Genomic DNA, 57,671 nt, shown 5'->3' on the forward strand with positions numbered 1-57,671 from the left:
TATCCCAAAGCACCTGACTATGATGAGGTGGATACGCTACCTTTTGACTCTGATTATCGTTATATTGCTAAATTAGTTCTTGATAAATATGGACAAAAGAAGATTTTTATTAAGGGATCTCCAGACAAGTTATTTAACATGACAAATAAGAATGATAGTTCATTTGACGAATCATTCTTAAATAAGCAAATTAACGAACTATCTAAGCAAGGAAAACGTGTGATTGCTGTTGGATATAAAGATGTTGCTGATGATGTAAACGAGATTACTCATGATATTTTAAAAGATGGAGTGACATTCTTAGGGTTAGCAGCAATCATTGATCCACCAAGAGAAGAAGTAATTCAAGCTCTTAAAGAAATGAATTCAGCTGGGGTTAGTTTGAAGATGATTACTGGTGATAATTCGATAACGGCTAAAGCTATTGGGGAGCAGTTAGGTCTAGCTGATAAAATTAGTGCAGTTACTGGTTCACAATTAGATGAAATGTCCAATGCAGAATTTAAAGATGCAGTATTAAATAACCAAGTATTTGCTAGAACTACTCCTAAAAATAAAATGGATATCATTAAAACACTTGAAGATGCCGGTAAAGTAACAGCGATGACAGGGGATGGAGTTAATGATGCTCCAGCTCTAAAGAAAGCTGACATTGGTGTAGCGATGGGAATAGAAGGTACTGATGTTGCTAAAGATTCTGCTGATATGATTTTAACCGATGATAATTTCAGTACAATGGCAGTTGCTATTAAAGAAGGTCGTCGTATTTATGACAACATTAAGAAAAGTATTTTATTCTTGTTACCAACTTCATTTGCTGAAGGCCTAATTATTGCATTTACTATTTTGATGAATAAAGAAATGCCATTGCAACCTACTCAATTGCTTTGGATTAATATGGTTTCAGCAATTACCATTCAATTTGCTTTCATTTTTGAACCAGCAGAAAATGGAATTATGAAACGAAAGCCTCGTAATAATCAAGATAGTTTATTAAATAAACATGATGTTTTTCAAATGACTTATATTTCATGTTTGATTGCAATCATGGGAATTGTAGTATTTGAATGGTTAACTGGGCATGGTTATGCTGAAGCCGTTGCAAGTACAATGGTTGTTAATGTCGTGGTGTTTGGAAAAATATTCTATCTATTTAACATCCGTACTAGCAAGCCAGCAATATCAAAAGAATTGTTTACTAATATGAAAGCTTTCTGGATTATTGGGTTAATGATTGTCTTGCAGTTAATTTTAACTTATGTTCCATTTATGCAATCCTATTTTTATACTGCTAATATTAGTTTATTAGATTGGTTAATTATTATTGCTTCTGGAGCTGTAATCCTAATTGTTGCAGAAATTGGCAAAATGATTCGGATGCGTTTAAAATAATGAAATGATCGATTTTTAAGTAACCACTATTAATTAGTGGTTACTTTTTATTTTGTAAAGGTTTAGATAAATTATTAAACTTTTATAGTTTACTTTGATATAATCATAAACAAACAGGGAGGTAATTATAATGAAAGAGTTTGACTTATATGTAGTTCGTCATGGACAGACTTATTATAATATATATCGTAAAATGCAAGGATGGAGCAACACTCCCTTAACAAAACAAGGCATTAATGATGCACAACAAATTGCAGATAAATTGTCTAATGTAAAATTTGATGCTATTTACTGTAGTGATATGGAAAGAGCTAGATACACTGCAAAAACTATTTATGATAACAATCTTTATCGTTCAAATGATCATAATATCATTGATACTCCTTTATTAAGGGGAGTGTTTTATGGTTCCTTTGAAGGTAGTAATATTGATACAACTAATTATACTTTAGCTGCTTCTAATAAATACGATTCTTATTCTAAAATGGTTAATACATTAGGATTAGATGGCATAAAAGATTCTTTTCACGAAATGGATCCATTCCAGCAAGCAGAAAATAGCGAAGATTATTGGAAACGCTGGGATAAAGGACTTCAAAAAATTATAGATAATCCTAATATACAAAATAATGGAAAAGTATTGTTGGTTAGTCATGGGCCAGCAGTGCTTAGTTTAGTTGATCGATTCGCTAATGGTAAATTTGATGTTAGTCAAAGACCGCAAAATGGGAGCTTGACTAAGCTACGCTTTACTTCAAAAGGTAATTTTGAGGTAACTGGATATAATATTAAATAGAAAAATTGTAATTATTTATATCATTATGAAAAATATAGCTATCCAATTTTATTTGGATAGCTTTTTTTGACTTCATTATATTTTTGTTGATGTACTACAATATTAAACTTTAAAATATTTTTGTAATTTATGTTGACCATTACGCTAGGTTATAGAAGATAATGAATTTGTTGGAGGGATAGTACTATGAAATATTCAACAAAAAATATAGCTGATATGTCCGGACTTACAGTTAGAACTTTACATTATTACGATGAAATAGATTTACTGAAACCCAAAAGATCATTAAATAATTATCGAATATATGATTCTGATGATGTAGTTATCTTACAAAGGATATTATTTTATAAAGGGTTGGGATTTAGTCTTGATAGAATAAAGACTATTTTATCTTCAAGTAATTTATCATTCTATGATGAATTGCAAACCCATATTGATAATCTTTTGATAGAGAAATCTAAAATTGATAATACTATTAAAATGATTAAAAGGATTCAAAAGGGGGATGAAAATATGAATGATAATGAAAGACTAGAAATTTTTAAGCAAAATAAAATTGAAAACAATGAAAAAAATTATGGAAATGAATTAAGACAAAAGTATGGGGATGATTTTATAGATTCATATAATCAAAGTTTTGCTAATTTATCTAACAATAACATTGATGATTATAATAATATTGGTAGAAAAATAATTGATTTATTAATTAATAGTATTAAAAATAATGATAAAAGTCATTATAAGGATATCTTTAATTTACACCAAAATTGGTTGAAGCTAATTAATAAAAATTATAGTAAAGAGTATCACATTTATATGGCTAAAATGTACTTGGATGATGATAGATTTACTAATTATTATGATTCTAGAGCTGGTAAGGGTGCTGCTAAAAGATTGAGTTCAATTATTATGGAATATTTAAAGTGATTTTTAATATTGAGTATCTTCTATGGGGATGCTCTTTTTTATTATAAGGGAGTTTAATTTACTGAACATCATTAATTAGGCAATGTAGAATTTTGTTTCTAAGTGAAATAGATTAATCTATTTCATTACACTGTGTTATTATTTTATTTATAGGAGTGATATTTATGATTTACATAATTGGTTATACTGTTTCACTAATAGGATTGCTTATGTTGCTTTTTAGTTGGAAAACATTCTTTCCGAAGTTAGATAAATTACAAAAATTTGCATTTTCTATTCTATCCCTAGGTATAATTGTTCCAATGATATATGGATTTGTTATAGGATTTATTAGTAATATTAAATAGCTTTTTACAAATGATTTATAGGATGTGAACCTATATGAAAATTAGATTATTTAAAAATGAAGATGCAATTGATTTATCTAAACTTGTTGCTAAAACTATGAAGATTAGTAATTCTAAGGATTATAGCTTAGAATATCTAAAAAAGGATATCTCTGAAAGAACACCTGAATTTTTTATTGACAGATCTAAATATTTGCATTGTTATGTTTTCTTAATTAATAACAAAATTGTTGGAACTGGATCGATTGGTCCGTACTGGGGTAAAAAAGATGAAAGTAGTTTATTTAATATATTTGTAGATCCAGTTTTTCAAGGACAAGGTATCGGTAAAAAAATTATTATAACTCTTGAAAATGATAGTTATTTTAAGCAAGCTAAAAGAATTGAAATACCTTCATCTATTACTGCAGTAAATTTCTATATAAATTTAGGCTATACTTTTAAAGATAATATTAAAAGTATAGATAAAGAAGGTCTATTTAGGTTAGAGAAGTTTAATGTTTAATTGAAATTAAAATTCTTTTCAATTGATTATCAATAATGTTGATAATCTTTTTTATTTTCATGGATTTTTGGTACTTTACTTTATATATTATTCACCTTAATGTTTATTTTGTTTGCTATTCACGAAGTGTAATTTTTACTAATTAAAAATGGTAGTGGGATTATAACATAACCAGATAAAAAAACTACTGATAATTAAACCAGTAGCAAATGGTGAATTTATACAATATATACATAAGCTTATATTATGTATATTTATTAAAATAAATTTTGAATCGAAGAAAATGCGTTTATAATTCCAACGATAATAATAAAAAACATTAATGAATAGAATAACTTAGCATTACTCATTATCTTATTTAAAGACCCGCCAAATAAAATAATTATTATAGCAATTGCTATTAATGTTAAATTTAATAAAACTAACAAACCGTTAATTTCCTCTATACATTAATTGAACTGTCAAATAACTTGAAAATAATATTTAAATATCTTAAATATAAATTTATATTGTTATAATAACATTACAATAAGCTCTCCTTAAAAAAGTATATTGCTAATATAACAGTCTTTTATATTTACATATATTTATCATACTATTGTCTAATGATTGTGGTATTTTTATAGCTATGACATTTCATGATATTTTAAAAAGTCTAAAAATAACATCTTTACTAGTTCTTCTTTATCTATCATGATATTATGTCCAGCATTATTTAATATTAGTATTGAACCATTTACATAATTGTTTGTAATATCATAATATTGGTCCCTATAGCCTACGACTTGGTCCTGCTTTCCAGCAACTAATAAGGTAGGTATAGATATTTTGTTGTGGTTATTTTCTTCTGAATATCTATAGTTTTTATTCAACATCTTTAAGAAATTTGAATTACTGTGTTTTATTCCTGGAAGTATTAAATCGTTATATAAATGCCAAGTTGAGTCATTTACTATGACATTCATTGAAATAAAGTCTTTGTAATTCTTATCTGAGATTATATTTACATCAGTTATTTTTCCTACATTATAATGTTTTTCTGTTAATCTATCTTTTTTATTAGCTTTTACTACCGGACATGTTAAAAATAATTTTAATACTTGCTGTTTTAGCTTTATTGATATGAATTTAGCTATATATCCACCATATGAATGTCCATATATTATAAATTTATTGTTTCCTATTTTATTTTTAATAAATGTGATTATTCTTTGGATAATGCTTGCGCTACTGGGATTGGTTTCTTTGCTTTTACCCATTCCTGGAAGATCAATATAAATTCTATTAAAAGATGTATTCTTAAGAAAGCTTTCAAAAAAACTTATTGTAGAAGTACTATCTAAACCTAAACCATGTATAAATATGATAGGTGTTCATTTACCGAATTCTGTATAATTAATAACTGCATTCATATGAACAACTCCTTTTTATTATTATATACTAAAAAACCACTCAAAAGAGTAGCTTTCTCATCGCATCTTACACGAATAATTATTCTTCATATTTATGGTTTCTATGCTGTTATAATTTATTTAAACTGTACATAATTATTTTATTTTTGATACCAAAACAAAGAAAAAGCCCGTTGCTATGGTAAAATTAAAACCAATAACAACGAGCTTTTTTATCATCTAATGGAGTCGGCGGGATTTGAACCCGCGTCCGAGCATATCGCCATTCGAATTTCTACGCTCATAGGAATATTATTTAAATTTCACTAATCAAAACGCCATACACCAAGGCTATCATGGTTAGCTAACCCGATTAATCTCTTCTATCAACTTCAGGTGGGAGTTGAATAGCGTAACCTATTTCATATAAAACCCAATGTTAACCCATAGGTAAAGCTAAATCGGATTGCTACAAGGCGCCTATTAAGCAGCCATTAAAGTAGCGTTGTTTGAATTATTGTTTGCAGTTATAATTTAAAACTGGACGGTTTTGCGTAGACGCCGCTACGTAACGCCATTCGAATTCGAACTATACCCGTCGAATCCATAACGACCCCAAAACTTACATAACTAATTTTACCATATTATATGACTGTGTAAAACATTTATAATTCTTAGCATAAAATATTAATAAAAACCGCTAATTATTGTTATAATTATTATATTGAGGGTGAATTAATGAAAGCAAATGCAATCGCAAGTGAAAGAATAAATCCTTTCTACGTGAGGTTGAAACATCTCAAAATGGAAAAATGGTACGTTAATGAAATGCAAGAAGATAAAAGCAAACGTTGTTCATTTTCCAAAGAAAATAATTATAATAAGTTAGAAATAGATAAAATTGGATTTTATAAAAAACAATTATGGTTCCATTTTTGTGGAGTTGTAAATGAAGGCTGGGTATCTCATAAATTTGTTCGTAAAAATTATCGTTTATTGAAATTGCATTTTAAAGTTGATCATCAATATGATAATGCAATTATAGCTGCACAAAATTTGTTATCATATTCAGGATATGATCTATCCATTGGTAGTGTCATTAAATTTATTGAAGATAAGCATTCCTATGTTCCTAATGATTTCTTTAGACTATTTATTAATAACAAGGGTTCATTTAAACTACTTAATAATAAGTCATATCGTCGAATTAGGGGCCAGTTGTTAAGAAATCGCCCAGTTGTAATGTGGTTAGATAATAATGAACATTGTGTAATTTTAATTGGATTTAATCGTAAGGTATTTTTTTATAAAGATGCATATGATGGATTAAATAAAACAATTACTGTTAGTCAGCTTACTCATAGATGGAAAAAAAGTGGGTATTTAGCATTTAGTTATTAAATCATAGAAAAACAAAAGGCAAGTCGTTTAACGACTTGCCTTTTTATAATCACCCGCATGGGTCTCGAACCCATAACTCCGCCTTGAGAGGGCGACGTCTTAAACCAGTTTGACCAGCGGGCAATAAATATTAACAATAATCATGTTACTTTAAAATAATTAAATTGTCAATCTATCAATAATGTTGACAGTTTTATCACATAAGTTTATCATTAATAAATGTAATACATTTTTGGGTATTCGCCAAATTGGTAAGGCAGCGGACTCTGAATCCGCAATCTACTGGTTCGAGCCCAGTATACCCAATCATTCAACGTCGCAGTTTGCGGCGTTTTTTATTTTTTAATATTATTTTATAGTAACTATTTTATATAGATGGAAGTTCTTTTATTTCAATTTTGGTTCATAAATATTAGAATATCATTAACTGCATTTGTATCAATGCTTATAGATATATTTTTAAATTACAATTAATATACTTTTAAATTATTTTTTTAAGTATATAATTATCTTTTGCATTTTTCAATATTTATAAATAATTAAAGAAGGAGTGATTATTGACATGATAAGATTAGCTAAGAAATATCTAGTTTGGAGTGCAGTCTTAGCGGCTGTGCTATTTTTAGTGGTTCAGGTATCTTGTGATCTATATTTACCAACCGTTACTTCCAATCTAATTAATAATGGGGTAGCTAAAAATAATGTTCCTTACATCTGGAGTGAAGGATTTAAAATGTTATTTGTTACCTTTATTGGTGTAGTTGCTGCTGGTGGAAATATTTATTTTGCAGCAACTCAGTCTCAAAAAATGGGCAAAAAGATTCGTTCAGCTATGTATCGTAAAATAATGTATTTATCTGATCAAGATTTAGATAAATTTGGGGATGCCTCATTAATTACTAGAAATACAAATGATGTTGTTCAAATCCAAAATGTAATGATTCAGGTTTTAAGAATGATGATTATGTCACCAATTATGCTAATTGGTGCAATGTCTTTGGCATTCTTTAAGAGTCCTCGTTTAACCATCGTCTTCTTTGCTGCATTGGTTGTTTTAGCAATTGTAGTTTCTATTATTATGTCCTTTGCTGGTCCAATGTTTAAAAAGTTACAAGGACAGACTGATAAATTAAATTTAGTATTTAGAGAAGGCTTAACTGGTGTTAGAGTAATTAGAGCTTTTAATCGTGATGATTATGAACAAAAGCGTTTTGATAAATATAATACTAAATATGCTAGTACCGGAATTCGTGTATTCATGTTAGTTTCTTTAATGTTCCCATTGATGACTTTTATTTTAAGTGGAACGAATGTTGGAATTGTATGGTTTGGTGCAAAAATGATTGCTAATAGTGGATTAGATGTTGGTAATTTAGTTGCATTTATGACTTATGCTACCCAAATCTTAATTAGTTTTATGATGCTATCATTCCTATTTGTATTTATTCCTAGAGCACAGGCATCTGCTTCACGTATTAATGAAGTTTTTGATGTTAAAAATTCAATTAATGATCCTAAAGATCCTAATAAAGTTGGAAAGGGTAATAATACTTTAAGTTTTGAGCATGTTGATTTTAAATATCAAGATGCTCAAAATCTTTCCTTAAAAGATATTAACTTTTCAGCAAAAGCGGGTCAAACAGTTGCTGTGATTGGTGAAACTGGTTCTGGTAAATCAAGTTTAATTGATTTAATTCCAAGATTATATGATGTTACCGCTGGGGCTATTAAAATTGATGATACTAATATTCAAGATATTGCTCAAAGTAATCTTCATTCTTTGATTTCTTTAACCCAACAAAAAGCAGTTTTATTTACTGGAACAGTTAAAGAAAATATGCAATATGGTAATGAAGATGCAAGTGATGAAGAAATATGGCATGCATTAGATCTAGCAAAAGCTTCTGACTTTATTAAAGAGGAAGGTGGCTTAAATGCTAAAGTTGAACAAAATGGTGAAAACTTCTCTGGTGGTCAAAAACAAAGATTAGCAATAGCTAGAACTATTTTAAAAGATGCTGCTATTTATATTTTTGATGATTCATTCTCAGCACTTGATTTCAAGACTGATGCTAAACTAAGACAAGGTCTAAACGAAGACGATAAAATTAAAAATGCAATTACTGTAATTGTTGCTCAAAGAATTTCTACCGTTGCCGATGCAGACTTAATTCTAGTTTTAAATAATGGAGAATTAGTAGGTGCTGGAAATCATAAAGAATTATCTAAAGATAATCCATACTATAAAGTTATTTTAGACTCTCAAATAAAGAAGGGAGAATCCAAATAATGGAAAATAACAATAAAAAACGTGCTGATAACTTTTGGGGATCCACTTGGCGTTTAATAACCTATGTCAAACCATGGTTGCTTGGAATTATTGCTACTTTAATCATGGCGGTTGTCGCAACAATTTTGCAAATTGTTACTCCCAAAATTTTAGGTGAAGCTACTACTGAAATTTATAAAGGGATTATGAAGGCTTTTGAAATGAAAAAGTCAGGTTTGCATGTTGGTCGTATTCCAATTGACTTTGGTGCGGTTGGTCATATTTTATTAATAGTGGGATTATTATATGTTGCTGCTGCTTTATTTAACATGGGGCAACAATTTATCATGACTTATATTTCTCAAAAAGTGGTTTATCAGTTGAGAAAAGATATGAAGGCTAAATTAAAGCGTTTACCAATTTCGTATTATGATACCCATTCTAATGGGGATGTTATGTCCACAATGATTAATGATATGGATAATATTTCTACGATGCTACAAACTAACTTAACTCAGTTAATTACCAGTGTATTGTTATTCTTTGGGGTACTCTACATGATGACAACAATTAGTTGGTCTCTAACATTAGTAGCTTTGTGTACGTTCCCATTAATTGCGGTTATTGTAGGAATTGTTACTCCCCGTTCACAAAGGTTTTTTAGTAAACAACAAAAACATTTAGGTCAAGTTAATAGTCAAGTTGAAGAAAACTTTGCTGGTCGTAATATTATTAAAACCTTTAATCGTGAAGAAGAAACTATTCAACAATTTGAAAAAGAAAATGATAAATATTACCAATCTGCTTGGAAAGCTCAATTTGTTTCAAGTTTTATTTTTCCATTGATGAACTTTGTTAAGAATTTAAATTATGTATTCGTTGCAGTATTTGGTGGAATTAAAGTTGCGGCTGGAACTATTGCTTTAGGTAATGTCCAAGCATTTTTACAATATGTAAATATGTTTAATCAACCAATTACTAATTTGGCTAATTTAACTAATACCATTCAATCAACCATTGCTTCTGCTGAACGTATTTTTAAGATTCTTGACGAACCTGAAATGAATGATCAAACGGTTAATAATAAAATTGAAGATACTGATGATGAAATCACTTTTGAAAATGTTGATTTTAGATATTTACCTGACACACCGTTAATTCAAAATTTTGATTTACACGTTAAGCAGGGAACTACGGTTGCCATTGTAGGACCAACTGGTGCTGGTAAAACTACTATTATAAATTTACTTGAGCGCTTTTATGATATTGATTCTGGTTCTATTAAGTTCAAAGGCAAGGATACAAGGGACTTTAGTAAATCAGAATTGCGTTCACATATTTCAATGGTACTTCAAGATAGTTGGCTATTTACGGGTACTGTTCTAGAAAATATTAAGTATGGTAATGCTAATGCAACTGATGAAGATGCCTATAACGCAGCTAAAGAGGCACAAGCAGATGGCTTTATTCAAAAGCTGCCAGATGGCTATGAAACTGTTTTAAATGAAAATGCTACTAATATTTCACAAGGCCAGCGTCAATTAATAACCATTGCACGTGCCTTTGTTGCTGATCCGGAAGTACTTATTTTGGATGAAGCAACTAGTTCAGTTGATACTAAGACGGAATCATTGATTCAACAAGCTATGGATAAATTAATACAAGGTCGTACTAGTTTCGTAGTTGCTCATCGTTTATCTACAATCCAAAATGCTGAAAAAATCATTGTAATGGATCATGGCCAAATCATTGAAACTGGTGATCACAATTCATTAATGAAACAAAATGGATTTTATGCTGATTTATATAATTCTCAATTTATAGGTAACAATTTATAAAGTGAGCATTTAAAATAAAATCAAGTTATAATGTAATTAAATAAAACACTTTCGATAAATCATTATTTTTATGATGTAAATTTGAAAGTGTTTTTTATATGAAAAAATAAATCAGGTGAAAAGCATGCATTATCCAAAAACTATAGAACTGGTAAACAAATTAGTTAATGATGGGGTTGTTCCTGGAGTTAATTATGCTTTTATTGATGGCAATAAAAGTGAAAGACATTTAGTCGGTGACAGTGAATTAATACCTAAAAAAATAAAATTAAAAGACAATTTAATATATGATATGGCATCCATTACTAAAGTAGTGGGAACGACAATGGTAATTTTAAAGTTAGTTGATAATCATCAAATTAAAATGGAAGATTCTATTAGTAAATATTTACATCAATGGAAATATCCAAAGATAACAATACGCAACTTGATCACCCATACTTCTGGAATTGAGGGATACATTAAAAATCGAGATACTTTAAGCCATGATGAACTAATTGATGCATTACTTGGTTTGAAAGCAGGCAAAGGCTTAAATCATGAAATGCATTACGCTGATGTAAACTTCATTTTTCTAGGCTTAATTGCTAAGAAAGTTACAGGACAATCAATCCAAAAATTAATTACTGAATGGGTGTTAAAACCAATGCATATGAATAATAGCTCTTTTGCCCCTAAAGATAAGAATAAGTGCGTTCCCACCGTTTATGATGAAAAAAAAGGATTATTACGAGGATCAGTTCATGATCCTAAAGCACGAGTTTTAGGTGAAGATTGTGGATCAGCAGGGCTGTTTAGTAACATGGATGATTTAATTAAATTTACCCATTCTATTCTATATCCTGATGATAATCCGATTATTTCATCATCGTTAGTAAAGCAATTCTATGATGACCAAACTTATTCTCATAACTTGGGACGTAGTTATGGATTTGAATTAATTCATTATCATGGGATGAAAGTAATTTGGCAATCTGGTTACACTGGCACCTTTATGGTTATGATTCCAAAATTAAAACGAGCAATGATTTTCTTATCAAATCGAGTTCATCCAAAAGCACCAAATGAATATTATATCGAAAGAAGAAAACCGCTAATTGAAACTTATTTAGATGAAAATAAAAACGCTTAGAAATAATTTCCAAGCGTTTTTTATTAATAAGATTTTTCAACATCCATTTTTTCTAATTTTGTAAAGTCATCATTAGGATAACGTCTTTTTAGTGCTTTAATTAAAATATGTTTAGCAATAATATTATTTCTAGCTAAAATTGGTCCATGAAAGTAGGTACAATAAACATTTTTGTAAATAGCACCTTCAGCTTTATCTTGACCATTGTTACCATAACCTTTTTCAACATCACCTAAAGGACGTTCTCCTTTGCCTGTGTAAGTGACACCTTGGTGATTTTCGAATCCATGGTATTGTTCACCAGTTTCTTCATTTTTAATTAAAATGTTACCAATGAAACGATTATCATGTTGTTGTTCTGTGTAATGATCTAGAACTCCAATGCCAGGAATTTTATCGCCATTAGCATCAATATAATATTTACCTAGTAGTTGAAAGCCACCACAGATTGCTAATAGGCAACCATCTGATTCAATAAATTTTTTAATTTCGGCTTTCTTAGTCTGAATATCTTTCGAAACAATCGTTTGTTCAAAATCTTGACCACCACCAAATACGGCAATATCATAATCATCTGCTTTAAAATCTTCATCTAAGCTGACTACATTTGATTGAACATCAATTCCCATTTTTTTACCATAATATTTTAAAACTAAAATATTACCTAAATCACCATAAGTATTCATTAAGTCTCCATATAGATGAGCAATATTTAGTGTGTATTTATTTTCCATTACTCAATACCTCCCTTAATGTATCCTTTTTCTGCAAAATCTTTTCTAAGCTGCATCATTGCAGTATAAGTAGCTAAGATGTAAACCTTGTTTGTTGGTAAATTAGGGATATCTTTGACTACTTTTTCTAAATTTGGTTCCACATCATGAATTCTTTCATCAACACCAGCTACTTTTAATCTAAAGGTAATATCACGATATCTTTCACCGCCAGTAATATATTTTTTAATTGGCATGTTCTTTAAACGTTCAAATTCACCATCCCAAATCCAACTAGTATCGATTCCATCAGCATAGTTAGCATTTAATAAACCAATAAACGAAAATGCTTCTTTTTCTTTTGAAATCATGTCAATAACTTGGTTTAATCCAACTGGATTTTTTACTAAAATTAAAGTAACTTCTTTGCCTTCGACATTAATTTGTTCCTGGCGACCAAAGACTCTTTCATTAGAATTAAAAGCTTCAGCAGCTTTTGCAGGTTCAATACCTAAAAAGCGCCCAACTGAATATGCAGCTAGAGCATTATAAATGTTATAAACTCCGCCAATACCAAGGGATAATTCTTGTCCATCAACTTTAAATGATGATGAATTAGGAGTTAGTTGACCCAATTTTGTTAGTTCATGACTTAACATGGGACGCTTAAATCCACAGTGAGGGCAGAAATAATTACCTAAATTAGCATAACTAATATAATGATAATGCAAAATATTTTCACAAACTGGACATAAAATACCATCAGTATTAGGTTCTGCTTTCATATCTTTTTCATCATTATGATTTTTAAATCCATAATATATTTTAGGGTTAGGTAAATCTGCAGAATTAAAGATAGGGGCATCACCGTTAGCAATAATAGTTGCCTTTGGTGCTAACTTAACTCCATCAATAATTTTTTTATAGGTGGTATATATTTCACCATAACGATCCATTTGATCTCGGAAGATATTTGTAAATACAAATGCAACGGGTTTAATATATTTAGTTAGCTTAACTACGTTAGCTTCATCTACTTCTAAAACTGCAAGTGGACGTTTATTTTTATTATTTTTGGCTTTTAAAAAGGTAGTAACTAGTCCCTGTTCCATATTAGATCCAGAGGGATTGGTTAATACATTATCGTATTTTGTTTTTAAAACTTGAACAGTAAGAGCAGTGGTTAAAGTCTTACCATTAGTACCGGTAATAACAACTACGTCATAATTTTTTCCTAAATGTTCTAAGATAGCAGGATCAATCTTAGTAGTTATTTTTCCTGGTAATGAACTTCCGCCATTCATGAAAGTATGTAAGAACCAATATGATGATTTTCCAGCAATAGTTGCTAGTTCGCTTCTAAGTGACATTTTAAATGCGCTCCTTATTGATATAATATCCAAAATTTTATCATACTTTACCATTATAGACCGTAAAAGTGCATATAAGTATGTCAATTTCATTAACTTTATTTCATACTATCGAAATTACTCTTTAAATCAGCTATAATAATAATGAAAATAAAAAGAGAAAGCGAGTTGTACCATGGCTCAACTATATTATCGTTATGGGGCAATGAATAGTGGTAAAACTATTGAAATTATTAAAGTTGCTCATAATTATGAGGAACAAGGTAAATCAGTAATTATTATGACTAGTGCTCTAGATACCAGAGAAGAAAGAGGAACTGTTTCTTCAAGAGTGGGTTTAAGCAGAAGTGCGCATATAATTGATACTGAATCTGATTGTTTTGAAATGGTTAAAGCAATTAATCCAGATGCCAGTTGTATCTTAGTTGATGAAGCACAATTTCTAAGCAGGGCAAATGTACTACAATTTGCTAAAATTGTTGATGAACTTAATATTCCAGTAATTGCTTTTGGATTAAAAAATGATTTTCAAAATAAATTATTTGAAGGATCTGAAAACTTACTTCTTTATGCAGATAAAATCGAGGAAATGAAAACAATTTGTTGGTTCTGTGGTAGAAAAGCCATCATGAATTTACGCTTTCATGACAAAAAGCCAGTTTATGAAGGAGAACAAATTCAAGTTGGTGGTAATGAATCATACTACCCAGTTTGTCGCAAACATTACTTCAATCCACCATTAGATTTAATCGGAAAGTGAGGACTTTAATTTATGGATGAAATATTTGAAAAGTTACAAGCGGTGGTTGACCGTTATGATGAATTAAATGAATTAATTAGTGATCCAGAAGTGATTGCTGATACAAAACGTTTTATGGCTTTATCTAAAGAAGAAGGTAGTCTTCGAGATATTGTTAGTGAATTTAATAAATATAAAAAGATTACTGCTCAGCTAGATGAAGATAAAGAAATGTTAGCTGAAAAGTTAGATGATGACATGAATGAAATGGTTAAAGGTGAAATTAGTGATCTTGAACCACAAAAAGAAGAATTAGAAGAAAAAATGAAGATTATGTTGTTACCTAAAGATCCTAATGATGATAAAAATATTATTATGGAAATTCATGGCGCTGCTGGTGGTGACGAAGGTAGTTTATTTGCTGCTGATTTATATGATATGTATATTCGTTACGCTGAAAAACAAGGTTGGAAAACTTCTATTATTGATCAAAGTGATACAGAGGTTGGTGGTTTTAAAGAAATTGCCATTATGATTCAAGGTGAAAAAGTTTACTCCAAACTTAAATTTGAAAATGGAGCTCATCGTGTACAACGGGTACCCGCAACTGAATCAGCTGGTCGTATTCATACTTCAACCGCTACTGTTGGGGTAATGCCTGAAGCTGAAGATGTTGATATTGATATTGACCCTAAAGATATTAAGACTGATGTTTATCGTGCCTCTGGTGCTGGTGGACAACACGTTAATAAAACTTCATCTGCAGTTAGAATGACCCATTTACCTACTGGAATTGTAGTTGCTATGCAAGATGAACGTTCACAACAACAAAACCGTGCCAAAGCAATGCAAGTTTTAAAAGCTCGTGTTTATGATTATTATCAACAACAAGAAGAAGATAAATATGATTCAGAAAGAAAGGCCGCTATTGGGACGGGTGATCGTTCCGAAAGAATTAGAACCTATAATTATCCACAAAATCGTGTAACCGATCATCGTATTGGCTTAACTTTAAATAAATTAGATAAAGTGATGAATGGAGACTTGGACGAAATTATTGATGCCTTAATTGTTTCTGACCAAGCTAAGAAGTTGGAGCAATTAAAGAATGAATAAAATGACATACTTTGAAGCCCAAAAAAGGGCTTCTTTGTGTATAGAGGACAAAAATTTAGATAAAGAAGTTGCCAAGTTTTTAATGATGGAAAGGTTTAATTTAGATAATACTCATTTATTGCTTCATTATCGTGATGAAATGGATGAGAAAGATTTAAAGCAATATTTTGATGATATTGATCGGTATATTGATGGTTATCCACCACAGTATATTATTGGTAAAGCTAATTTCTTTGGACATGAATTTTATGTCGACAGTAATGTTTTGATTCCACGTCCAGAAACAGAAGAATTAGTTGAATGGGTTTTATCAGATCATTCTTCTAAGAATAAACGTAATGTTTTGGACATGGGGACGGGCAGTGGTGCAATAGCAATTTCATTAAAAATAGAAAATAATGATTGGAATGTCGATGCTGCTGATATCTCAGGTGGTGCTTTATCAGTTGCAAAGAAAAACGCTAAAGCCAATCAAATTGATGTAAAATTTATTAATAGTGACTTATTTAAAAACATAGATAAATTTTATGATGTAATTGTAAGTAATCCTCCTTATGTGGCAGATGATGAGCTGAAATATATGGATAATAGTGTTATTAAATATGAACCGCATGAAGCTTTGTTTGCTAAAAATCATGGCTTATTCATATATGACAGAATTGCTGACTATATTAAATCTATTTCATCTAATCATCATGGTGATTTGTATTTAGAAATTGGTTTTAAACAAAAAAATGCAGTTGTTGATATTTTTAGCAAAAAAATACCAGCTGCTTTAATTACTACCAGGGATGATTTTTATGGTAATCCTAGAATGGTAAGAGTGAGATATTAAAAGGAACGTGATAAATTATGGATACAAATATTTATACTAAAAAAGATTTAAAACTTGCGGTCAAAGATATTAATGATGGTCAGTTAGTATCATTTCCTACTGAAACTGTTTATGGCTTAGGTGCAGATGCTACCAATGAAAAGGCAGTTAAAGCAGTTTACGCTGCCAAGGGTCGTCCAAGTGATAATCCTTTAATTGTGCATGTAGATGGTCCTGATATGGTTAAAAAATATGCACAACCACTATCACCTGAAGCACAAAGTTTGTTAGATACTTTTTGGCCAGGACCATTAACGATTATCTTTAAATTAAAACCTAATGTTTTATCTAAAGCAGTTACTGGTGGCCTAGATACAGCTGCTTTTAGGAATCCTAATAATGATGTAACATTATCATTAATTAGAGAGGCTGGAGTGCCAATTGTAGGTCCTTCAGCTAATACTTCTGGTAAACCTAGTCCAACTAGGGCAGAACATGTTTATCATGACTTAAAAGGTAAAATTGCCGGTATTTTAGATGATGGGGAATCTAAATACGGGGTTGAGTCTACAGTTTTAGATATGTCAACTGACAAACCAGCTATTCTTAGACCAGGCGCAATCACTGCTGATCAAATTGCCAAAGTCATTAATAAATCTGTGCTGGATCAAAGAACTAAGGTTGCAGATGATCAGGTTCCTAAAGCTCCTGGTATGAAATATAAGCACTATGCACCTAACGCTCAAGTTTACATTGTTGACGATGAAGACAATTGGCAAGAAGCAGTTGATTGGGCTGCTAAACAGGATCATCCGGTGGGAATTATGGCAGATAATCGTAATATTGATGACTATAATTGGTCCGATAATGTTGAAACGTTTAGTTTAGGTGATAACGTTAATTCTGCTAGTCATTTGTTGTTTGCAGGACTAAGACATTTTGATAATGAGCCAGAGGTTAAATCTATTTTAACCCAAGCTTTCTCATCAGATGGAATTGGTGAGGCTTATATGAATAGATTGAATAAATCAGCGGGTCAAGTTCATTTTCATTTAAAATAAAGATGCATTTTAACTATTTATAATTTATACTTTAGATGTAACTTATATTTAGTAACCTATATTTGGAGGAGAGAACGCCATGAATTATGATTATGTAAATGTAGATAAAGAATTGTGGGATGCAATCCATAATGAAAAAGATAGACAGGAACATACTATTGAACTGATTGCCTCTGAAAACATTGCTTCAAATGCCGTGATGGCAGCTCAAGGTTCTGTGTTAACTAATAAGTATGCTGAAGGTTATCCTGGCAAGAGATACTATGGCGGTTGTGAATTCGTTGATGTTTCTGAAAGCTTAGCAATTGATCGTGCTAAAAAATTGTTTGATGCTGAATATGTAAATGTACAACCACATTCAGGTTCTCAAGCTAATCAAGCTGCATATGCTGCATTTTTAAAACCTGGCGATAAAATCTTAGGAATGGATTTAAACGCTGGGGGACATTTAACTCATGGCGCTAAAGTTAACTTTTCTGGAAAAATTTACAAATCATATTCTTATGGATTAGATCCTGAAACGGAAGAATTAAACTATTCTGCTATCTTAGAAGAAGCTAAAGAAATTAACCCACAACTAATTGTTGCCGGAGCTTCTGCATATAGTAGAACTATTGATTGGAACAAGTTTAGAGAAATTGCTGATGCAGTGGGAGCATATCTAATGGTAGATATGGCTCATATTGCAGGTTTAGTTGCAACTGGATTACATCCAAGTCCAATTGGCATTGCTGATGTTGTTACAACAACTACTCATAAAACCTTAAGAGGTCCTCGTGGTGGAATGATTTTATCACAAGCAAAATATGCTAAAAAATTAAACTCTTCTTTATTCCCTGGTACCCAAGGTGGTCCTTTAGAACATGTGATTGCTGGTAAAGCAGCTTGTTTCTTTGAAGATTTACAGCCATCATTTAAAACTTATTGTGAACAAGTTATTAAGAATGCTAAGGCAATGGCCGATGAATTTAATAAGTCTTCAAATATTAAAGTAGTTTCAGGTGGAACTGATAATCATTTAATGGTTTTAGATTTAACTAATACGCAATTAAATGGTAAGGAAACTCAATCATTACTAGATACATTAAAAATTACAACTAATAAAGAAGCCATTCCTGATGAAAAATTAAGCCCATTTGTTACTAGTGGATTAAGAATAGGAACTCCTGCAATTACTTCTCGTGGCTTTAATGAAGATGATTCACGTGAAGTTGCTAGATTAATATCTAAAGCAATCGAACATCATGATGATGCATCTGCTTTAGATGAAGTTAAAGACAAAGTTCGTTTATTAACGAGTAAACATCCAATTTTTAAATAGAAAAAGAGGTATTATATTAAATGGGTAATTTTGAAGTTATGAATCATCCGTTGATTCAACATAAGTTAACAATTATTAGAAATAAAGATTGTGGAACTCGTGAATTTCGTGAAGTTGTTGATGAAATTGCTACTTTGTTAGCATTTGAAGTTTCTCGTGATATGCCATTAGAAGACGTTGATGTTAAAACTCCAGAAGGGGTTGCACATGCAAAACGCTTAGCCGGTAAAAAAGTGGCTGTTGTGCCAATTTTAAGAGCAGGTATTGGAATGGTTGATGGAATTCTAAACTTGATTCCTGCAGCCAAAGTTGGTCATATTGGAATGTATCGTGATGAAAAAACATTTGAACCCCATGAATATTTTGTAAAGCTACCTAATGACATTGATAAAAGACAAATTTTTGTTGTTGATCCAATGCTAGCTACTGGTGGTTCAGCTATTATGGCAGTAGATGCTTTAGTTAAACGAGGTGTTCCTGAATCTAATATTAAGTTTGTTTGTTTAGTCGCTGCTCCAGAAGGGGTTAAGGCTTTGCAGAAGGCTCATCCTAATATTGATATTTATTCAGCTGCACTAGACGATCATCTAGAAAATGGTTATATTGTTCCTGGTCTAGGAGATGCTGGTGACAGATTATTTGGAACTAAATAATTATGATAAGAAGTTACTGTTTTTTTGCAGTAACTTCTTTTTTTGTATATAATAATCAACAATTAATATACATATTTTATTTTAGCTATGTTTATTGATTTTTGTTTTGAAATAACCATCGAATGGTGGTAAGATTTTAATGTATTTTATAATAAAATACATCATCTTAGAGTTCATACTTACATCGTTTTTGTTAATGATGTATAGTAAGCTAAGAAAAGGGGTGATATTCTGTGAATGAACCTGTTTCCACTTTTAAGCTTTTTGGTTTAACCTTTGATATTGGTAACATGGTTTCTTTAGTTGTAGTTGCTGCAATCGTATTTTTCTTTATATTTGCTTTATCTAGAAAACTACAAATTAAGCCTACTAAGAAACAAAATGTTTTAGAAATGATAGTTGAATATACAAATGGTTTATCTACAAATTCGCTTTCCGCAAAGAATGCTAAGCCTTATGGTTTATATGCTTTTGTTTTATTTGTATTCTTATTTATTTCTAATCAATTAGGACTATTCCTAGAAGTTGCTTATAATGGGGTTACTTATGTAAAAAGTCCCACTTCCAATCCAGTTGTCACTATGACATTGGCTGTAATGGCTTTGGGTCTGGCTCATTTTGCAGGAGTTTCAAAATTAGGCTTTAAAGGGTACTTTTCAAGTACATATTTAAAGCCATTTAAGTTATGGTTACCACTGAATATCTTTGAAGAGTTTGCGAACTTTCTAACTCTTGGCTTGCGTCTATTTGGTAATATATTCGCTGGTGAATTGCTACTTGGAATGGTTAGTAACTTAGTTGTTACACATGGAGTAGTAATGGTTATTCCTGGATTCATTTTAGGAATGGCATGGGTTGGTTTTTCAATCTTTATCGGAACTATTCAATCATTAGTTTTCGTAATCTTAACTTTCGTTTACATTTCTCAAAAGATTCAACCTGAGGAATAATTTTTTCTATTTTTAAGGAGGATTTTATCATGGGAGCAATTGCTGCTGGTATTGCCGTAGCCGGTTCTGCTATTGGTGCAGGTATTGGTAATGGTGTTGTTATTTCTAAATATCTAGAAGGAATGGTTAGACAACCAGAAATGACTGGTCAATTAAGAACTAACATGTTTATTGGTGTTGGTTTGGTCGAAGGTTTACCAATCATTACATTAGTTATGGCATTTATCTTAATGAACAAGTAATTTTTATATAAATATAACTTTTTTAAGTAAGGAGGTGTCAATAGATGCTTTCACAAACATTGTTTTCTTCTGTTGCTGCAACAGAAGAAGGTGGACTAGCTATTGGTAATATTATCTTTACTGCTATTGTATTTATTGTATTAATGGCATTAATTAAGCACTATGCATGGAAACCATTATCTGATGTAATGGCTAAGCGTGCTGATAAGATTTCTAACGATATTAGTTCAGCTGAAAAGTCTCGTAAAGATGCTGAAGAATTAGCTAAAAAACGTGAAGTTGCTTTATCAAAATCACGTGATGATGCTAATGACATTATTAATAATGCTAAAGATTCAGCACAAAAACAAAGTGAACAAATTGTTTCTGAGGCTAGAAATGATGCACAAAGTGTTAAAGCTTCTGCTCAAAAAGATATTGAGCAAGAAAGAAAAGATGCTTTGGCTAACACTAAAGATGATGTAGCAAACTTATCTGTTGAGATTGCTTCAAAAATCATTCAAAAAGAATTAAAGTCTGATGATCAAAAAGCATTGATTGATTCTTATATTGAAGGGTTGGGGAAGCAAAATGCTAGATAAGATTACATTTGCAAAACGTTATTCAAAAGTAATTTTTGAACTATTAGATTCTGATAATCAAGTTGAAGATGGTTATAATGAATTATTGCAAATCAAAAAAGTATTTGAAAATAATTCAGATTTAGGCAATTCTTTAACTGATGTTAGTTTCCCAAAAGAATATAAAAAGAATTTAGCTAAACCTTTGATTGAAAATGTTGATATTGATGTTATTAAAAATCTATTGAATGTTTTGTTATCAACTAATAATATGGATGAAATTACTATGATTGTTGATGAATTTGAACAATTATATGATGAAAAGAACAAGATCGTTCGTGCAGTAGCAATTACTGCGATTCCATTATCAGATGAACAAACAGCAAAATTATCCGATACTTTTAAAGCACGTATGAACGCAGAAAAAGTTATTTTAAATAACAAAATTGATCAAAGTATAATCGGTGGTGTAGTTATTAAATCATCGAACGTTATTTTTGATGGAAGTGTAAGTACAAAGATTAATAGTATTAAGAAACTTCTATTAAATTAATAACAATATCTATCAAAGAGGTGAAACTTTTATGAGCATTAAAGCTGAGGAAATCAGTGCTCTAATCAAGCAACAATTAGCTGGCTACAAAGATGAGCTATTTGTTGATGAAACAGGTATCGTTACTTATGTAGGTGATGGTGTTGCTCGTGCTCATGGCTTAGATAATGCTTTATCTGGTGAGTTGCTTGAGTTTGAAAACGGGATTTTCGGTATGGCTCAAAACCTTGAAAGCAATGATGTAGGTATTGTTGTTTTAGGTGATTGTACTGGAATTCGTGAAGGCGCTACTGTAAAACGTACTGGCCAAATCATGGAAGTTCCTGTTAGTAAAGATATGATTGGTAGAACTATTAATTCATTAGGTCAACCAATCGATGGTAAAGGTGATATCAAATCTGAATCATCTCGTCCAATTGAAAAGAAAGCACCAGGAATTATGGACAGACAAAGTGTGTCTGAACCATTACAAACTGGTATTAAGGCAATTGATTCATTAGTTCCTATTGGTCGTGGTCAACGTGAATTGATCATTGGTGATAGAAAAACTGGTAAAACTTCAGTTGCTATTGATACAATTTTAAATCAAAAAGATCAAGACATGATTTGTATTTATGTTGCAATTGGTCAAAAAGATTCAACTGTTCGTTCGCAAGTTTCAACACTTGAAAAATATGGTGCAATGGATTACACAATTGTATTATCTGCCGGTCCATCAGAACCGGCTCCATTGTTATACATTGCTCCTTATGCAGGTGCTGCCATTGGTGAATACTTTATGAATCAAGGTAAGCATGTTTTAGTTGTATATGATGATTTAACAAAACAAGCTAATGCTTACCGTGAATTATCACTTATTCTTCGTAGACCACCAGGTCGTGAAGCTTATCCGGGTGATATTTTCTACACTCATTCACGTTTACTAGAACGTGCTGCTAAGTTATCAGACAAATTAGGTGGCGGTTCAATGACTGCTTTACCAATTGTTGAAACTCAAGCAGGGGATGTTTCTGCATATATTCCAACCAATGTAATTTCTATTACTGATGGACAAATCTTCTTAAATTCAGATATGTTCTATTCAGGTACTCGTCCAGCTATTGATGCTGGTACTTCAGTATCTCGTGTTGGTGGAGATGCACAAATTAAGGCTATGAAGAAAGTTGCTGGTACTTTAAGACTTGATTTAGCATCATATCATGAACTACAAGCTTTTGCTCAATTTGGTTCTGATTTAGATGATGCAACTCAAGCTAAATTGAATCGTGGAGCTCGCACTGAAGAAGTTCTAAAACAACCTCTTCATGCGCCACTACCAGTTGAAAAACAAGTGATTATCTTATATTGCTTAACTCATGGACATTTGGATAATATCGAAGTTGACGACATTGCTCGTTACCAAAATGAATTATTCGAATACTTTGATGCTTCACACCGTGACTTATTAGATTCAATTGTTGAAACTGGTCAACTACCTGATACTGATAAGTTAGATGAAGCAGTTAATGCTTTTGATAATTCATTTCAACCAACTAAAAAAGATACACAAAATAACTAGCTTGAAGGATGGTGATAACTAATGGCTGAATCTATTAATGAAGTTAAACATCGTATTGCATCAACAAAAAGTACACATCAAATTACAACTGCAATGCAAATGGTTTCGACTGCCAAGCTAAATCGTATTCAAAAGCATTCAGTTTCATATGAACAATATGTTTCTCGTGTTAAGTCTGTTGTAATGCATTTGGCTCAGTCACATTTGTTAGACAACATTAATTCCTCAAGTAATGCAGACTCAGGTAAAGCTAAAAAGACTGCATATCTAGTTATTACTTCAGATCGTGGAATGGTTGGAAGTTACAATAGTAATGTAATTCGTGAAGCCAATGCATTTATTGAAAAGAATACTCCTAATACTGATGACTATATGATTTTAGCTGTCGGTGGTAATGGAGCTGATTTTTACAAGAATCGTAATGTTAATGTTGCTTACGAATATCGTGGTGTTTCTGATATTCCTACGTTTACTGAAGTCAGAGAAATTGTTAAAACTGCTAATTCTATGTATGAAGATGGTGTATTTGACGAATTATATGTTTGTTATACTCATTTCATCAATAGAATTTCTTCAGAATTCAGGGCTGAAAAAATGCTACCAATGGATAGTGAAGCTATGAATGAAGGAGCAAGTAAAGATGTTAAAACATCAAAAATTAGTGCGGAATATGAAGTTGAACCTGATAAACAGGCAGTATTGAAGTCTATTTTGCCTCAATATGCCCAAAGCTTAGTTTTCGGTGCTATTCTTGATGCTAAAACTTCTGAACATTCAGCAAGTTCATCAGCTATGCAATCTGCATCTGATAATGCTGAAGATTTAATTTCAAAATTAGAATTACAATATAATCGTGCAAGACAAGCTGCTATTACTACTGAAATTACTGAAATTGTTGGTGGTCAAGAAGCACTTAAGCACTAATAACAAAAGACATGATGGGAGGAATTAACGAAAATGAGTACTGGTAAGGTTATTCAAGTTATTGGACCAGTCGTTGACGTTGAATTCCCAACGGACGCTGAATTACCTAATATTAATACTGCACTTAAAATTAACAAGGGCGAAAACGACAGTTTAATTACTGAAGTTACTCTTGAATTAGGTGACGGAGTGTTAAGAACTATTGCTATGGACGGAACCGATGGTTTGCGTCGAGGCATGGAGGCTGAAAATACAGGCGCACCTATTTCTGTACCTGTTGGTGAAAACACTTTAGGTCGTGTATTTAACGTTCTTGGTGAAACAATTGATGGCGGTCAAGAATTTGATAAAGATGCAGAACGTTGGCCAATCCATAGACAAGCACCATCTTATGATCAATTAAATCCATCTGCTGAAATTCTTGAAACAGGAATTAAAGTTATTGATTTATTAGCACCATACATTCGTGGTGGTAAAGTTGGATTGTTCGGTGGTGCCGGTGTTGGTAAAACTGTTTTAATTCAAGAATTAATTCATAATATTGCTCAAGGTCATAACGGTATCTCAGTATTCACCGGTGTTGGTGAACGTACTCGTGAAGGTAACGATATGTACTTTGAAATGAAAGAATCAGGTGTTCTAGATAAGACTGCCATGGTTTATGGTCAAATGAACGAGCCACCTGGTGCACGTATGCGTGTTGCTTTAACTGGTTTGACAATTGCTGAATACTTCCGTGATGAAGTAGGTACCGATGTTCTATTATTTATCGATAATATTTTCAGATTTACTCAAGCTGGTATGGAAGTTTCCGCATTACTTGGTCGTATTCCATCTGCCGTTGGTTATCAACCAACATTAGCTACTGAAATGGGTCAATTACAAGAACGTATTACATCAACTAAGAAGGGTGCTATTACATCTATTCAAGCTGTTTATGTTCCTGCCGATGACTATACTGACCCTGCTCCAGCTACAACATTTGCCCATTTGGATGCAACTACTAACTTGGAACGTTCATTAACTCAACAGGGTATTTATCCTGCTGTTGATCCATTAGCATCAACATCTTCTGCTTTGGATCCATCAATTGTTGGAGATGAACATTATAAGGTAGCTACTGAAGTTCAACAAGTATTGCAAAGATATCATGAACTTCAAGACATTATTTCTATCTTAGGTATTGATGAATTGTCAGACGAAGAAAAGACGATTGTTGGTCGTGCTCGTCGTATCCAATTCTTCTTATCACAAAGTTTCAGTGTTGCTGAACAATTTACTGGTTTACCTGGTAAATATGTTCCAGTTGATCAAACTGTTGCTGGATTTAAAGCTATCTTAGATGGTAAGTATGATGATCTTCCTGAAGATGCATTTAGAAACTGTGGTCCTATTGAAGACGTAGTTGAAAATGCTAAAAAAATGAAGCAAAATAACTAAGGAGGGTTCTAATTGGCTGATAACTCAGTATTGACCGTTAGTATCGTAACTCCTGATGGTAAAGTATATGAATGTGAAACTGCTACATTAGTTGTTGTTAGAACTATGAGTGGTCAATTAGGAATTATGCCTAATCATATTCCTGTAATTGCTTCATTGGAAGTTGACGAAGCAAAAGTTAAGCATGACGGAAAAGAAGATGAAATTGCTGTAAATGGCGGTTTCGTAGAATTTTCTGATAATAATTTAACTATTATTGCTGATAGTGCTGAAAGACAAGGAGACATTGATGTTGATCGTGCTTCTAAAGCTCAACATCGTGCTGAAGAACATATTAGAGAAGCTCGTGAAAAACACGATAATCAAGAAGTCTTACGCAGTCAAGTTGCCTTGAAAAGAGCTATTAACAGAATTAATGTTGCAAAACATTAGTTTAAAGACCTACAAAGTTTTTGTAGGTCTTTTTTTACATATTTTGTAAAAAGACAAAGTCGTATTTTTATGGTATAGTTTTGATAAGAAAATGGTGAAAATATGCAAATAATAAACATTAATAACATAATAGATATAATAATTCAGCTATTTTTTATTAGTATATCTTTTTGGTGTATAAAAGATATTCATTTAGAGAAATATATTTACATGCATGAGAATCAATTTAAACTTTTAATAACATTGTTGTCCATAATGATTGGCTTTTCTTGTGGATCATTTTTTATATGGATAATTAATATATTTTATAGTTTTAGCTGATTAGTTTAATTAGGAGGTCTACCATTGGATAAAATAATTGTAAATGGTGGTAATAAATTATCTGGCGAAGTTAATATTGAAGGTGCTAAAAATGCAGTTTTACCAATTATGGCATCAGCTATTTTAGCAGATGAAGATGAAACAATTTTAAATAATGTACCACTACTATCTGATGTTTTTACAATGAATAAAGTTTTAAGATATTTGAATTTAGATGTTAATTTAGATTCTGATAATAATTCTATGCGTTTGAGTGCTTCAAATAATATTTTACCTGAAGCACCTTTAAAATACGTTTCTAAAATGCGTGCATCGATAGTTGTTATGGGACCATTATTGGCTAGACTAGGACATGCTAAAGTTGCATTACCTGGTGGATGTGCTATTGGATCTAGACCAATAGATATTCATTTAAAAGGATTTGAAGCTTTAGGAGCTAAGATTAGTCAACATGATGGGTATGTTGAAGCCTTCTCAGATGATGGCCTTAAGGGTGCTAATATTTATCTAGATTTTCCTAGTGTTGGTGCAACTCAAAATCTTATGATGGCTGCTACTTTAGCTAAAGGTGAAACAATTATTGAAAATGTTGCTAGAGAACCTGAAATTGTTGATTTAGCTAATATTTTAAACAAAATGGGTGCAAAAATAACCGGTTCTGGCACTAGCAAATTAAAAATTGAAGGTGTAAGTCACTTACATGGGACAACGCATAATGTATTGCAGGATCGTATTGAAGCCGGCACTTTTATGGTTGCTGCTGCATTAACTAAGGGTGACGTTTTAATTAAGAATGCTGAGCCTCAATACAATGAACCTTTAATTTCTAAAATGAGAGAAATGGGCGTAATTATTAAGGAAGAAGAAAATGGAATTAGAGTTATTGGACCAGATAAGCTAAAGCCTGTGGACATCCAAACATTGCCATATCCAGGTTTTCCAACTGATATGCAACCACAAATGATGGTTCTGCAATTGGCCTCTGATGGTACTAGTATGTTAACTGAAACGGTTTTTGAAAATCGATTTATGCATTTAGGCGAGCTTAGTCGTATGAATGCTAAATTTCATATTAATGGTCAAACTGTTATTTTAAAGGGACCAACTGAGTTTAGTGGGGCCGAAGTTTCTGCAACTGATTTAAGAGCAGCAGCAGCACTAGTTTTAGCAGGTTTAATATCAGATGGTCAAACTCAAGTTACTAATTTAAAATATTTAGATCGTGGATATTATGATTTTCATGATAAATTAAAAGACTTAGGTGCAGATATTGAACGTGTTTCTCTGAATGAAAAAAATGAAGTTGTTCAATAATTTTTGTAAAAATAATCTAATATCTTAAATAGCATGTTCTATAAATATGATATAATATATTAATACAAGTTGATTCAGGAGGAAAATGAAAGATGGTAAAAGATATCGGCATTGATTTAGGAACTGCCAATGTTTTAATATATGTAACTGGTAAGGGAATTGTGTTAAATGAGCCTTCAGTTGTTGCAGTTGACATTCAGACTAATAAGGTATTAGCTGTTGGATCTGAAGCTTATAGAATGGTTGGTAGAACGCCAAGCAACATTAGGGCAATTCGTCCATTAAAGGATGGAGTCATTTCAGACTTTGACGTAACCGAACAAATGCTGACTTATTTTATTAATAAGCTAAGTGTTAAAGGTTTTATGTCAAAACCTAAAACTATGATTTGTGCACCTACTAATATTACAAACATTGAAAGAAAAGCTATCATTCAAGCTGCTGAAAAAGCTGGTGGTGGCAAAGTCTATATAGAAGAAGAACCTAAAGTTGCAGCTATCGGTGCTGGTATGGACATCTTCCAACCTAAAGGTAATATGGTTATTGATATGGGTGGAGGAACATCTGATATTGCTGTAATTTCACTTGGTGATATTGTTGCAAGTAAATCAATTCGAGTTGCCGGTGATTCTATGAATAACGAAATTGCTGCTTATGTTAGAGATAAGTACAATATGGTTATTGGAGAACATACCGCCGAAAAAATTAAAATTCGAATTGGAACTGCCACCGTTGATGAAGACGATGCGAAAGAAATGGAAGTTAGAGGAAGAGATGCAATTGGTGGAATGCCAAAATCAATTACTCTAACTGGTCCTGAAGTACAATCTGCAATTTCTGATATTGTTAAGCAAATTATTGAAGCTGCTAAAGATGTATTAGAAGTAGTGCCCCCAGAATTGGCTTCTGATATTGTTGATCGTGGAATCATGTTAACTGGTGGGGGAGCTTTATTAAGAGGATTAAGTCATGCGATTTCTAAAGCTTTAACCGTACCAGTTATTATTTCAGATAATCCTTTAGATAATGTTGCTAAGGGTGCAGGTGCTTTGTTGGAACATATGAACAAAACAGAAAAGCGTAAAGATTAATATAAGAAGTAATATAATGACAAAATTTTTATTATTTTTAGTCGGTGCTTATAAAAAGTACATTTCGCCTTTATTTCCACCTGCATGTCGTTATTACCCTACATGTTCAACTTATATGATTGATGCTATTAAAAAAAATGGTCCTTTCTTAGGTTTGATTATGGGAATTGCTAGAATTCTTAGATGTCAGCCATTTGTTAAGGGTGGATATGATCCAGTTTCTGATCATTTTACTATTTTTAGAAACAAAAGAGCGAGAGATGATTATCGTCGTTCTATGAATTTGAAGTAGCCGATCTTTATTTATCGACTACTTTTATTTTTGGAGGAAAATATGTCAAAACCAAATAAAAATGTTAATGTTAAATTAGATACTAAAGTAATAGATGGTGATAGTTGCGAAGTTCTATCTATTGGTAAAAAGGAAGTAGGTTATATTAAGCCTAATAATGAATCAAAATTTGATGTGATTTTTGGTGAAAATATATTTCATACAAAAAGTATTGATGAAGGTGTTGAAACATTAATTAGTCAATACCATTTACATCGAGGATAGTTAAAATTTAATAAGGTGATGATTTAGATTGTTTAATAATTCTAATGAAAATGACAATATTGATTCTAGAATTGACTGGCCAATAATCATTTGTGTATTTTTGTTGGCATTAATTGGAATTGGTTCTATTTTTATTGCTGTTTCTCATGACGCTTATTCAGGAGTTATTGTAAGGCAAATAATAACTCAATTTGTATGGTATACAATTGGAACAATTACGATAATAATTATTATGCAATTTGATTCTGAACAACTTTGGAAGATTGCCCCGATTATTTATTGGGGTGCGTTGCTGATGTTAGGATCTTTATTAGTTTTATATAGTCGTTCGTATTTTGTTCAGACAGGTGCTAAAAGTTGGTTTCAATTAGGACCACTGACTTTTCAGCCTGCAGAAGTTATGAAACCTGCATTTGTTGTCATGTTAGCTAGAGTAATTGTTGAACATAATCGTAATTATGGACAGCATTTAATTAAAACAGATCTTTGGCTTTTATTAAAAATGATTCTTTGGACATTGCCAATTTGTGTTTTATTAAAAGCAGAAAATGATTTTGGTACAATGTTGGTTTTCTTTGCTATGCTTGGGGGATTGGCTATTGTGTCTGGAATTACTTGGAAAATCCTTGTACCAGGAATTGTTTCTTTTACAATAATTGGCGGAACGGCTTTAGTTTTAGTAATTACGAGTGGTGGTCGTAAAATTTTGGAAGCAGTTGGATTTCAATCTTATCAATTCGATCGTGTTAATGATTGGTTAGATCCATCTAATCCAGCAAATTTAAATGGTTCTGGTTATCAATTATGGCAAAGTATTAAAGCGGTTGGTTCTGGTGGATTTGGTGGAACAGGCTTTAATGTTTCACATGTATATGTACCAGTTCGTGAATCTGATATGATTTTTTCGGTCATTGGCGAAAACTTTGGCTTTATTGGTGGACTAGTACTTATTGGAATATACTTTTTATTAATTTATCGGATGATTAAAGTTACGTTTGAAACTAAGAATATATACTATGCTTATATTTCTACTGGTATTATTATGATGATATTATTCCATGTTTTTGAAAATATTGGTATGAGTATTGGTTTATTACCATTGACAGGAATACCTTTACCATTTGTTAGTCAAGGTGGATCTGCTCTAATTGGTAATATGATTGGAATTGGCTTAATTATGTCAATGCAATATCATAACTATGGATCTATGTTTAGTTCTAATAAGGATTTTTCATAGTATTTTGTTGACTTTATAAAAAATTATTTGTACAATTGTTAAAATTTAATGAAAAGATGAGTAAATAATTAATGAATGAAAAAGAGAGCTTTTAAATGCTGAAATAAAGCCTTTTGTTATTATTGAATATGGTCTTTTTTTATATTTATTAACTAGTTTTAAACAAATTAATAATGTTTAGCAATCATTATTTTGCTAAGTATAATATACTTATTGAGATTATTGTTGTGAAGCAATAATGAACAAAGGTGGTAACACGAAGCTCTTCGTCCTTTACTATTAATTTAGTAGAGTGCGGAGGGCTTTTTTATTTAAGGGGGTAAACTTTTTGATAAAATTTAAAAATGTTTATAAAAAATATAAATTAGATAAAAGTGTTTTAACTGCTGTAAATGATGTTAATTTTGAAGTTAATGATGGAGAAATTTACGGTATTATAGGTTACTCTGGTGCTGGTAAAAGTACCTTAGTTAGAATTCTTGATGGATTGGAAGCACCTACATCAGGTTCAATTGAGATTAATGGAAAAGATATTGCTAAATTAAGCAATAAAGCATTAAGAGAACAGAGAAAAAAGATTGGCATGATTTTTCAACATTTTAATCTTCTTTGGTCTAGAACTATTATTGAAAATGTTGAATTGCCGTTAGAAATATCAGGTGTAAGCAAAGAAAAAAGAAAAAAACAAGCCAAAGAGTTTATTAAATTAGTTGGATTAGAAGGTCGTGAAAATGATTATCCTTCTGAGTTATCTGGCGGTCAAAAGCAAAGAGTAGGCATTGCAAGGGCGTTGGCCAATAAACCAGAAATATTAATTTCCGATGAAGCTACTAGTGCTTTAGATCCACAAACGACTGATGAAATATTGGATTTACTTTTAAAAATCAATAAACAGTTAAACTTAACCGTTTTATTAATAACACATGAAATGCATGCGATTAGAAAAGTTGCTAAAAAGGTTGCAGTCATGGAAGATGGAAAAATTGTAGAGCATGGTAATGTTTATGATATATTTAAAAATCCTAAACAAAATATTACTAAACGTTTTGTGAATGAGGATAATCCAGCTTCTTCAGGTGAACTTAATATGACAGTTGATGATATATTGAATAAATATCCAAATGGGACTGTTCTTAAGTTATCGTTCAAGGGTAATCAATCACAACAGCCAGTTGTTTCTAACATGATGCGTGAATTTGATACTTTAGAAATGAGTATCATTGAAGCTACTATTCATCAAACTCAAAGTGGTTCAATTGGTTCATTAATTATTCAATTATTGGGTAGTCCTAAAGATCAAGATAAAGCTATTGAATACTTAAACTTATTAAACATTGAAAATGAGGTGATCAACCGTGGATAATCAAGGAATTCAATCATATTTTCAATTAAAAAATATAAACTGGCCAGCAATGAGACAGGCAACCTGGGAAACAATTTGGATGACAGCATTATCAATGATTATTGTTGCAGTTGTAGGAATTATTTTAGGCTTATTATTATTTGAAAGTCGTAATAAAAAAGGAACTGGATGGAGAATATTAAATTGGATTATTTCATTCTTTGTAAATGTATTTCGTTCAATTCCATTTATTATTCTAATTGTTTTGTTACTTCCATTTACAAAGGACTTGGTTGGAACAATTATTGGCCCTAAAGCGGCAATTCCTTCATTAGTAATTTCTGCAGCACCTTTTTATGCAAGAATGGTTGAAGCTGATTTTAGAGAAGTAGATAGTGGAGTTATTGAAGCAGTTAAATCAATGGGGGGAACTAATTGGGATGTTATTTTTAAGGTTTTGCTTCCTGAAAGTACACCTGCATTAATTGCTGGTGGAACTGTAACAGCTATTTCATTGATTTCTTACACAGCAATGGCTGGAGCTATCGGATCAGGTGGCTTAGGATATTTAGCATATTTAGATGGCTTCCAATCTAATAATAATACGGTCACTTTAGTTGCGACTGTTATTATTTTAATTATTGTGTTAATTGTTCAAACTATTGGTGATTTATTAGTTAAGAAAACTGACAAACGTTCATTATAGGGAGGATTGATTATGAAAAAAATTGTATCCTTCGGTTCAGTAATAATTTTATTTATTATTTTATTATTTTTAGGACCTGGTAATTATAAAGCTAAAAATACTTTAAGAGTAGGTGCTTCTAATATTCCTCATGCTGAAATATTAAGGCATGTTGAACCTATCCTAAAAAAGGAAGGTATAAAACTGGATATTGTCACATTTCAGGATTATGTATTACCTAATCGCGCTTTAATTGGTAAACAACTAGATGCAAATTATTTTCAAACACCCGCATTTTTAGATCAATGGAATAAGCAAAATGATGCAAATTTAGTAAACATGGGTGCTGTTCATTTGGAACCAATTGGAATTTATTCTAAGAAAGTAAAGAAGTTATCCCAATTAAAAAATGGATCCAAAATTTTAGTAAGCAGTAATGCTCCTGATTATGGCAGAATTATTCAATTATTCCAGCAACAAGGGTTAGTTAAAATTAAAAAAGGTGTTAATATTTCTCAAGCAACTTTTAGTGATATTTCATATAATCCTAAACACTTAAAATTTCAAACTGGATATGAGCCTAAGATTATGCCATTAATTTATAATAATGGTGAAGGTGATGCGGTAGCTATTAATTCAAATTACGCTGTACAAGGTGGCTTACAACCAGATAAACAATCTATTGCTTTACAAAAAGCAACGAAAGATTCTCCTTATAATAATATTGTAGTTGCTAGACACAATGATCATAATAATCGTGAAATTAAACTATTAGTCAAGGCATTGCAATCTAAATCAACTCAACATTGGATTAATGAAAAATATAAAGGTGCGGTTTTACCTGCCGAAAAATAATATAATATTTTATTAAGTACTCATCTTTGGGTACTTTTTTTGTTGACAAAACTATTTGATATATATATAGTTAGTTATATAAGCAACTAACTTAAATTGCATTAGGAGGTGCTTACATGCAATTTGATTTTCAAAGTCCAGAACCAATCTTTTTACAAGTGTCTAATCAAATTGAAGATGCTATTTTTACAGGGGCTTTTAAAGAGGGAACTCAGATTCCATCAACGACAGAAATATCAAAAACATTTCAAATCAATCCAGCAACTGTACTAAAAGGAATGAACCTTTTGGTAAATAATAATTTATTAGAAAAACAAAGAGGACGTGGAACATTTGTTACTTATGGTGCTCAACAAAGAGTAATTAATGAACGTCGCGAACATTTTTATCATGATTATGTTGTAAATTTAATTAATGAATCTAAAAAATTACATTTATCAAAAGACGACATTTTAGAATTAATAAAGAGGGGTTATGACAATGGATAAACTAGAAGTTCAAAATTTAAATAGAAATTTCAAATTTGGTAAACAAAAGGTCTTAAAAGACATTAATGTATCGTTTTTATCTAATAAAATATACGGATTATTTGGTGAAAATGGAGCTGGTAAATCCACTCTAATGAGTATTATTGCTGATTATAATTTTCCAACTAATGGAAAAGTTTTATTAGATGGTGAAAATGTTCATGATAATGATAATGCTTTGTCAAAAATTTATTATATGAACCAGAATAATATGTATCCAAAAAATGAGAAGGTAGCTAAGACTTTTAAATTCGTTCAATCAATGTATAAGGGATATGATGTTGATTTACAAAATAAACTGATTAAAGAATTTCAATTAAATACTAAAAGTCGCTTTAATAAACTATCAACTGGTTATAAATCTATTATGAAAATAATCATTGCATTATGTGTACCATGTGAATTTATCATGCTTGATGAACCTACTTTAGGTTTAGATGCTAGAAATCGTGATATTTTCTATCGTGAATTAATTGAATCCTATACAGACAATCCTAGAACTTTTATTATTTCTACTCATATCATTGAAGAAATAGACAAATTAGTTAGTGATGTTGTAATGATTGATAATGGAAGAATAGTTTTGAATGATTCTGCTGATAATATTAGATCCAAAGCATATTCAATTAATGGACCAGCTGATTTGGTTAATAAATATGTTAGCGGCTTAGATATTATTGGAAAAGAATCATTGGGTCAATATGAAACTATTCATGTTATGGGGTCATTACCAGAAAAAGAAGTTCCTAGTGGTGTTGAAATTAATAAAATGGAACTGCAAAAATTAATTGTTAACTTAATGGATGGAAGTGAAGGTGATTAATAATTATGCAAAAATTAGCTTTATATAAAAATCTTATTATGAGATATTTTCTATATTTATTGATTTTTTCTTCTATCGGAGTTTACAGTGAATTTTTAAATGGGGGTCACAACTTACAAAAAATCTTTAATGTCTTAATGGGCCTTAATGCATCGAATGGTAATAATGGTAATCCAATTAACATTGCATTAACTCTAATTTTGCTTACGTGTTTATTATTATTTGTTAATTATAAGTTAACTAAAAAATCTCAAATAAGAAAATAAGGTTTAAGGAGGATACTATTAATGAAATCAAGATCATTATTTAAAAAAATTAATCAGCAAAACTTATTTATATGTTTATTGGTCATCGTTTTTATATGTTTTTCTAATGTTATTTTTGGAGGACCTTCAAAAGATACATTTTTTATAATACTTAATTCATTATCTGCTTGTGTAGGATTATGCTTTATTGTACTATTATCTAGAAATTATGGTAATTTTAAATTAGCCATTCAAAGTGGTATTAGTAGAAACCAGTTTTGGAAAGTAAAAATGATTGTAATTATATTTAGTGCTTTTTTATCTAGTATATTTAGTTTTATCATTACTATGATAATTTATACTTTTGATAAGTCTTATTTATCTTCTTTTTATATATCTAGTTATTTTCAGTTCTTTAATGTTTACATATTAAATTTAATTTTTATGTTTATAGCTTACTTTTGTATGATGTTATTTTTAATTGTTCTATTGAATACGTGGGGAAGCTTAATGTCATTATTCAATCGTATGGTTAAATTTATTATATATTTGTTACTGATTGGATTAATGATTTCATTTTTTATTGGAATTGCTCATGAAGGTTTCTATGAATATTTTGTAAGAATAATGGATGATTTACATGTTGTACCTATCTTTAAGTTTATATCTGGATTTAAAACTATAGATATAGATCAAAGACACGCATTAGCTAACGCTAATCCGATAAATGCTATTCTAACATTACTAGCATCCAGTTTTGTTTTGAGTTGCATTAATTATAAAATAACTAAACTACAACAATTAAATAGATAGAATAAGGAGATATAACAATGAAGGAACAAATACTCTTTAAACATATTACAAAAAAATATTTATTCATTTCTTCTTTAGTTGTTTTATTACTTTTTTTATGGGATTTATTTATTACAGGAATTACAAGAACAGATATGGACTTATTTAGTCTTTTACACGAGGTTTTTATATCGATTCCTTTGTGGACAGTATTTAATTTAATAATCATTTTGCTTTTCGTTTTTAATTATAAAAACTTTAAATTAGCTATCCAAAATTCCATTAGCAGAAAGAACTTTTTTAAATTGAAAATTAAATTAATATTATTTTTTTCTGTAATATCAGATTTATTTAATCTTTTAGAAAATTTGATAGACAAATTTATTTTTCATATTTCTATGGATGAATTGTATTCTAAACAATATGACAATTATTTTAATATTAATTTTTATAATACAATTTCAATTTTTTTAATGACATTTTTCGTAATTTTCTTTTTTATTTTAGTATTTAATACATGGGGAAGCTTTTTATCTCTATTTTCTAATTTATGGAAATTTATCATTCATATTTTTATGATATCAATGTTTATTTCTTTTTGTTTCTTATTATCTAATCCAAGTTATTATGATATTTTTGCTAAAATTATGATTTCTATTAATGCCAATTTTGTATTAGATCTTGTATCTGGATTTATTGCTGGATTTAATAATCAGCCATTAATTCAAAATAATTATAGTGGGGTGGCAATGTATAACCCTAATTTTACATTAGTATGTCTAATTATTATGTTTTCTATTTTTTTAATAGCTAATTATAAAATAACTAAACTACAACAGTTAAATAGATAATACATCATTTATAAAAGTATGGTATACTATAGTTTCAAAGATTAATTATAGGACGGTTATAAAAATGGCAAATAAAACACATTTAGCACTATTATTTGGTGGGGATTCATCAGAACATGATGTTTCAAAACGTTCAGCACATAACATTTATGATGCAATGGATAAAGAAAAATATGATATTAGTTTATTTTTACTTACTAAGAAGGGAATTATCTTAAGCAATGAAGCTTCTCATCGCGTTTTTAATGGTGAATCCGAAGACGATGTTGTAAAAGAAGAAATGACCAAATTAGACTTTTCAGATCCTTTGGCACCAATTAAAAACTTATCAGAAGTTCATGACATTGATGTATTTTTCCCTATCATTCATGGTAATTTGGGTGAAGATGGTACTATTCAAGGTTTATTAAGATTATTACATAAACCATATGTTGGTAGTGGTATCTTAGAATCAGCAATGGGATTTGATAAAGATATTACTAAAAAAATGTTAAATCTTGCAAACGTTAGAAATACTAATTATCAATTAATTACTCCTGATAATAAAGATGAATGGTCATATGCTAAGTTGCAAGCAAAATTTGGTGATGTTATTTTTCTAAAACCAGCTAATCAAGGTTCATCAGTTGGTATTCATAAGATTACTAACGAAAAAGAATTTGAAGATGGGTTAAGAGATGCATTTAGATATGATTATAAAATTCTTGCTGAACAATCAATAGATGGTCCAGAAGAATTGGAAATTTCCATTTTAGGAAATGAAAAACCTATTGCTTCTAAGTTAGGTGCAATTAGAGTTCCTAAACAGGATAAATTTTATACTTATGACAACAAGTTTGTTGATGCTAGTCAAGTTATCTTTGATATCCCAGTAGATGTTTCAACAGAATTATCTGATGAAATTACTGACATGGCTCTAAGAGCATATAAAGCATTGGGACTTAAAGGGATGGCTCGAATTGATTTCTTAGTATCTAAGGATGATGTACCATATCTTGGAGAAGTTAATACACTTCCTGGATTTACTAATATTAGTTTGTACCCACAACTATGGGAATCATCAGGTATCAGCTATACTGAATTGATTGATCGGTTAATTGATTTAGCATATGCTGAATTTGATCGCCAATCCAATATTATTCATGACTTTAAACCATTGTCATAATATTTTTTTAAGCACTCTGTCGAGTGCTTTTTTTAGTTTAAAATAATTTTAAATAAAATTCGTATCTCATATTTTGAATGGGAGTGTATATTTTTGGTTGAAAGATGTACTTGGGCAAAAAGTAATTTAAAATTATTAATATATCATGATAAAGAATGGGGAGTTAAAGAAACTAACAATCAGAAATTATTTGAAAAATTATCACTTGAAATCATACAAGCTGGATTAAAATGGACATTGATTTTGAACAAAAGAAATGAAATTATAAAAGCTTTTGATTATTTTGATATTGAAAAAATTTCTAATTATGATAATAATGATATTCATCGTTTATTGAGTAATCAAAAAATCATTAGGAACCAAAAAAAGATAGAAGCAATTATTTATAATGCAAAGATATGTAAATCTATTAACTTTAAAAATTTTATATGGAAGCCATTTAATTATAGTACACTAGATCATCTATTAAATGAAGATGATTGTAAATATGTAGATGATTTTATAGCACAATATGTATATAAATTTAAGAAAATGGGATTTAAAAGAATTGGGAATAAAACGCTATACTCATTTTATCAAGTTATTGGCGTAATTAATGATCATGAAATAAAATGTTTTTATCATAATCGATAAAAAAGTATTGATTAAAAATAATAAAAGGGTATTATAAATAAGTACACATATTTATGAAAGGGTATACACAACAGGGTGTATATATAACTTAACCACCATGCAGAAAAGTGGCGCATTAATTAAAAAGTCCAGAATTAATATGGGCATTACTCAAGTTGAATTAGCTAGAAGAATCAATTGTACTCAAACAACTATTAGTAATATTGAAAATGGTAATCATAAAACTGATTTGAATACAATTTCTTTAATATCTGATATATTAAATATTCCTATTGAAAACTTTTCTAATGATACTTTTCAATTAACACATCGTAAATTAAACACAATTTATGAATATATTATCGATGGCAGATTAGATTCTGCTAAAAATTGTTTAGATGGAATTATTACTTGTAATATTGATGATACTTTTACAAAAGGTAAATATTATTTTTATAGTGGGTACATTAAATTTCATCAACAAAAAGATTGTACTGAAGCCATCTCATTAATGTTGAATGCCTATTATTGTTTATATAAAGATAAAAAGCATCTATCATATTATATTTGGATATGTAGTTATCTTGCTAAACTATATTACTTAGTAAAAAACTATGATGAATCTAATTATTATATTAATAATGCTTTAGTGGTTATTAGATCATGTAAAGATAATAATATTGATCACTCTTTAGAATATGTGAAGGATGCTTATAATAAACTTCATTATGTCTTATATAAAATGCATAGATTTAAAGATGCTAAATGCATATTTAATTTAATTGAATATCGAGAAATGGCTTTTATTTCAACTTTTGAAATTATTTTAAGGGATCACAAAAAGAATAGACCTGATGATAGTCAATTTAATAATTTATGTAATTATATATGTAAATCAGGTATCAAATTACCAAACAATTTTCAAAAAATCATAAAAAAACACAATTTAGAATAGATAAGAACTTATCATTTAACTAATCTTGTAATTATTCATACAAAAAAGTAGCCTCAAATTATACTATATTTACCAATTAGAATAGTATAATTTGAAGCTACTTTTATTATCTATAAAACATTAAAATAACCTTATTATAATGTTATTTATTATTTGTTTTGTAAATCTGTTTTAACCATTAAAACATCACATTTAGCTGACCGTGTGACATATGATGCAACTGATCCAATCAAAAGTCTTTCGGTCATATTCTTACCATTTGCACCAATTATAATTAAATCAGTATTAAACCTTTTTACTAAATCCTTAGCAATAATTGATTTGGGCATTCCATATTCAATAACATAATCAACATTTTTTATTCCAGCATCAGTTGCATTTTTCTTATATTTATCTAATGTCTTTTTTGTATCAGAAGTTAATTCATCTAGCATTGATGTATCGAAAGCGGCTAAATCGTTAAAAACTCTTGTATCAATAACATGTGCAATGTGTAGTCCAGCATTATTTCTTTTGGCTACTTCTACTGCTTTATTGAAAGCTAACTTAGAATATTTTGATCCATCAATTGGAACTAAAATTTGTTCATAGTTTTTTAACATATTATTCACCTCAACAATTATTTTTGTGGTAAGAACTTAATTAATGTTAATTCCATCACTAAAGACATTATACAACTGATAATTAATATAGTGATAATAAAATACATGATGTTTATTATTACTGATATTAGAGACATTATTGATAATCCAATAAAAATTATCCCATAATATTTAACCATTGAACTTAGTAACTGATTGTTTTCAGGACGCAGTAACATGAATGGCTTATTACGGTGTTTATATAAATACAATCCTATTATTAATAGAATTATTGTAAAGATAGTCATCAAAATTGTAATAATCATCTTGTTCCTCCATTACTTTTTTCTTTGTGCATTAATTAGTTTTTCGTACTGCCGTTTATAAGCTGTTTCAATTTTACCGTTACTTTTTGGTTTATAATATTCGTCTTTTTTTATTTTATCAGGTAAGTATTGCTGTTTAACCCAATCATTTGGATAATCATGTGCATACTTATATTCAATACCATGACCTAATTCTTTTGCTCCAGCGTAATGAGAATCCTTTAAGTGATTAGGAACCTCTCCATAATTTCCATTTTTAATGCGTTCAATAGCACTATCAATAGCATTAATCCCAGAATTAGATTTTGGTGATAATGATAATTCAATAATAGTATCTGCTATTGGAATTCTTGCTTCTGGTAAACCAACCTTATTGGCTGCATTGATAGCTTCAACTGCTCTAGAACAAGCAGGGGGATTAGCAAGCCCAATGTCTTCATATGCAATCACCATTAATCTACGACTAATCGAGTTAATATCTCCAGATTCCAATAACCTAGCTGCATAATGCAAAGCAGCATTTACATCAGATCCGCGTATGGATTTTTGAAACGCTGAAACAACATTATAATGAGCATCACCATTTTTATCTTGATTCAAAGCCTTTTTTTGTAAACATGATTCTATATCTTTCAATTTAATTTCTATCAAATTATTGTTATTTGGATTAGTAGACTTTGCAGCTAATTCTAAAGCATTTAATGCACTTCTTAAGTCGCCATTAGTATTATTTATTAAAAAGTTCATTGCATTCTTATCAATTTTTATATTCATTTTACCTAAACCGTTATTTTTATCTTCTAAAGCTTTTATTATTGCATTATGAATATCATCAGGTTTTAGGGGATGGACTTCAAAAATTTGAGTTCTGCTTCTGATGGCGGGATTAATGTTTATATATGGATTTTCGGTTGTAGCACCAATTAAAATAATATTTCCACTTTCTAAAAGGGGAAGTAGAAAATCTTGTTTAGTTTTATCTAATCGATGTATTTCATCTAAAAGCAGTACTACGGTACCAGACATTTTAGCTTCTTCTGCAACTATTTGAAGATCCTTTTTAGTGTCAGTAGCAGCATTTAATTGTCGAAAAGCATATTTTGTAGAACCAGCAATTGCGCTTGCAATACTAGTCTTTCCAGTTCCAGGAGGACCATATAAAATCATTGATGATAGTATCTTTGCTTTAACCATTCGATTGATAATTTTGCCATGGCCAACTAAATGTTGCTGTCCCACGATGTCTTCAATTTTTTTGGGCCGCATTCGATAAGCTAAAGGATGCAAAAAATCACCACCTTAGTTATTTAAAAATATTTTTAATTTTATCTATAAATGAAGATTTTGAATTCTGTTCATTAGAACTATTTTCTGAAGAATTATCATCATGATTATATTTATTTTCAAAATCAATATTGTTAATATTAATAGATTGTTTATTAGCGTAAACAACACCGTAGTTTTCAGGTTCTGTTTTATAGAATGAATCTGTTTTTATAACAAATTTTATATTATTTTGTGAAGCTAATTTAATAAAAGGGGAAATTAAATCATGTGATAAATTTCCGTTTAGTATTAATTGATAACTAGAGTTATCATCAAATTCTTTTTTTAAATCTTGAACAGCGTTAGAATTACTTAAATCTTTTATTTTAATTGCAAATGAAACTCTTTCTCTAAAAGTTCCCAAATATTTTCTTTGTTCGTCAGGATTTACTTTAGGAGTTCCTCCCATTGAAGATTGTTCTAATCTATCATTTACATTATTTTCACTCATAATAAAACTCCTTTTATTACACTTAATAGTTACTATTTTATCATTTATTAAATAATGGCAACAAAAAAAGTGCTTTGCATAAGCAAAACACTTTTGATGAAAAAGAAAATTGAATTATAGTTTGTTGTAGTATTCAACAATAAGTGAAGCATCAATATCAGCATTCATTTCATCACGTTGAGGTAATCTAGTGATTGAACCTTCAAGTTTATCAGCATCAAATGATACATATTGTGGACGGCCAACAACGGCGTCCACAGCATCTTTAATGATTTGTAGATCTTTTGATTTTTCACGAACTGAAACAACTTGACCAACTTTTACTTCATATGAAGGAATATCAATACGTTTACCATCTACAGTAATGTGACCGTGGTTTACTAATTGACGAGCTTGGCGACGAGTAGTTGCTAAACCTAAACGGTAAACAACATTATCTAGTCTACGTTCTAGTAATACCATGAAGTTATCACCGTGACGTCCTTCTTTAATTTTACCTGCACGGGTAAATAATTTTGAGAATTGACGTTCAGTTAAACCATACATGTAACGTAATTTTTGTTTTTCCTTTAATTGAGTACCATATTCGGATAATTTACCACGACGACCTTGACCATGATCACCTGGTGCGTAAGGACGACGAGCTAATTCTTTACCAGTACCTGATAATGAAATACCAAGACGACGTGAAATTCTCCAACTAGGACCTGTATATCTAGACATAAAAATATCCTCCAATAAATTTGTTTTGGAGTAAAATAATCCTTTATATACTTAGTATTCGTGCATATTGTTTTGCGACTTTCGCTTCAGCAGCCGTGAAGTTACTAGTAGGACCAATGTTGCGGCATCAATATGTTGACGAGCTTACCGTATATTGCTGCATTATTTTACACAAAAGGTATTTTACTTTCATTATTATAATTTGTCAATGTTCAAATGATTGGTGAATACTTTTGTAAATTCCTTTAATATAATTTCATCTTCCATTGAAAAGCGATTTAAAATAGGAGCATCTATATCTAGTACTCCAAATTTATTACCATTTTTAGTAATGGGAATAACAATTTCGGATTTACTGTCTGAATCACAAGCAATATGACCAGGAAAATTATTTACATTTTTGATACGTTGTACTTTTTGTTCTTTAAGAACAGTGCCGCAAACTCCATTACCATTTTTGATATGGACACATGCCACTTTTCCTTGAAATGGTCCAAGAATCAATTCATCTTTTTGCTCTTCATATAAATAGAAACCAGCCCAACTGATATTTTGAATATTTTGCATTAAAAGTGCAGATGCATTTGCCATGTTAGCAATATTATTATCTTCATTAATTAAAAGTGCATCTAATTGTTTAGCGATCATTGATTTAATTTCACTCATATGTGCTTACCTACCTTATAAATTGCCTATTTGGTATTTTAATAATCTTTACATACTGATATAATTTAAACATATATGAAAATATTCTATTATTATTAAAAAAAAATTACAAATAAAAAATATTATTAAATGAAAATAAGGGGACATATAATAAAATGGTTGTGACAATGTCTGCTATATTAGTATTTGCTATAATAGTTATACTAATATTAGTTGTTTATCGAAAGAGTGTTTTGAAAAAAATTCAAGATGCTATTAATAAAAAGGAAACCTTAAGTAAAACGCCAATTGGTGATAATATTGAGGCTACTTCTAAATTAAATTTGACAGGTGATTCATTTGATCAGTTTAATGATTATAAAGAAAAATATGAAAGAATCATTGATGATGAGTTACCAAGCGTCAATGTTGCATTAAATGACGCAAATAGTAATGCTAAAGTATTTAGTCTATTAAAGGCTAAATCATTATTATCTGAATCTATTATTACCCTTAATAAATTTGAAGATTCTATGAATGAAATTGATGATGGCTTAAACAAACTTAAAGACCTAGATGATCAGCATACAAGAGCCATTGATGAATTAGATAAACAGATTAAAGACTTAAATAAAAATATTTTATCTAAGAATTATTCTTATGGTCCTAGTAGTGATAAAATTGAAGATGAGTTAAGTAACATTAAATCTGATTATCAAAAGTTTATTAAAACGGTTGAATCAGGTGATCAATATACAGCTGATGATATTTTAAATAGTTTGATCAAGCAAATTGAAACGATTTATTCATTAATGAAGGAGATACCTAAATTATATTTATCTCTATCTAAAGATTTTCCAAAACAAATTGATGAAATTGATCGTGGACATAGAACTATGATTGAAACTGATTATAATTTTTCAGATGATAATATTGATGAAAATATTGAAATAATAAAATCAGCAATTGATAAATCGATTGCTTTACTTTCTGAATTGAAAATTGATGATGTTAAACAAGAAAACTATAAAATTGAAAAAATTATTGATTCTATGTATGAAATGATGGAAAAAGAAGTTATCGCTAAACGTAAGGTTAGAAAAAACATTAAGCTAGTTTACGATTACATTTATCATGCCCGTCGGCAAAATCATATGTTGATTTCAGAATTGGAGCAACTAAGTAAGAATTATACATTAGAACATGATGAGGTTAAAAAATCTAAATTATTTGCGAAAAGAATTCATCAAATTGAAAGTGTTTATAATAATGATTACCAACTTATTATGGATAAAAAAGCTGTTTATTCTGAAGTTCAATCTCATCAACAAGATTCTAAAAAACAATTAAGTGCAATTGAAAAAGAACAAAAAGATATTAATGATTCTGTTGCTGATTTAAACGATGAAGAAAATTCAGCACGTGAAACCATTCAAAAATTTGATTTTCAATTGTTAAACATTCGTCGTAAGATTGATAATTTAAATTTGCCTGGTTTGCAAGAAGATTTTATTGAAAAGTATAAATATTCATATAAGAAGGTTTCTGAACTAGGTTCTACTATTAATCAAGTGAAAATTAGTATGGATGAAATTAATAAAAAGTTATCTACTATGGATAAAGCTATGGAAGAATTAATTTCTGACACTGAAGAAATAGTAGATAATGCAATTTTAGCTGAACGATTGATGCAATATGCTAATCGCTATAGAAACAATAATGAGGAAGTAAATTCTGCTTGTGTTGAAGCTAAAGATTACTTTGATAATAATTTTGATTATGAAAAAAGTTTAAAAATTATCTCTTCAGCAATTGAAAACGTTGATTCTGGAGCGTTTAATCGCATAAAAAAGGAATACTACCAAAACAAACAAAATGATTCAAAAAAAGCTTAAATTAATTAAGAAGTATTGTTTATAAACTAACATTACTTCTTTTTTTATGTTATGATTATGAGATTGTTTATTTTATTGCTTTGAGTAAGTATTATGAAAAGAGGTTGAAATAATAATGATTTATTTTGATAATAGTGCTACAACTAAACCTGATTTGAGCGTTGTTGATACTTATTCTAAAGTCAGCAAAAATATTTGGGGGAACCCATCTAGTCTTCATCAATTTGGAGAGCAATCTTTTAATCTTTTAGAACAATCTCGTCAACAGATTGCGAATATATTGCATGTTTTTCCAGATGAAATATATTTTACAAGTGGTGGTACTGAAGGCGATAATTGGGCCATTAAGGGTACTGCATTTGCAAAACAAAAATATGGAAATCACATTATTACTTCTTCGATTGAGCATCCCGCAGTAATTAATTCTATGAAGCAACTAGAAAGATTGGGTTTTGAAGTTACTTATTTACCTGTAGATGAAAATGGTAAAGTTAATATTGAGGATATTAAATCATCAATAAAGAAGTCCACAATCTTAGTATCTATTATGGCTGTTAATAATGAGGTTGGTTCAATTCAACCAGTTGATAAAATTGGAGAATTATTAAAAAATTATCCTAATATCCAGTATCATATTGATGCAGTTCAAGGAATAGGTAAAGGTTTGCATGACATTATATTTAATGACCGTGCTGATTTAATAACTTTTTCTGGTCATAAATTTCATGCTCCTCGTGGTGTAGGATTTATGTACAAGCGTCGTGGTAAAAAAGTTGTACCTTTACTAGCAGGTGGAGGACAAGAAAAAAACTTAAGAAGTAGCACAGAAAATCTTCCTGCGATAGCAGCAATGGCTAGAGCTTTGAGATTATTAACTGATAATGAAACAGTAAAAGTAGCAAAGCAATCAAAAATTAAGAAGTTCATTTTTGACTATATTTCAAAATTCGACAATGTTGTTATTTTCTCTAAAGACAATAATGAATTTGCTCCTCACATATTATGTTTTGCAATTAAAGGAGTTAGAGGTGAAACAATTGTTCATGCATTTGAAAGCTATGGAATATTTATATCTACAACCAGTGCATGTTCATCTAAAAAACATTTAGCTTCTAGTACTTTAACAGCAATGAAGGTTCCTGAGAAAGAGTCTACAAGTGCAGTTAGAATTTCATTGGATGAAAATAATACAATGGCAGAAGCTGAAAAGTTTATTAAAGCTTTTGATATGCTTTATGAAAAATTTAAGAAACTTAATTCATAGAAAGGAATAAATCGATGCAATATACTGAGATAATGGTTCGATACGGTGAGTTATCTACTAAGGGTAAGAATCGTAAGGACTTTATTAAACAACTTGGTAAGAACGTTAAACGGGTTTTGCATAATTTTGATAATCTCAAAATTAATGCCAGAAGAGATCGATTACATGTAACTTTAAATGGTGAAAATTCTGATGAAGTGATTAATCGTTTAAAAGATGTTTTTGGTATAGAAACTTTTTCTCCCGCTATGAAGGTTGAAAAAAATATTGAATCTGTTAAAAAAGTAGCTTTAGAAATGGTTAAAGCACAATATAAGCCAGGTATGACATTTAAGATTGATACTAGACGTCAAGACAAGAATTTTCCATTAGACACTCACGGTATTAATGAAGCATTAGGGAGTGCTATTGTTGATAATATTGATGGAATAAAGGCTAAAATGAAAAATCCTGATATTACAATTCGTGCAGAATTTAGAATGAACGGAGTATTTTTGTCTAGCTTAACTATTCCTGGATCTGGAGGCTTACCAGTCGGAACTGGTGGACGTGCAACTATGATGCTATCTGGTGGAATTGATTCTCCGGTTGCATCTTACTTAGGGATGAAACGTGGTGTAAAACTAGATATGGTTCATTTTTATAGTCCTCCATACACTAGTGAACAAGCATTGGCGAAAGCAAAACAATTAACTGAAAAGTTAACTCGCTTCGGTGGTAATATCCAATTCCTTCAAGTTCCGTTTACTGAGATACAAGAAGAAATTAAGGAAAAAGTTCCTGAAGGATATTTAATGACTGTTCAACGTCGAATGATGTTAAGGCTAACTGCTGCTCTAACACTTAGCAGACATTGTAAAGGTATTTTTACTGGTGAATCATTAGGTCAAGTAGCTTCCCAAACATTAGAAAGTATGATGGCAATCAATGATATTACTAGTATGCCAGTTTTAAGACCATTAACTTCATTAGATAAAACTGAAATTATTAGAATTGCTGAAAAAATTGATACTTATGAACTATCAATTATGCCATTTGAAGATTGTTGTACAGTATTTACTCCACCGGCACCAAGGACTAAGCCTAATTTGTATCGTACTAGAGAATGTGAAAATATGATTGATGTAAAAGAACTTATGAAGCGTGCTCTAGATAATGTTAAAATTGTTGACATTAAACCGGGAGAAGATTTCTTAAACGCTAAAGAAGATGTTTTCTCTGAATTACTATAGTTTATGTTTTTAATTAATTACTTGAAAAATATTCTAATAAATTATATTTTATAATTACTAACTATTGATATTAGGAGTTGTTAAAAATGGAATTAACATTTTTAGGTAAAAAGGTAAATACAGATGGAGAACCAATGAATGTTGGTGACCAATTACCAGATTTTAAGGTTTTAAATTCAAATAATGAAATCAAAAATAATAAAGATATCTTAGGTAAAGTTACTCTAATTAGTTCTGTTCCAGATATTACATCTGATGTTTGTAGTTTAGAAACTAAAAAGTTTAACCGTAAAGCTGATAATTTTTCAAATGTAAACTTTTTAACTATTTCTAAAAATACTGTTGATGAACAAAAAAATTGGTGTGCTGCAAAGGGTGTAAAGAATATAGAACTATTATCCGATAAGGATTTATCTTTTGGTAAGGGAACACATACTTATGTTCCTGATATTGATGCTTTAGCCAGAATGGTTTTTATTCTAGATAAAGATGGTAAGGTAGTTTATCGCCAAATAGTTCCAGAAATTGGTTCACTACCAGACTTTAATGAAGTAATTAAATCTATTGAAAATTTAGTTAATGATGTTGACGACTAGTCAAAAATTGTCTAATATATAGTTATTGATAAAGAAAGTGTTGAACAAGAGAGTATTTTTAAAATGATGTGAATAGAAAGAAAATTATTTGATGAAAAATTTTCCTTTGTTTTAAATTGAAAGTAACTTGGGAGCTTTCATATTGAACTTAAAATAGATATGAACGGGACCATCGTTAAATGGATTTAAGAGAGAATATTATTACTTTAATATTCTAAATTAGGTGGTACCACGAGCACTTCGTCCTATGGGATGAGTGCTCTTTTTTTATAATTTGGAGGGGAATTATGTCTAAAGAAACAGATATGTCAACAAAGTATGATCATAATGCTGTTGAAAAAAATCGTTATAAAACTTGGTTAGATGAAGACGTTTTTAAACCAAGTGGTAATAAAAAGGCAAAGCCATATTCAATTGTTTTGCCACCACCAAATGTTACTGGTAAGTTGCATTTAGGTCATGCCTGGGATACAACTTTGCAAGATATGCTGATTAGACAAAAAAGAATGTTAGGTTATGACACGGTTTGGGTACCAGGAATGGATCATGCAGGAATTGCTACTCAAGCTAAAGTTGAAGCTAAATTAAGAGAACAAGGAATTACTAGATATGATCTAGGTCGTGAAAAATTTGTTGATAAAGTTTGGGAATGGAAAGATGAATATGCTGCTACCATTAAAAAGCAATGGGCAAAAATGGGTCTTTCTTTAGATTATAGTAGAGAACGTTTTACTTTAGATGACGGATTATCCGATGCTGTAAAAAAAGTTTTCGTAGATTTATATAACAAAGGCCTAATTTATCGTGGTCAATATATCATTAACTGGGATCCACAAGCACAAACAGCCCTATCAGATATTGAAGTTGTTCATAAAGATGATAAGGGTGCATTTTATCATGTTAAATACCCATTTGCTGATGGTGTTACTTTCGATAGTAAAGATTATATTGAAATTGCTACCACTCGTCCTGAAACTATGTTTGGTGATGTTGCTGTAGCTGTGCATCCTGATGATGACAGATACAAAGAATTGGTTGGTAAAAAAATTGTGGTTCCATTAGTTAATCGTGAAATTCCAATTATTGCTGATAAATATGTAGATCCTGAATTTGGAACTGGAATGGTAAAGATTACCCCTGCTCATGACCCTAATGACTTTAAGGTGGGTAATCGCCATGATTTAAAACGTATCAATACTATGAACGGTGACGCTACGATGAATGAAAATGCCGGTAAATACAATGGTATGGATCGTTTTGAAGCTAGAAAAGCAATGGTTAAGGATCTTGAAGATCAAGGCTACATGATAAATATTGATCCTATTGTTCATGCTGTTGGTCATTCGGAAAGAACTGGGGTACAAGTTGAATCAAGACTTTCTACTCAGTGGTTCGTAAAGATGAAACCATTGGCAGATCGTGCTATTGAAAACCAATCAACTGATGATAAAGTTAATTTCATTCCAAAACGTTTTGAACATACATTTACTCAATGGATGGATAACATCCACGACTGGGTTATTTCACGTCAATTGTGGTGGGGTCATAGGATTCCTGCTTGGTATAATAAACAAAGTGGAGAAATGTATGTTGGGATGGAAGCACCTAAAGATGCTGAAAATTGGGAACAAGATCCTGATGTTCTAGATACATGGTTCTCATCTGCATTATGGCCATTTTCAACTTTGGGCTGGCCAAATGAAAATTCAGAAGATTTCAAACGTTATTTCCCTACTAATACTTTAGTTACTGGATATGACATTATTTTCTTCTGGGTTTCACGTATGATATTCCAAAGTTTAACATTTACTAATGAACGTCCATTTAAGGATGTTTTGCTTCACGGTTTAATGCGTGATGCACAAGGCCGTAAAATGAGTAAATCATTGGGTAATGGAATTGATCCAATGGAAGTTATTGATAAGTATGGTGTTGATGCACTTAGATGGTTCTTAGCTACTGGTAATACTGCTGGACAAGATGTTCGTTTTAGTTATGAAAAAATTGAATCAGCATGGAACTTCATTAACAAAATATGGAATGCCAGTCGTTATGTAATTATGAACTTAGGTGATATGGACAAACCAGTTTTACCTAATAAAGACGAATGGAATTTGGCTGATCGCTGGATTTTAAGTCGTTTAAATAATGTGGTAACTCAAGTTACAGACTTATTTGAAAAGTATAATTTTGGTGAAGCTGGTCGTGCTTTATATGACTTTATTTGGAATGACTTTTGTGATTGGTATATTGAGATGAGTAAGGAAACTCTTAATGGTGATGATGCCAAAGCTAAAGAAAATACAAGAAATATTTTAGCCTATGTATTAGACAAAATTCTAAAATTAATGCATCCAATGATGCCATTTGTTACTGAAAAAATTTGGTTAACTATGCCACATGAAGGTAAATCTATTGTGGTTGCTCCATATCCAGTTGAACATAAAGAATTTGATGATGCTCAAGCTGAAAAGAATATGTCTGCATTAATTGAATTAATTAAAGTAGTAAGAAATATTCGTGCTAAGGCTAATGCTCCAATGTCATCATCTATTGATTTACTAATTAAAACTGATAATGATGATTTGAAAGATATCTTCAACACTAATAGACACTATATTGATCGTTTCTGTCATCCAAAGAAATTTAATATAGGTTCTGATGTTGATGCTCCTAAATTATCAATGACTGGAATTATTACTGATGCTGAAATTAGTATTCCTTTAGCTGAACTTGTTGATTTAGATGAAGAAATTAAACGTATTCAAAAAGATATTGATAATTATACTTTTGAAGTTCAGCGTGCAGAGAAAAAGCTTGCTAATAAACGTTTTGTTGATAATGCACCAAAACAAGTTGTTGATGCTGAAAAAGACAAGAAATCAGATAATGAATCTAAATTAGAAGCAGCTAAACAGAGACTAGAAGATATTAAAAATCAAAAATAGTTTAACAATAAAAAGTCGAGCTTGTGCTCGGCTTTTTTAGGAGAAATAAAAAATGAATTATGAAGAAGCTTTAAATTTTATTCATGGTAGAACAAAATTTAAAAAGCATCCAAATTTAAATACTATAAAATTATTACTTAAAAAATTAAATAATCCGCAAGATAAAATTAATGGGATTCATATTGCTGGGACTAATGGTAAAGGATCTACATTGGCATTCTTGCGTAATATTTTTCAAGCTGAAGGCTTAAAAGTAGGTTCATTCACATCACCATTTTTAATTCGCTTTAATGAAAGAATTAGTGTAAACGGTATGCCAATTAGTGATAAAGAAATAGTAGATTTAGTGTCTATAATTCAACCAATTGTAAAATGTATGGACGAAGAGCTTGAACATGGTGGACCTACTGAATTTGAAATTGTAACGGCAATGATGTTTCTATATTTTGCCAAACATCCGGTTGATATTGTTTTAGTTGAGGTAGGTTTAGGTGGCTTACTAGATTCTACTAATGTTTTTAAACCCAAGGTATCTGTAATTACTACAATTGGATATGATCACATGAAAATATTGGGTAATACTTTAGGTGAAATTGCTAATCAAAAAGCAGGAATTATTAAGAACAATGTAGATTGTGTTATTGGTAAATTACCTAGTGAGGCTTTAGAAGTAATTAAAAATGTTTGTTATGAACAAAAGAGCAACTTGTTTGTCCCAGAACAAGATTATTTTATCTCAGATTGCAATGAAAAATCTTGGAAAGAAAATTTTTCATTTTCAAATAATTTAATTTCAATTGATAATTTATCTATTAACATGCTGGGACAATATCAAATTGATAATGCTGCTTGCGCTATTGAAACCTATATTAGATATAAAAAAAACAATTACCAATCAATAAACTATAAAATTATAAGAGAAGGTCTAATCAATACATTTTGGGCAGGTAGATTTGAAAAACTAAATGATAAGCCGACAGTAGTAATAGATGGTGCTCATAATGAACCAGCTGTTTTAGAATTATCAAAGCTTTTAAAACATCATTTTTCAAATAATGAAATTTATATTGTACTTGCGATTCTGTCAGACAAACAATATTTAAAAATGATTAATACTCTTGCTAATATTAATAATGTTCATTTAATATTAACTGAATTTTCAGGTCCTGAAAATCGTAAATCTGCAGCACTGAATCATATTTTAGAAGCTGTAAATGCTAAACATCCAGTTAAGTTTGTGCCAAAATGGAAAATAGCGATAATGAAAAGTGTTAATGAAATGTCTAATGATGATCTATTATTAATTACAGGATCATTATATTTTATATCAGATGTGAGAAAACTTTTTTATTAAATTTTTAAAACATTAATGATAAATAAGTTAAAATCGTTTACACTAGGGTATGTTATTATAATTTTAGAAGAGATAATTATGATATAATAAGGTGAAAAGATAATAAGCCAACCAAATGAATTATGAAGGGATGAAAAATTGTGTTTGGATTTGGAACTAAAAACATTGGAATTGATTTAGGAACTGCAAACACAATTGTTTATGTTGATGGTAAACAAATTGTGTTAAGAGAACCTTCAGTTGTTGCTAAAAATACTAAAACTGGAGAAATTGTTGCGGTAGGACAAGAAGCTAGAGATATGATTGGACGTACTCCATCTAGTATTGCTGCAATTCGTCCTATGAAAGATGGTGTAATTGCCGATTATGATACTACTGTTACTATGTTGAAATATTATATTAATAAGACTATTGGTCATTCTTCTGGTAAACCATATGTAATGGTTTGCGTACCAAGTGGAATTACAGCTGTTGAAAAACGTGCAGTCATTGATGCTACTAGAGTAGCTGGAGCAAGAGATGCTTATGTAATTGAAGAACCATTTGCTGCTGCTATTGGAGCTGGATTACCAATTATGGATCCTACTGGTAGTATGGTAGTTGATATTGGTGGTGGAACTACTGATGTTGCTACAATTTCACTGGGTGGAATTGTTTCCAGTCGTTCATTGAGAGTAGCCGGAGATCGTTTAAACGATGCAATTGCTACATATATTCGTAAACATTATAATTTACTAATTGGTGAAAGAACTGCTGAAAAATTAAAATGGGATATTGGTTCTGCATCTCTTGAAGCAGCTAAAGATATTGAAAATGTTACTATTCGTGGTCGTTATCTATTAACTGGTCTACCAAAGAGCATTGAAATTTCAGCTGAAGATGTAGCTAAATCAATTGAAGAACCAATTCAAGAAATCATTAGTACAGTAAAAGAAACCTTAGAAGAAACATCACCTGAAATTTCAGCCGATGTTATTGATCATGGAATTGTTTTAACTGGTGGTGGAGCTTTACTTAAAAACTTACCACAAGTTATTTCTGAAGCAACTAAAGTACCCGTTTCTATCGCTAAGACCCCGCTTGATTGTGTTGCAATCGGAACTGGTGAATCATTAAAGAATATTGATGTTATGAAGAGAAAATAAATTAATTTAAGTGGGGAGATTTCAAATCTTCCCGCTTATTTATTAAGTTCGGAGGAATTAAAGATGCATAAGTTTTTCTCCAATCGTAAATGGGTAATTATAATTGTCTGTATTGTTTTATGTCTTGGTTTTATGACGCTATCCATTAGTACTAGAAACAATCGTTCAATGCCCCCATTTATTCAACGATTTGGGAATGATATTGTTGGTATTACAAGTACAGTTGTTTCTTATCCAGTAAATGTTGTTCGTCATGGATCAGAAAATGTTAATAATTTAATTAATACTTATAAAGAAAATCAGCAATTAAAATCTCAGGTATCAAGTGTTGTTTCAACTAAAGTTAAAGATCAAGCAATTCAACAAGAAAATGCACAATTAAAAAGACAATTAAAAATGAATGCTAGTTTAACTGATTATCAAGCAATTACTTCAACTGTTTTATCAAGGACACCATCTGCTTGGCAGAGTCAATTTATTATCAATAAAGGTAGTAGTGCTGGTGTGCAAAAAGATATGCCAGTTTTAGGTGGCAATGGACTAATTGGTAGAGTTTCAGAAGTTAATACCACTAATAGTAAAGTTGAGCTAATTTCAGATAACTCAGATTCTAGTAATAAATTTTCAGTTGCAGTTACTAATAAAGATGGTAAAACTGTTAATGGTTTAATTAATGGCTTTGATAGAAATACCGGAGAACTAATTATGGGCCATTTAAATACTGGAATTGAACTTAAGAAGGGCGATAAAGTGTCGACTAATGGTCTTGGTGGAATTACACCAAAAGGACTTTATGTAGGAACTGTAGCTAAAAGTACTACTGATGATTACGGCACTTCATCTAAAATTTATATCAAAACTCCAGCTAGCATGAATGACTTAGAAGTTGTTACTGTAGCTGCTAAGAAACAATAAAGGAGGATACAAATATGCTAAGTCACTCTCCTTTAAAATATATTTTACCGATTGGAATATTAATTGCTTTATTTTTAGATGGTTCAATTTCTTTAGTGTTTAGTCATTTATTACTTAACAATTACTATTTTATTCCTCAATTAACATTCTTATGGCTATTTTTTGCGATGTTTTTTATACAAAGAATTAACATTAGAATTGAATGGTGGGCCGCACTATCTGGATTGATATTCGATATGTATTATACCGGTATTATAGGGGTATACTTATTTATCTTTCCGTTGGCAATATATATGGGTAAAAAATTATATAAATTACTTTCTGTCGATATTTTTAGCTCAATTTTGATTTATATTATTGATTTATCAATAATATATTTATTATCATTTTTTGTAAATAAGTTACAAAATTTAACCAGTATGTCAGATAGTTTTTTCTTAGTTCATGTTTTGGGACCTACTTTAATAATTAATATTTTATTTTTAGTTATTTTATATATTCCATGTCAGATCTTATTTGAACGTTTAGATTAAAAATATTGAAAGAGGAGCAATTGATTAATGCAATCAGCTGTGTTGAAAGGTACTCAATCAGGATATGAAGTGATTTTGAATGAATCATCAAGTTTGGAACAAATTAATATAGACTTAAAAAATTTGTTAAACAGGTTGAGTGAGAGCAATTTAAAAAAATCGGAAGATATTAAATTAAATATTCGTATTGGTAATCGTTTATTTTCTCAAGAACAAAAAAACACTATAATGGAGAATATAAATAGTTATCATGGCTTATCAGTTGGACATTTTATGTCTAATGTTCTTACTAAGGAAGATGCTGAAGCTAAGTTTAAACAAAAATATATTGAACCAATGAGTAAAACAATCAGAAATGGACAAGAAGTAAACATTGATGGTGATGTATTATTTTTTGGAAATGTTCATGAGGGTGGTAAACTATTCGCATCGGGTAACATTTATAATATGGGAAATATTAAAGGAATTGTTCAAGCAGGTTACCCTGATAATGAAGATAAGTTGATCATTGGCAATCTACATAATGCTCAACAGGTTAGAGTTGGTGAACAATACGATATTGTTTCAGATAATCCAATTAATAATAAAGAAAGTACTGTTGTTTATGTTAATGATTTACATTTATTAAGTTATGGTAAAATTAATGAATTAAAAGAAATTAATCCAAAATTTTTTAATCGGATTGGAGGTATTATCTAATGGGAAAGGCCATTGTAATTACATCAGGAAAAGGTGGAGTTGGTAAAACTACCTCTAGTGCTAATATTGGAATTGCTTTAGCAATGATGGGGAAAAGAGTTTGTTTAATTGACTTAGATATTGGTTTAAGAAATTTAGATGTTGTTCTAGGTTTAGATAATCGAGTTATGTATGACATTGTGGATGTTGCTGATGGCAGAGCTAAATTAGTTCAAGCTTTAGTTAAAGATAAAAGGTTTGATGATTTACTATATCTTTTACCTGCAGCACAAAATACTGATAAAAATGCTGTTAACCAAGAACAAGTTAAAGACATTGTTGATGAATTGAAGCCTGATTTTGATTATGTATTTATTGATTGTCCTGCAGGAATTGAACAAGGATTTATTAATGCTGTTTCTGGAGCTGATGGGGCAATTGTTGTAACAACTCCTGAAATATCTGCGGTTAGAGATGCTGATCGTGTTATTGGATTATTAGAACAACATCCACTAAAAGAATCACCTAATTTAATTATAAATAGGATTAGAACATCTTTGATGCAAGATGATAGTTATATGGATATTGATGAAATTACTACTCATTTAGGGATTAATTTATTAGGTGTTATTTTGGACGATGATAAAGTTATCAGTACCTCTAATATTGGTAAATCAATTGTTATGGATCCAGATAATCCAACAGCGCAAGGATACCGCAATGTTGCAAGAAGGCTAGAAGGTGAGACAGTACCTCTTATGAATATTAATAATTCGGTTAAGAAAGAGGGCTTCTGGAATAAGCTTACCCATTTGTTCAGTCATAAAAAATAAATAAAGTTGATTTAATTATTAAATTAAGTTATTCTTATTTTTATAAATTAAAAATTATGATCAGAAGCGCGTTAAATGATAATTCATAGAGAGTCTATTTTTCGGTGTAATTAGACAGTTATTATTAACGTTTCACGTCTGTAAATTGTTATTCTGAATGTTTATTAAGAATATACCGGTTTAATCCGTTATCTTTTGAGTTTTATACTCAATAAGCTACTTTATGCGAGTAAAGTAGGAAATTAGGTGGAACCGCGTTTTAACGTCCTTTTAGTAGATTTTTACTAAAAGGGCGTTTTTTATTTAAGGAGGTTGATATCAAAATGCACTATATATTAGAAATACTACCGTCGTTGTTCTCAGGAGTAATAACCACATTAGAAATATTTGGCTTAACTCTATTAATTTCCA

Annotated in this window: 60 protein-coding genes, 2 tRNA genes, 1 other RNA gene and 1 other annotated feature (2 of these 64 running past the window's edge); of the genes, 52 read left to right on the forward strand and 11 right to left on the reverse strand. The window is 30.2% G+C overall.

Features of this window, described 5'->3' with window-relative positions; all coding sequences use genetic code 11:
* The 5 genes from C7N44_RS06540 to C7N44_RS06560 form a co-directional block, all read left to right on the forward strand.
* Positions 1-1,392, forward strand: partial view of an HAD-IC family P-type ATPase gene (locus tag C7N44_RS06540; RefSeq protein ID WP_105957112.1) — the 3' portion only. It extends 1,263 nt beyond the left edge of the window; only the last 1,392 of its 2,655 coding nucleotides appear in the window; the start codon falls outside the window, past its left edge; it ends in the stop codon at positions 1,390-1,392.
* Positions 1,393-1,522: 130 nt separating this feature from the next.
* Entirely contained in the window at positions 1,523-2,188 is a 666-nt protein-coding gene (locus C7N44_RS06545) for a histidine phosphatase family protein (RefSeq protein WP_105957113.1), read from the forward strand.
* 186 nt (positions 2,189-2,374) lie between these two features.
* Positions 2,375-3,115 (forward strand): MerR family transcriptional regulator, encoded by a 741-nt coding sequence (locus tag C7N44_RS06550; RefSeq protein ID WP_105957114.1) that lies wholly within the window; start codon positions 2,375-2,377, stop codon positions 3,113-3,115.
* A 164-nt stretch (positions 3,116-3,279) separates the two neighbouring features.
* On the forward strand, positions 3,280-3,462 hold the full coding sequence (locus C7N44_RS06555) for a hypothetical protein (RefSeq protein ID WP_105957115.1): 183 nt from the start codon (positions 3,280-3,282) through the stop codon (positions 3,460-3,462).
* A gap of 34 nt (positions 3,463-3,496) precedes the next feature.
* On the forward strand, positions 3,497-3,967 hold the full coding sequence (locus C7N44_RS06560) for a GNAT family N-acetyltransferase (RefSeq protein WP_105957116.1): 471 nt from the start codon (positions 3,497-3,499) through the stop codon (positions 3,965-3,967).
* Between the two features lie 626 nt (positions 3,968-4,593).
* Here C7N44_RS06560 and C7N44_RS06565 read toward each other — a convergent pair.
* Together C7N44_RS06565 and ssrA are read right to left on the reverse strand one after the other, a co-directional pair.
* The gene (locus C7N44_RS06565; RefSeq protein WP_105957117.1) at positions 4,594-5,334 is read right to left on the reverse strand and encodes an alpha/beta fold hydrolase; all 741 of its coding nucleotides are present in this window, start codon (positions 5,332-5,334) and stop codon (positions 4,594-4,596) included.
* A 265-nt stretch (positions 5,335-5,599) separates the two neighbouring features.
* Positions 5,600-5,975, reverse strand: a transfer-messenger RNA (tmRNA) gene (ssrA, locus tag C7N44_RS06570).
* Between the two features lie 121 nt (positions 5,976-6,096).
* Here ssrA and C7N44_RS06575 point away from each other — a divergent pair.
* Positions 6,097-6,759 (forward strand): C39 family peptidase, encoded by a 663-nt coding sequence (locus C7N44_RS06575; protein WP_105957118.1) that lies wholly within the window; start codon positions 6,097-6,099, stop codon positions 6,757-6,759.
* A 49-nt stretch (positions 6,760-6,808) separates the two neighbouring features.
* Here C7N44_RS06575 and C7N44_RS06580 read toward each other — a convergent pair.
* Positions 6,809-6,882: transfer RNA gene (locus C7N44_RS06580), tRNA-Glu, on the reverse strand.
* Between the two features lie 110 nt (positions 6,883-6,992).
* Between C7N44_RS06580 and C7N44_RS06585 the strand changes: the two genes are divergently transcribed.
* The 4 genes from C7N44_RS06585 to C7N44_RS06600 all read left to right on the forward strand — a co-directional run bounded on the left by C7N44_RS06585 (position 6,993) and on the right by C7N44_RS06600 (position 11,998).
* Positions 6,993-7,065 (forward strand) — tRNA-Gln (locus C7N44_RS06585).
* Between the two features lie 256 nt (positions 7,066-7,321).
* Entirely contained in the window at positions 7,322-9,049 is a 1,728-nt protein-coding gene (locus tag C7N44_RS06590) for an ABC transporter ATP-binding protein (protein WP_105957119.1), read from the forward strand.
* Entirely contained in the window at positions 9,049-10,866 is a 1,818-nt protein-coding gene (locus C7N44_RS06595) for an ABC transporter ATP-binding protein (RefSeq protein ID WP_105957120.1), read from the forward strand. The genes C7N44_RS06590 and C7N44_RS06595 overlap by 1 nt, the downstream gene beginning before the upstream one ends.
* A 124-nt stretch (positions 10,867-10,990) precedes the next feature.
* The gene (locus C7N44_RS06600) at positions 10,991-11,998 is read left to right on the forward strand and encodes a serine hydrolase domain-containing protein (protein ID WP_105957121.1); all 1,008 of its coding nucleotides are present in this window, start codon (positions 10,991-10,993) and stop codon (positions 11,996-11,998) included.
* A gap of 23 nt (positions 11,999-12,021) precedes the next feature.
* On the opposite strand, the gene C7N44_RS06605 is transcribed toward C7N44_RS06600, so the two are convergent.
* Both C7N44_RS06605 and C7N44_RS06610 read right to left on the reverse strand, forming a co-directional pair.
* Entirely contained in the window at positions 12,022-12,732 is a 711-nt protein-coding gene (locus C7N44_RS06605) for a type 1 glutamine amidotransferase (protein WP_105957122.1), read from the reverse strand.
* Positions 12,732-14,081 carry a Mur ligase family protein gene (locus C7N44_RS06610; protein ID WP_105957123.1) on the reverse strand — a complete coding sequence of 450 codons (1,350 nt, stop codon included), beginning with the start codon at positions 14,079-14,081 and terminating at the stop codon, positions 12,732-12,734. Before C7N44_RS06610 ends, C7N44_RS06605 begins: the two co-directional genes overlap by 1 nt.
* Positions 14,082-14,256: 175 nt before the next feature.
* On the opposite strand from C7N44_RS06610, the gene C7N44_RS06615 reads away from it, so the two are divergent.
* The 30 genes from C7N44_RS06615 (at position 14,257) to C7N44_RS06765 (ending at position 39,815) form a co-directional block, all read left to right on the forward strand.
* Entirely contained in the window at positions 14,257-14,841 is a 585-nt protein-coding gene (locus C7N44_RS06615) for a thymidine kinase (protein WP_105957124.1), read from the forward strand.
* Positions 14,842-14,853: 12 nt separating this feature from the next.
* Entirely contained in the window at positions 14,854-15,936 is a 1,083-nt protein-coding gene (gene prfA / locus C7N44_RS06620; protein WP_105957125.1) for a peptide chain release factor 1, read from the forward strand.
* A complete protein-coding gene (gene prmC / locus C7N44_RS06625; RefSeq protein WP_105957126.1) occupies positions 15,929-16,771 on the forward strand; it encodes a peptide chain release factor N(5)-glutamine methyltransferase in 843 nt (280 codons plus the stop codon). The genes prfA and prmC overlap by 8 nt, the downstream gene beginning before the upstream one ends.
* 17 nt (positions 16,772-16,788) lie before the next feature.
* Positions 16,789-17,811, forward strand: coding sequence for an L-threonylcarbamoyladenylate synthase (locus tag C7N44_RS06630; protein WP_105957127.1), 1,023 nt, complete (start codon positions 16,789-16,791; stop codon positions 17,809-17,811).
* Positions 17,812-17,890: 79 nt separating this feature from the next.
* Complete coding sequence (gene glyA / locus C7N44_RS06635) at positions 17,891-19,132, forward strand: serine hydroxymethyltransferase (RefSeq protein ID WP_105957128.1); 1,242 nt, start codon at positions 17,891-17,893, stop codon at positions 19,130-19,132.
* Positions 19,133-19,152: 20 nt separating this feature from the next.
* The gene (gene upp / locus C7N44_RS06640) at positions 19,153-19,785 is read left to right on the forward strand and encodes a uracil phosphoribosyltransferase (protein WP_105957129.1); all 633 of its coding nucleotides are present in this window, start codon (positions 19,153-19,155) and stop codon (positions 19,783-19,785) included.
* Positions 19,786-20,018: 233 nt separating this feature from the next.
* Positions 20,019-20,735, forward strand: coding sequence for a F0F1 ATP synthase subunit A (gene atpB / locus C7N44_RS06645; protein WP_105957130.1), 717 nt, complete (start codon positions 20,019-20,021; stop codon positions 20,733-20,735).
* 29 nt (positions 20,736-20,764) lie between these two features.
* Positions 20,765-20,977, forward strand: coding sequence for a F0F1 ATP synthase subunit C (atpE, locus tag C7N44_RS06650; RefSeq protein ID WP_105957131.1), 213 nt, complete (start codon positions 20,765-20,767; stop codon positions 20,975-20,977).
* A gap of 44 nt (positions 20,978-21,021) precedes the next feature.
* On the forward strand, positions 21,022-21,558 hold the full coding sequence (gene atpF / locus C7N44_RS06655; RefSeq protein WP_105957132.1) for a F0F1 ATP synthase subunit B: 537 nt from the start codon (positions 21,022-21,024) through the stop codon (positions 21,556-21,558).
* A complete protein-coding gene (gene atpH / locus C7N44_RS06660) occupies positions 21,548-22,090 on the forward strand; it encodes an ATP synthase F1 subunit delta (RefSeq protein WP_105957133.1) in 543 nt (180 codons plus the stop codon). The genes atpF and atpH overlap by 11 nt, the downstream gene beginning before the upstream one ends.
* Before the next feature lie 31 nt (positions 22,091-22,121).
* Positions 22,122-23,648: a F0F1 ATP synthase subunit alpha gene (gene atpA, locus C7N44_RS06665; RefSeq protein WP_105957134.1), complete on the forward strand. Its 1,527-nt coding sequence runs from the start codon at positions 22,122-22,124 to the stop codon at positions 23,646-23,648.
* Between the two features lie 21 nt (positions 23,649-23,669).
* Positions 23,670-24,572 carry a F0F1 ATP synthase subunit gamma gene (locus C7N44_RS06670; RefSeq protein ID WP_105957135.1) on the forward strand — a complete coding sequence of 301 codons (903 nt, stop codon included), beginning with the start codon at positions 23,670-23,672 and terminating at the stop codon, positions 24,570-24,572.
* A gap of 33 nt (positions 24,573-24,605) precedes the next feature.
* On the forward strand, positions 24,606-26,012 hold the full coding sequence (gene atpD, locus C7N44_RS06675) for a F0F1 ATP synthase subunit beta (RefSeq protein WP_105957136.1): 1,407 nt from the start codon (positions 24,606-24,608) through the stop codon (positions 26,010-26,012).
* A 12-nt stretch (positions 26,013-26,024) separates the two neighbouring features.
* Positions 26,025-26,444, forward strand: a complete 420-nt coding sequence (locus tag C7N44_RS06680; RefSeq protein WP_105957137.1) for a F0F1 ATP synthase subunit epsilon — start codon at positions 26,025-26,027, stop codon at positions 26,442-26,444.
* A gap of 102 nt (positions 26,445-26,546) precedes the next feature.
* Positions 26,547-26,765, forward strand: coding sequence for a DUF1146 domain-containing protein (locus tag C7N44_RS06685; RefSeq protein WP_105957138.1), 219 nt, complete (start codon positions 26,547-26,549; stop codon positions 26,763-26,765).
* A gap of 24 nt (positions 26,766-26,789) precedes the next feature.
* Entirely contained in the window at positions 26,790-28,079 is a 1,290-nt protein-coding gene (gene murA, locus C7N44_RS06690; protein WP_105957139.1) for a UDP-N-acetylglucosamine 1-carboxyvinyltransferase, read from the forward strand.
* A 92-nt stretch (positions 28,080-28,171) separates the two neighbouring features.
* Positions 28,172-29,170: a rod shape-determining protein gene (gene mreB / locus C7N44_RS06695; protein ID WP_105957140.1), complete on the forward strand. Its 999-nt coding sequence runs from the start codon at positions 28,172-28,174 to the stop codon at positions 29,168-29,170.
* A gap of 16 nt (positions 29,171-29,186) precedes the next feature.
* Entirely contained in the window at positions 29,187-29,462 is a 276-nt protein-coding gene (yidD, locus tag C7N44_RS06700; RefSeq protein ID WP_225362962.1) for a membrane protein insertion efficiency factor YidD, read from the forward strand.
* A 42-nt stretch (positions 29,463-29,504) separates the two neighbouring features.
* A complete protein-coding gene (locus C7N44_RS06705) occupies positions 29,505-29,726 on the forward strand; it encodes a DUF2969 family protein (protein ID WP_105957142.1) in 222 nt (73 codons plus the stop codon).
* A gap of 28 nt (positions 29,727-29,754) precedes the next feature.
* Complete coding sequence (locus C7N44_RS06710) at positions 29,755-30,963, forward strand: FtsW/RodA/SpoVE family cell cycle protein (RefSeq protein WP_105957143.1); 1,209 nt, start codon at positions 29,755-29,757, stop codon at positions 30,961-30,963.
* A 328-nt stretch (positions 30,964-31,291) separates the two neighbouring features.
* Positions 31,292-32,326 (forward strand): methionine ABC transporter ATP-binding protein, encoded by a 1,035-nt coding sequence (locus tag C7N44_RS06715; protein ID WP_105957144.1) that lies wholly within the window; start codon positions 31,292-31,294, stop codon positions 32,324-32,326.
* Positions 32,319-33,011, forward strand: coding sequence for a methionine ABC transporter permease (locus tag C7N44_RS06720; RefSeq protein WP_318530507.1), 693 nt, complete (start codon positions 32,319-32,321; stop codon positions 33,009-33,011). The genes C7N44_RS06715 and C7N44_RS06720 overlap by 8 nt, the downstream gene beginning before the upstream one ends.
* Before the next feature lie 12 nt (positions 33,012-33,023).
* A complete protein-coding gene (locus tag C7N44_RS06725; protein ID WP_105957145.1) occupies positions 33,024-33,845 on the forward strand; it encodes a MetQ/NlpA family ABC transporter substrate-binding protein in 822 nt (273 codons plus the stop codon).
* Between the two features lie 116 nt (positions 33,846-33,961).
* Positions 33,962-34,333, forward strand: coding sequence for a GntR family transcriptional regulator (locus C7N44_RS06730; protein ID WP_105957146.1), 372 nt, complete (start codon positions 33,962-33,964; stop codon positions 34,331-34,333).
* On the forward strand, positions 34,326-35,195 hold the full coding sequence (locus C7N44_RS06735; protein ID WP_157945061.1) for an ATP-binding cassette domain-containing protein: 870 nt from the start codon (positions 34,326-34,328) through the stop codon (positions 35,193-35,195). The genes C7N44_RS06730 and C7N44_RS06735 overlap by 8 nt, the downstream gene beginning before the upstream one ends.
* A gap of 287 nt (positions 35,196-35,482) precedes the next feature.
* A complete protein-coding gene (locus C7N44_RS06745; RefSeq protein ID WP_105957149.1) occupies positions 35,483-36,253 on the forward strand; it encodes a hypothetical protein in 771 nt (256 codons plus the stop codon).
* A gap of 17 nt (positions 36,254-36,270) precedes the next feature.
* Positions 36,271-37,083 carry a hypothetical protein gene (locus C7N44_RS06750; RefSeq protein ID WP_105957150.1) on the forward strand — a complete coding sequence of 271 codons (813 nt, stop codon included), beginning with the start codon at positions 36,271-36,273 and terminating at the stop codon, positions 37,081-37,083.
* 64 nt (positions 37,084-37,147) lie between these two features.
* Positions 37,148-38,248 (forward strand): D-alanine--D-alanine ligase family protein, encoded by a 1,101-nt coding sequence (locus C7N44_RS06755; protein ID WP_105957151.1) that lies wholly within the window; start codon positions 37,148-37,150, stop codon positions 38,246-38,248.
* 93 nt (positions 38,249-38,341) lie between these two features.
* The gene (locus C7N44_RS06760; protein ID WP_157945062.1) at positions 38,342-38,881 is read left to right on the forward strand and encodes a DNA-3-methyladenine glycosylase I; all 540 of its coding nucleotides are present in this window, start codon (positions 38,342-38,344) and stop codon (positions 38,879-38,881) included.
* A 97-nt stretch (positions 38,882-38,978) separates the two neighbouring features.
* Positions 38,979-39,815 (forward strand): helix-turn-helix transcriptional regulator, encoded by an 837-nt coding sequence (locus C7N44_RS06765; RefSeq protein ID WP_105957153.1) that lies wholly within the window; start codon positions 38,979-38,981, stop codon positions 39,813-39,815.
* 149 nt (positions 39,816-39,964) lie between these two features.
* Here the strand turns inward: C7N44_RS06765 and C7N44_RS06770 are convergent, their stop codons facing one another.
* The 6 genes from C7N44_RS06770 to C7N44_RS06790 all read right to left on the reverse strand — a co-directional run bounded on the left by C7N44_RS06770 (position 39,965) and on the right by C7N44_RS06790 (position 43,888).
* On the reverse strand, positions 39,965-40,417 hold the full coding sequence (locus tag C7N44_RS06770; RefSeq protein ID WP_105957154.1) for a universal stress protein: 453 nt from the start codon (positions 40,415-40,417) through the stop codon (positions 39,965-39,967).
* A gap of 17 nt (positions 40,418-40,434) precedes the next feature.
* Entirely contained in the window at positions 40,435-40,722 is a 288-nt protein-coding gene (locus C7N44_RS08030) for a hypothetical protein (RefSeq protein WP_157945063.1), read from the reverse strand.
* Between the two features lie 12 nt (positions 40,723-40,734).
* Complete coding sequence (locus C7N44_RS06775) at positions 40,735-41,988, reverse strand: replication-associated recombination protein A (RefSeq protein WP_105957218.1); 1,254 nt, start codon at positions 41,986-41,988, stop codon at positions 40,735-40,737.
* Positions 41,989-42,025: 37 nt separating this feature from the next.
* Positions 42,026-42,499: a YueI family protein gene (locus tag C7N44_RS06780; RefSeq protein WP_105957155.1), complete on the reverse strand. Its 474-nt coding sequence runs from the start codon at positions 42,497-42,499 to the stop codon at positions 42,026-42,028.
* 114 nt (positions 42,500-42,613) lie between these two features.
* Positions 42,614-43,222: a 30S ribosomal protein S4 gene (gene rpsD / locus C7N44_RS06785; protein ID WP_105957156.1), complete on the reverse strand. Its 609-nt coding sequence runs from the start codon at positions 43,220-43,222 to the stop codon at positions 42,614-42,616.
* Positions 43,223-43,417: 195 nt separating this feature from the next.
* Complete coding sequence (locus C7N44_RS06790) at positions 43,418-43,888, reverse strand: GAF domain-containing protein (RefSeq protein ID WP_105957157.1); 471 nt, start codon at positions 43,886-43,888, stop codon at positions 43,418-43,420.
* 155 nt (positions 43,889-44,043) lie between these two features.
* Here C7N44_RS06790 and C7N44_RS06795 point away from each other — a divergent pair, with 155 nt between their 5' ends.
* The 12 genes from C7N44_RS06795 to C7N44_RS06850 all read left to right on the forward strand — a co-directional run.
* Complete coding sequence (locus C7N44_RS06795; protein ID WP_105957158.1) at positions 44,044-45,762, forward strand: septation ring formation regulator EzrA; 1,719 nt, start codon at positions 44,044-44,046, stop codon at positions 45,760-45,762.
* A 115-nt stretch (positions 45,763-45,877) separates the two neighbouring features.
* Positions 45,878-47,026, forward strand: coding sequence for a cysteine desulfurase family protein (locus C7N44_RS06800; RefSeq protein WP_105957159.1), 1,149 nt, complete (start codon positions 45,878-45,880; stop codon positions 47,024-47,026).
* Positions 47,027-47,040: 14 nt separating this feature from the next.
* Positions 47,041-48,258 carry a tRNA uracil 4-sulfurtransferase ThiI gene (gene thiI / locus C7N44_RS06805; RefSeq protein WP_105957160.1) on the forward strand — a complete coding sequence of 406 codons (1,218 nt, stop codon included), beginning with the start codon at positions 47,041-47,043 and terminating at the stop codon, positions 48,256-48,258.
* 86 nt (positions 48,259-48,344) lie between these two features.
* Positions 48,345-48,854, forward strand: coding sequence for a thiol peroxidase (locus C7N44_RS06810; RefSeq protein WP_105957161.1), 510 nt, complete (start codon positions 48,345-48,347; stop codon positions 48,852-48,854).
* Between the two features lie 31 nt (positions 48,855-48,885).
* Positions 48,886-49,105 (forward strand) — a binding site (T-box leader).
* A 36-nt stretch (positions 49,106-49,141) separates the two neighbouring features.
* Positions 49,142-51,802 (forward strand): valine--tRNA ligase, encoded by a 2,661-nt coding sequence (locus tag C7N44_RS06815; protein ID WP_105957162.1) that lies wholly within the window; start codon positions 49,142-49,144, stop codon positions 51,800-51,802.
* Positions 51,803-51,854: 52 nt separating this feature from the next.
* On the forward strand, positions 51,855-53,156 hold the full coding sequence (locus C7N44_RS06820) for a bifunctional folylpolyglutamate synthase/dihydrofolate synthase (protein WP_105957163.1): 1,302 nt from the start codon (positions 51,855-51,857) through the stop codon (positions 53,154-53,156).
* 140 nt (positions 53,157-53,296) lie between these two features.
* The gene (locus C7N44_RS06825) at positions 53,297-54,301 is read left to right on the forward strand and encodes a rod shape-determining protein (protein WP_105957164.1); all 1,005 of its coding nucleotides are present in this window, start codon (positions 53,297-53,299) and stop codon (positions 54,299-54,301) included.
* A gap of 63 nt (positions 54,302-54,364) precedes the next feature.
* Positions 54,365-55,216: a rod shape-determining protein MreC gene (mreC, locus tag C7N44_RS06830; RefSeq protein ID WP_105957165.1), complete on the forward strand. Its 852-nt coding sequence runs from the start codon at positions 54,365-54,367 to the stop codon at positions 55,214-55,216.
* Between the two features lie 14 nt (positions 55,217-55,230).
* A complete protein-coding gene (gene mreD, locus C7N44_RS06835) occupies positions 55,231-55,749 on the forward strand; it encodes a rod shape-determining protein MreD (protein ID WP_105957166.1) in 519 nt (172 codons plus the stop codon).
* A 27-nt stretch (positions 55,750-55,776) separates the two neighbouring features.
* Positions 55,777-56,448, forward strand: coding sequence for a septum site-determining protein MinC (locus C7N44_RS06840; RefSeq protein ID WP_105957167.1), 672 nt, complete (start codon positions 55,777-55,779; stop codon positions 56,446-56,448).
* On the forward strand, positions 56,448-57,260 hold the full coding sequence (minD, locus tag C7N44_RS06845; protein ID WP_105957168.1) for a septum site-determining protein MinD: 813 nt from the start codon (positions 56,448-56,450) through the stop codon (positions 57,258-57,260). Before C7N44_RS06840 ends, minD begins: the two co-directional genes overlap by 1 nt.
* A gap of 323 nt (positions 57,261-57,583) precedes the next feature.
* Positions 57,584-57,671, forward strand: the beginning of a protein-coding gene (locus C7N44_RS06850) for an amino acid ABC transporter permease (RefSeq protein ID WP_105957169.1). It continues 551 nt past the right edge of the window; only the first 88 of its 639 coding nucleotides appear in the window; the start codon lies at positions 57,584-57,586; its stop codon lies off the right edge, out of view.

Source organism: Apilactobacillus quenuiae, from assembly GCF_002994005.1.
In the GTDB taxonomy this organism is placed as follows: domain Bacteria; phylum Bacillota; class Bacilli; order Lactobacillales; family Lactobacillaceae; genus Apilactobacillus; species Apilactobacillus quenuiae.

Coding starts and splice junctions, on each gene's coding strand:
- C7N44_RS06730 (WP_105957146.1), top strand. CDS start 33,962: ATGCAATTTGATTTTCAAAGTCCAGAACCAATCTTTTTACAAGTGTCT.
- C7N44_RS06615 (WP_105957124.1), top strand. CDS start 14,257: ATGGCTCAACTATATTATCGTTATGGGGCAATGAATAGTGGTAAAACT.
- C7N44_RS06775 (WP_105957218.1), bottom strand. CDS start 41,988: ATGCGGCCCAAAAAAATTGAAGACATCGTGGGACAGCAACATTTAGTT.
- C7N44_RS06590 (WP_105957119.1), top strand. CDS start 7,322: ATGATAAGATTAGCTAAGAAATATCTAGTTTGGAGTGCAGTCTTAGCG.
- thiI (WP_105957160.1), top strand. CDS start 47,041: ATGCAATATACTGAGATAATGGTTCGATACGGTGAGTTATCTACTAAG.
- C7N44_RS06810 (WP_105957161.1), top strand. CDS start 48,345: ATGGAATTAACATTTTTAGGTAAAAAGGTAAATACAGATGGAGAACCA.
- rpsD (WP_105957156.1), bottom strand. CDS start 43,222: ATGTCTAGATATACAGGTCCTAGTTGGAGAATTTCACGTCGTCTTGGT.
- atpH (WP_105957133.1), top strand. CDS start 21,548: ATGCTAGATAAGATTACATTTGCAAAACGTTATTCAAAAGTAATTTTT.
- atpD (WP_105957136.1), top strand. CDS start 24,606: ATGAGTACTGGTAAGGTTATTCAAGTTATTGGACCAGTCGTTGACGTT.
- C7N44_RS06555 (WP_105957115.1), top strand. CDS start 3,280: ATGATTTACATAATTGGTTATACTGTTTCACTAATAGGATTGCTTATG.
- C7N44_RS06685 (WP_105957138.1), top strand. CDS start 26,547: ATGCAAATAATAAACATTAATAACATAATAGATATAATAATTCAGCTA.
- C7N44_RS06750 (WP_105957150.1), top strand. CDS start 36,271: ATGAAGGAACAAATACTCTTTAAACATATTACAAAAAAATATTTATTC.
- yidD (WP_225362962.1), top strand. CDS start 29,187: ATGACAAAATTTTTATTATTTTTAGTCGGTGCTTATAAAAAGTACATT.
- C7N44_RS06765 (WP_105957153.1), top strand. CDS start 38,979: ATGCAGAAAAGTGGCGCATTAATTAAAAAGTCCAGAATTAATATGGGC.
- C7N44_RS06780 (WP_105957155.1), bottom strand. CDS start 42,499: ATGAGTGAAAATAATGTAAATGATAGATTAGAACAATCTTCAATGGGA.
- prfA (WP_105957125.1), top strand. CDS start 14,854: ATGGATGAAATATTTGAAAAGTTACAAGCGGTGGTTGACCGTTATGAT.
- atpA (WP_105957134.1), top strand. CDS start 22,122: ATGAGCATTAAAGCTGAGGAAATCAGTGCTCTAATCAAGCAACAATTA.
- C7N44_RS06815 (WP_105957162.1), top strand. CDS start 49,142: ATGTCTAAAGAAACAGATATGTCAACAAAGTATGATCATAATGCTGTT.
- upp (WP_105957129.1), top strand. CDS start 19,153: ATGGGTAATTTTGAAGTTATGAATCATCCGTTGATTCAACATAAGTTA.
- C7N44_RS06795 (WP_105957158.1), top strand. CDS start 44,044: ATGGTTGTGACAATGTCTGCTATATTAGTATTTGCTATAATAGTTATA.
- C7N44_RS06735 (WP_157945061.1), top strand. CDS start 34,326: ATGGATAAACTAGAAGTTCAAAATTTAAATAGAAATTTCAAATTTGGT.
- mreD (WP_105957166.1), top strand. CDS start 55,231: ATGCTAAGTCACTCTCCTTTAAAATATATTTTACCGATTGGAATATTA.
- C7N44_RS06600 (WP_105957121.1), top strand. CDS start 10,991: ATGCATTATCCAAAAACTATAGAACTGGTAAACAAATTAGTTAATGAT.
- prmC (WP_105957126.1), top strand. CDS start 15,929: ATGAATAAAATGACATACTTTGAAGCCCAAAAAAGGGCTTCTTTGTGT.
- C7N44_RS06605 (WP_105957122.1), bottom strand. CDS start 12,732: ATGGAAAATAAATACACACTAAATATTGCTCATCTATATGGAGACTTA.
- C7N44_RS06550 (WP_105957114.1), top strand. CDS start 2,375: ATGAAATATTCAACAAAAAATATAGCTGATATGTCCGGACTTACAGTT.
- C7N44_RS06670 (WP_105957135.1), top strand. CDS start 23,670: ATGGCTGAATCTATTAATGAAGTTAAACATCGTATTGCATCAACAAAA.
- C7N44_RS06790 (WP_105957157.1), bottom strand. CDS start 43,888: ATGAGTGAAATTAAATCAATGATCGCTAAACAATTAGATGCACTTTTA.
- C7N44_RS06820 (WP_105957163.1), top strand. CDS start 51,855: ATGAATTATGAAGAAGCTTTAAATTTTATTCATGGTAGAACAAAATTT.
- C7N44_RS06545 (WP_105957113.1), top strand. CDS start 1,523: ATGAAAGAGTTTGACTTATATGTAGTTCGTCATGGACAGACTTATTAT.
- glyA (WP_105957128.1), top strand. CDS start 17,891: ATGAATTATGATTATGTAAATGTAGATAAAGAATTGTGGGATGCAATC.
- atpF (WP_105957132.1), top strand. CDS start 21,022: ATGCTTTCACAAACATTGTTTTCTTCTGTTGCTGCAACAGAAGAAGGT.
- C7N44_RS06705 (WP_105957142.1), top strand. CDS start 29,505: ATGTCAAAACCAAATAAAAATGTTAATGTTAAATTAGATACTAAAGTA.
- atpE (WP_105957131.1), top strand. CDS start 20,765: ATGGGAGCAATTGCTGCTGGTATTGCCGTAGCCGGTTCTGCTATTGGT.
- C7N44_RS06560 (WP_105957116.1), top strand. CDS start 3,497: ATGAAAATTAGATTATTTAAAAATGAAGATGCAATTGATTTATCTAAA.
- C7N44_RS06770 (WP_105957154.1), bottom strand. CDS start 40,417: ATGTTAAAAAACTATGAACAAATTTTAGTTCCAATTGATGGATCAAAA.
- C7N44_RS08030 (WP_157945063.1), bottom strand. CDS start 40,722: ATGATTATTACAATTTTGATGACTATCTTTACAATAATTCTATTAATA.
- C7N44_RS06755 (WP_105957151.1), top strand. CDS start 37,148: ATGGCAAATAAAACACATTTAGCACTATTATTTGGTGGGGATTCATCA.
- C7N44_RS06595 (WP_105957120.1), top strand. CDS start 9,049: ATGGAAAATAACAATAAAAAACGTGCTGATAACTTTTGGGGATCCACT.
- mreB (WP_105957140.1), top strand. CDS start 28,172: ATGGTAAAAGATATCGGCATTGATTTAGGAACTGCCAATGTTTTAATA.
- mreC (WP_105957165.1), top strand. CDS start 54,365: ATGCATAAGTTTTTCTCCAATCGTAAATGGGTAATTATAATTGTCTGT.
- C7N44_RS06610 (WP_105957123.1), bottom strand. CDS start 14,081: ATGTCACTTAGAAGCGAACTAGCAACTATTGCTGGAAAATCATCATAT.
- C7N44_RS06725 (WP_105957145.1), top strand. CDS start 33,024: ATGAAAAAAATTGTATCCTTCGGTTCAGTAATAATTTTATTTATTATT.
- C7N44_RS06840 (WP_105957167.1), top strand. CDS start 55,777: ATGCAATCAGCTGTGTTGAAAGGTACTCAATCAGGATATGAAGTGATT.
- C7N44_RS06800 (WP_105957159.1), top strand. CDS start 45,878: ATGATTTATTTTGATAATAGTGCTACAACTAAACCTGATTTGAGCGTT.
- C7N44_RS06575 (WP_105957118.1), top strand. CDS start 6,097: ATGAAAGCAAATGCAATCGCAAGTGAAAGAATAAATCCTTTCTACGTG.
- C7N44_RS06630 (WP_105957127.1), top strand. CDS start 16,789: ATGGATACAAATATTTATACTAAAAAAGATTTAAAACTTGCGGTCAAA.
- C7N44_RS06745 (WP_105957149.1), top strand. CDS start 35,483: ATGAAATCAAGATCATTATTTAAAAAAATTAATCAGCAAAACTTATTT.
- minD (WP_105957168.1), top strand. CDS start 56,448: ATGGGAAAGGCCATTGTAATTACATCAGGAAAAGGTGGAGTTGGTAAA.